The sequence below is a fragment of the Caulobacter sp. GW821-FHT05F04 genome (assembly GCF_059419665.1).
On record NZ_JBWKSF010000008.1, the window covers coordinates 113,374 to 169,636 of the forward strand.

The 56,263-nt window shown below is 66.9% G+C and carries 48 protein-coding genes and 2 pseudogenes (2 of these 50 running past the window's edge); 20 read left to right on the plus strand and 30 right to left on the minus strand.

The features are described from left to right. A pseudogene (locus tag AC07R7_RS19910) lies at positions 1 to 98 on the plus strand (IS110 family transposase); it begins 786 nt to the left of the window's first position. 738 nt (positions 99 to 836) lie between these two features. Here the strand turns inward: AC07R7_RS19910 and AC07R7_RS19915 are convergent. The 3 genes from AC07R7_RS19915 to AC07R7_RS19925 are packed head-to-tail and all read right to left on the minus strand — an operon-like array spanning position 837 to position 8,867. Then, on the minus strand, positions 837 to 1,343 hold the full coding sequence (locus tag AC07R7_RS19915; RefSeq protein WP_494636410.1) for a DUF4304 domain-containing protein: 507 nt from the start codon (positions 1,341 to 1,343) through the stop codon (positions 837 to 839). After that, positions 1,340 to 7,849 (minus strand): RHS repeat-associated core domain-containing protein, encoded by a 6,510-nt coding sequence (locus AC07R7_RS19920; protein WP_494636411.1) that lies wholly within the window; start codon positions 7,847 to 7,849, stop codon positions 1,340 to 1,342. Before AC07R7_RS19920 ends, AC07R7_RS19915 begins: the two co-directional genes overlap by 4 nt. 16 nt (positions 7,850 to 7,865) lie before the next feature. Next, on the minus strand, positions 7,866 to 8,867 hold the full coding sequence (locus AC07R7_RS19925) for an Ig-like domain-containing protein (protein WP_494636412.1): 1,002 nt from the start codon (positions 8,865 to 8,867) through the stop codon (positions 7,866 to 7,868). Positions 8,868 to 9,184: 317 nt separating this feature from the next. Here AC07R7_RS19925 and AC07R7_RS19930 point away from each other — a divergent pair, with 317 nt between their 5' ends. Beyond that, a complete protein-coding gene (locus AC07R7_RS19930) occupies positions 9,185 to 10,210 on the plus strand; it encodes an IS110 family RNA-guided transposase (RefSeq protein ID WP_494636413.1) in 1,026 nt (341 codons plus the stop codon). Between the two features lie 56 nt (positions 10,211 to 10,266). On the opposite strand, the gene AC07R7_RS19935 is transcribed toward AC07R7_RS19930, so the two are convergent. Further along, entirely contained in the window at positions 10,267 to 11,646 is a 1,380-nt protein-coding gene (locus AC07R7_RS19935; RefSeq protein WP_494636455.1) for a transposase, read from the minus strand. Between the two features lie 183 nt (positions 11,647 to 11,829). Here AC07R7_RS19935 and AC07R7_RS19940 point away from each other — a divergent pair, with 183 nt between their 5' ends. After that, on the plus strand, positions 11,830 to 13,047 hold the full coding sequence (locus tag AC07R7_RS19940) for a hypothetical protein (RefSeq protein ID WP_494636414.1): 1,218 nt from the start codon (positions 11,830 to 11,832) through the stop codon (positions 13,045 to 13,047). Positions 13,048 to 13,520: 473 nt separating this feature from the next. Here the strand turns inward: AC07R7_RS19940 and AC07R7_RS19945 are convergent, their stop codons facing one another. Continuing rightward, a complete protein-coding gene (locus AC07R7_RS19945) occupies positions 13,521 to 15,089 on the minus strand; it encodes a TonB-dependent receptor domain-containing protein (protein ID WP_494636456.1) in 1,569 nt (522 codons plus the stop codon). Positions 15,090 to 15,716: 627 nt separating this feature from the next. Further along, positions 15,717 to 16,208: pseudogene (locus tag AC07R7_RS19950) on the minus strand (TonB-dependent receptor plug domain-containing protein); the annotation flags it as partial. An 836-nt stretch (positions 16,209 to 17,044) separates the two neighbouring features. On the opposite strand from AC07R7_RS19950, the gene AC07R7_RS19955 reads away from it, so the two are divergent. The 4 genes from AC07R7_RS19955 to AC07R7_RS19970 all read left to right on the plus strand — a co-directional run bounded on the left by AC07R7_RS19955 (position 17,045) and on the right by AC07R7_RS19970 (position 23,251). Further along, positions 17,045 to 17,893: an IclR family transcriptional regulator gene (locus AC07R7_RS19955; RefSeq protein WP_494636415.1), complete on the plus strand. Its 849-nt coding sequence runs from the start codon at positions 17,045 to 17,047 to the stop codon at positions 17,891 to 17,893. A 441-nt stretch (positions 17,894 to 18,334) separates the two neighbouring features. Beyond that, on the plus strand, positions 18,335 to 21,739 hold the full coding sequence (locus AC07R7_RS19960; RefSeq protein WP_494636416.1) for a glycosyl hydrolase: 3,405 nt from the start codon (positions 18,335 to 18,337) through the stop codon (positions 21,737 to 21,739). A 139-nt stretch (positions 21,740 to 21,878) separates the two neighbouring features. Then, positions 21,879 to 22,301: a hypothetical protein gene (locus tag AC07R7_RS19965; protein WP_494636417.1), complete on the plus strand. Its 423-nt coding sequence runs from the start codon at positions 21,879 to 21,881 to the stop codon at positions 22,299 to 22,301. 551 nt (positions 22,302 to 22,852) lie between these two features. Next, positions 22,853 to 23,251, plus strand: a complete 399-nt coding sequence (locus AC07R7_RS19970; RefSeq protein WP_492840543.1) for a helix-turn-helix domain-containing protein — start codon at positions 22,853 to 22,855, stop codon at positions 23,249 to 23,251. Between the two features lie 18 nt (positions 23,252 to 23,269). On the opposite strand, the gene AC07R7_RS19975 is transcribed toward AC07R7_RS19970, so the two are convergent. After that, positions 23,270 to 24,049, minus strand: a complete 780-nt coding sequence (locus tag AC07R7_RS19975; protein ID WP_494636418.1) for a competence/damage-inducible protein A — start codon at positions 24,047 to 24,049, stop codon at positions 23,270 to 23,272. A 52-nt stretch (positions 24,050 to 24,101) separates the two neighbouring features. Here AC07R7_RS19975 and sfsA point away from each other — a divergent pair, with 52 nt between their 5' ends. The 6 genes from sfsA to AC07R7_RS20005 all read left to right on the plus strand — a co-directional run bounded on the left by sfsA (position 24,102) and on the right by AC07R7_RS20005 (position 28,584). Beyond that, positions 24,102 to 24,821 carry a DNA/RNA nuclease SfsA gene (gene sfsA, locus AC07R7_RS19980; RefSeq protein ID WP_494636419.1) on the plus strand — a complete coding sequence of 240 codons (720 nt, stop codon included), beginning with the start codon at positions 24,102 to 24,104 and terminating at the stop codon, positions 24,819 to 24,821. A gap of 57 nt (positions 24,822 to 24,878) precedes the next feature. Further along, the gene (locus tag AC07R7_RS19985; RefSeq protein ID WP_494636420.1) at positions 24,879 to 25,268 is read left to right on the plus strand and encodes a hypothetical protein; all 390 of its coding nucleotides are present in this window, start codon (positions 24,879 to 24,881) and stop codon (positions 25,266 to 25,268) included. A gap of 114 nt (positions 25,269 to 25,382) precedes the next feature. After that, positions 25,383 to 26,213: a type I methionyl aminopeptidase gene (gene map / locus AC07R7_RS19990; protein WP_492840551.1), complete on the plus strand. Its 831-nt coding sequence runs from the start codon at positions 25,383 to 25,385 to the stop codon at positions 26,211 to 26,213. Between the two features lie 60 nt (positions 26,214 to 26,273). Next, a complete protein-coding gene (locus AC07R7_RS19995; RefSeq protein ID WP_494636421.1) occupies positions 26,274 to 26,540 on the plus strand; it encodes a hypothetical protein in 267 nt (88 codons plus the stop codon). An 11-nt stretch (positions 26,541 to 26,551) separates the two neighbouring features. Then, on the plus strand, positions 26,552 to 27,196 hold the full coding sequence (locus tag AC07R7_RS20000) for a JAB domain-containing protein (protein ID WP_494636422.1): 645 nt from the start codon (positions 26,552 to 26,554) through the stop codon (positions 27,194 to 27,196). 146 nt (positions 27,197 to 27,342) lie between these two features. Further along, a complete protein-coding gene (locus AC07R7_RS20005; protein ID WP_062093984.1) occupies positions 27,343 to 28,584 on the plus strand; it encodes a tyrosine-type recombinase/integrase in 1,242 nt (413 codons plus the stop codon). Here the strand turns inward: AC07R7_RS20005 and AC07R7_RS20010 are convergent. The 13 genes from AC07R7_RS20010 to AC07R7_RS20070 are packed head-to-tail and all read right to left on the minus strand — an operon-like array spanning position 28,567 to position 40,919. After that, positions 28,567 to 28,947: a DUF736 domain-containing protein gene (locus AC07R7_RS20010; protein WP_062093985.1), complete on the minus strand. Its 381-nt coding sequence runs from the start codon at positions 28,945 to 28,947 to the stop codon at positions 28,567 to 28,569. The two genes, AC07R7_RS20005 and AC07R7_RS20010, sit on opposite strands and share 18 nt — an antisense overlap. Further along, positions 28,944 to 29,222, minus strand: a complete 279-nt coding sequence (locus AC07R7_RS20015) for a DUF2274 domain-containing protein (protein ID WP_062093986.1) — start codon at positions 29,220 to 29,222, stop codon at positions 28,944 to 28,946. Before AC07R7_RS20015 ends, AC07R7_RS20010 begins: the two co-directional genes overlap by 4 nt. An 11-nt stretch (positions 29,223 to 29,233) precedes the next feature. Continuing rightward, entirely contained in the window at positions 29,234 to 30,433 is a 1,200-nt protein-coding gene (locus AC07R7_RS20020; RefSeq protein WP_236634307.1) for a TraB/TrbI/VirB10 family type IV secretion system protein, read from the minus strand. Positions 30,434 to 30,486: 53 nt separating this feature from the next. Further along, complete coding sequence (trbG, locus tag AC07R7_RS20025) at positions 30,487 to 31,470, minus strand: P-type conjugative transfer protein TrbG (RefSeq protein ID WP_062093988.1); 984 nt, start codon at positions 31,468 to 31,470, stop codon at positions 30,487 to 30,489. Beyond that, the gene (gene trbF / locus AC07R7_RS20030) at positions 31,467 to 32,240 is read right to left on the minus strand and encodes a conjugal transfer protein TrbF (protein ID WP_062093989.1); all 774 of its coding nucleotides are present in this window, start codon (positions 32,238 to 32,240) and stop codon (positions 31,467 to 31,469) included. Before trbF ends, trbG begins: the two co-directional genes overlap by 4 nt. A 3-nt stretch (positions 32,241 to 32,243) precedes the next feature. Beyond that, positions 32,244 to 33,581: a P-type conjugative transfer protein TrbL gene (gene trbL / locus AC07R7_RS20035; RefSeq protein ID WP_255357738.1), complete on the minus strand. Its 1,338-nt coding sequence runs from the start codon at positions 33,579 to 33,581 to the stop codon at positions 32,244 to 32,246. Between the two features lie 58 nt (positions 33,582 to 33,639). Then, complete coding sequence (trbJ, locus tag AC07R7_RS20040) at positions 33,640 to 34,410, minus strand: P-type conjugative transfer protein TrbJ (RefSeq protein ID WP_062093990.1); 771 nt, start codon at positions 34,408 to 34,410, stop codon at positions 33,640 to 33,642. Continuing rightward, a complete protein-coding gene (gene trbE, locus AC07R7_RS20045; protein WP_137803607.1) occupies positions 34,407 to 36,848 on the minus strand; it encodes a conjugal transfer protein TrbE in 2,442 nt (813 codons plus the stop codon). The genes trbJ and trbE overlap by 4 nt, the downstream gene beginning before the upstream one ends. Then, positions 36,842 to 37,126, minus strand: coding sequence for a VirB3 family type IV secretion system protein (locus tag AC07R7_RS20050; RefSeq protein ID WP_062093390.1), 285 nt, complete (start codon positions 37,124 to 37,126; stop codon positions 36,842 to 36,844). Before AC07R7_RS20050 ends, trbE begins: the two co-directional genes overlap by 7 nt. Beyond that, a complete protein-coding gene (locus tag AC07R7_RS20055; protein ID WP_062093391.1) occupies positions 37,123 to 37,470 on the minus strand; it encodes a TrbC/VirB2 family type IV secretion system protein in 348 nt (115 codons plus the stop codon). The genes AC07R7_RS20050 and AC07R7_RS20055 overlap by 4 nt, the downstream gene beginning before the upstream one ends. Further along, positions 37,470 to 38,474 (minus strand): P-type conjugative transfer ATPase TrbB, encoded by a 1,005-nt coding sequence (gene trbB, locus AC07R7_RS20060; RefSeq protein WP_171012843.1) that lies wholly within the window; start codon positions 38,472 to 38,474, stop codon positions 37,470 to 37,472. The genes AC07R7_RS20055 and trbB overlap by 1 nt, the downstream gene beginning before the upstream one ends. Further along, a complete protein-coding gene (locus tag AC07R7_RS20065; protein WP_082749283.1) occupies positions 38,471 to 38,869 on the minus strand; it encodes a ribbon-helix-helix domain-containing protein in 399 nt (132 codons plus the stop codon). Before AC07R7_RS20065 ends, trbB begins: the two co-directional genes overlap by 4 nt. 10 nt (positions 38,870 to 38,879) lie before the next feature. Continuing rightward, positions 38,880 to 40,919, minus strand: coding sequence for a conjugal transfer protein TraG (locus tag AC07R7_RS20070; RefSeq protein ID WP_062093392.1), 2,040 nt, complete (start codon positions 40,917 to 40,919; stop codon positions 38,880 to 38,882). Positions 40,920 to 41,131: 212 nt separating this feature from the next. Here AC07R7_RS20070 and AC07R7_RS20075 point away from each other — a divergent pair, with 212 nt between their 5' ends. Then, positions 41,132 to 41,725: a DUF6088 family protein gene (locus AC07R7_RS20075; protein ID WP_062093393.1), complete on the plus strand. Its 594-nt coding sequence runs from the start codon at positions 41,132 to 41,134 to the stop codon at positions 41,723 to 41,725. After that, positions 41,718 to 42,749, plus strand: a complete 1,032-nt coding sequence (locus AC07R7_RS20080; RefSeq protein ID WP_062093394.1) for a nucleotidyl transferase AbiEii/AbiGii toxin family protein — start codon at positions 41,718 to 41,720, stop codon at positions 42,747 to 42,749. Before AC07R7_RS20075 ends, AC07R7_RS20080 begins: the two co-directional genes overlap by 8 nt. Before the next feature lie 44 nt (positions 42,750 to 42,793). Here the strand turns inward: AC07R7_RS20080 and AC07R7_RS20085 are convergent, their stop codons facing one another. The 7 genes from AC07R7_RS20085 to AC07R7_RS20115 all read right to left on the minus strand — a co-directional run bounded on the left by AC07R7_RS20085 (position 42,794) and on the right by AC07R7_RS20115 (position 49,577). After that, positions 42,794 to 43,924, minus strand: a complete 1,131-nt coding sequence (locus AC07R7_RS20085; protein WP_291843199.1) for a reverse transcriptase family protein — start codon at positions 43,922 to 43,924, stop codon at positions 42,794 to 42,796. 230 nt (positions 43,925 to 44,154) lie between these two features. After that, on the minus strand, positions 44,155 to 45,510 hold the full coding sequence (locus tag AC07R7_RS20090; RefSeq protein ID WP_494636423.1) for a phosphoribosyltransferase-like protein: 1,356 nt from the start codon (positions 45,508 to 45,510) through the stop codon (positions 44,155 to 44,157). Beyond that, positions 45,476 to 47,467 (minus strand): relaxase/mobilization nuclease RlxS, encoded by a 1,992-nt coding sequence (rlxS, locus tag AC07R7_RS20095; RefSeq protein WP_062093397.1) that lies wholly within the window; start codon positions 47,465 to 47,467, stop codon positions 45,476 to 45,478. The genes AC07R7_RS20090 and rlxS overlap by 35 nt, the downstream gene beginning before the upstream one ends. Before the next feature lie 249 nt (positions 47,468 to 47,716). Continuing rightward, positions 47,717 to 48,316: a lytic transglycosylase domain-containing protein gene (locus AC07R7_RS20100; RefSeq protein WP_099538429.1), complete on the minus strand. Its 600-nt coding sequence runs from the start codon at positions 48,314 to 48,316 to the stop codon at positions 47,717 to 47,719. Next, entirely contained in the window at positions 48,304 to 48,825 is a 522-nt protein-coding gene (locus AC07R7_RS20105; RefSeq protein WP_099538428.1) for a S26 family signal peptidase, read from the minus strand. Before AC07R7_RS20105 ends, AC07R7_RS20100 begins: the two co-directional genes overlap by 13 nt. Next, a complete protein-coding gene (locus AC07R7_RS20110; protein ID WP_201723080.1) occupies positions 48,818 to 49,069 on the minus strand; it encodes a helix-turn-helix domain-containing protein in 252 nt (83 codons plus the stop codon). Before AC07R7_RS20110 ends, AC07R7_RS20105 begins: the two co-directional genes overlap by 8 nt. A gap of 181 nt (positions 49,070 to 49,250) precedes the next feature. Then, on the minus strand, positions 49,251 to 49,577 hold the full coding sequence (locus AC07R7_RS20115) for a DUF736 domain-containing protein (protein WP_099538427.1): 327 nt from the start codon (positions 49,575 to 49,577) through the stop codon (positions 49,251 to 49,253). 298 nt (positions 49,578 to 49,875) lie between these two features. On the opposite strand from AC07R7_RS20115, the gene AC07R7_RS20120 reads away from it, so the two are divergent. Then, the gene (locus AC07R7_RS20120) at positions 49,876 to 50,115 is read left to right on the plus strand and encodes a hypothetical protein (RefSeq protein WP_099538426.1); all 240 of its coding nucleotides are present in this window, start codon (positions 49,876 to 49,878) and stop codon (positions 50,113 to 50,115) included. 217 nt (positions 50,116 to 50,332) lie between these two features. On the opposite strand, the gene AC07R7_RS20125 is transcribed toward AC07R7_RS20120, so the two are convergent. The 3 genes from AC07R7_RS20125 to AC07R7_RS20135 all read right to left on the minus strand — a co-directional run bounded on the left by AC07R7_RS20125 (position 50,333) and on the right by AC07R7_RS20135 (position 53,773). Continuing rightward, positions 50,333 to 52,159 (minus strand): ParB N-terminal domain-containing protein, encoded by a 1,827-nt coding sequence (locus AC07R7_RS20125; protein WP_099538425.1) that lies wholly within the window; start codon positions 52,157 to 52,159, stop codon positions 50,333 to 50,335. A gap of 137 nt (positions 52,160 to 52,296) precedes the next feature. Next, positions 52,297 to 53,283: an ArdC family protein gene (locus tag AC07R7_RS20130; RefSeq protein ID WP_099538424.1), complete on the minus strand. Its 987-nt coding sequence runs from the start codon at positions 53,281 to 53,283 to the stop codon at positions 52,297 to 52,299. 253 nt (positions 53,284 to 53,536) lie between these two features. Beyond that, a complete protein-coding gene (locus tag AC07R7_RS20135; protein WP_137803669.1) occupies positions 53,537 to 53,773 on the minus strand; it encodes a hypothetical protein in 237 nt (78 codons plus the stop codon). A 98-nt stretch (positions 53,774 to 53,871) separates the two neighbouring features. Here AC07R7_RS20135 and AC07R7_RS20140 point away from each other — a divergent pair, with 98 nt between their 5' ends. From AC07R7_RS20140 to AC07R7_RS20155, 4 genes are all read left to right on the plus strand, one after another. Further along, entirely contained in the window at positions 53,872 to 54,681 is an 810-nt protein-coding gene (locus AC07R7_RS20140; RefSeq protein WP_099538422.1) for a hypothetical protein, read from the plus strand. Positions 54,682 to 54,755: 74 nt separating this feature from the next. Then, entirely contained in the window at positions 54,756 to 55,130 is a 375-nt protein-coding gene (locus AC07R7_RS20145) for a hypothetical protein (protein WP_201723079.1), read from the plus strand. Positions 55,131 to 55,255: 125 nt separating this feature from the next. After that, on the plus strand, positions 55,256 to 55,633 hold the full coding sequence (locus tag AC07R7_RS20150; RefSeq protein ID WP_099538421.1) for a hypothetical protein: 378 nt from the start codon (positions 55,256 to 55,258) through the stop codon (positions 55,631 to 55,633). Positions 55,634 to 55,688: 55 nt separating this feature from the next. Continuing rightward, positions 55,689 to 56,263 carry the 5' portion of an HNH endonuclease gene (locus AC07R7_RS20155; RefSeq protein ID WP_099538420.1) on the plus strand. 280 nt of this gene lie beyond the right edge of the window, so only the first 575 of its 855 coding nucleotides appear in the window; the start codon lies at positions 55,689 to 55,691; the stop codon falls past the right edge of the window.

Here is a 56,263-nt window from a genome sequence, read left to right on the forward strand (position 1 = left end):
GCGCCATCGTCGCCGTGGCCCGCAAGATCGCTGTCGTCCTGCACCGCATGTGGATCGACGGTTCAGACTTCCGCCTGGGATCGGAGGCTGCGGCATGACCTGACCTTCATAGCCCAACCTCAGATCCTGGCCGGATCGTCCCATGCGGACGACGGGATGGATGAAGCCGAATACGGCAGTTGCACCTTCAAGTGCGTCCACTAGCGCGGCTCTCCAGACCCTGATCCCATGCATGCGTGCAGCGGCTCCGCTCGCAAGGAGCCATCGGACTGCGAAGAGAAGCGTGACCCGCGTGAACGACCCCGGCCCATCAGATCAATGAGCTTGACCCCAATGCCCGATTAGAGAAGCTGCCGTTGGCGCATCTCCAAGAACACGACATTCATGAGCCGAGCGCGCCAACAGCCCGGGAATCTCCTAGCGGGAAGCCGCCATGAAATCTTGATCGGCCAAGGTCGCTCCGGCCACCTCGATATCGTCGCCGGCCGTTGAGATGAAGCTGGACCCTGACACGTGATTGCGCCCCTCGATCCAAGAGCGCTAGGGGCCAAGTGTCGCGAGGTCGCACCGAGCGGCGATCTTTCGCAGGCCATTGTCGGTCATTGCAATAGATGCCTACGCCGATCGGTCACGCCCTTATCGTGATCGCGACCAGTTTGATCGCAAACACCGACTTCGCCAGATCCAAGCCTATCGTAACCACCTGTCCCATTGCCCTCCTCCTCTTGGACAGGAGCTATGCTCCTGCCAGTGGTGGAGCGCCGCCCACAGCATCAGTTGCGGACCCAACGACAACAATCTGTAGGTTAGCGAACTCGCCTGCGAATATTGACCCTCTAGAGAACTGCTTGCAATTCAGAGATATATCGCGCTCGCTGAACGTCGGTAAGTCCAGGAGATGAGCCGGACTTCCATAGAGCAAGGAGTTCACGGGTATCCTCAAAAGAAGCAAGGAGCGGGACGGCGCGTTCAATTAGTGTGCGCGAAATCTCGTGCGCCAACGCCTCGGCATTGCTATCAGCGGCGATATTCCACCAAAGGTCTTCGTTTCCAGGAAGCGCCTCTCCGATTCTCATCCGGAAATGCCCCTCCATGGCCTTTGCTTTACCCAGGCTCGCTCGGTCTGGATCAAGCAATTTGCCGCAGACGATCGCTAGATTGATTGTGAACTGAACGACTTCCCTAGAGGAATCTCTACTTTTCTGAAATTCGATAATAGCGGCATTACTGCCGGCAATTTTCCTAAGAATAGCGCCGGATTTTCTATATCCAAATGCCAACAATGCTTCGCCAACCAACATCATCACCGATTGAAATTTAGCATCCACACCAGCTTTTGTCATCTGGGAGTCCTAACAACGTTAACTCTGTAGCCCTCGACTATCCGCAGCCATGCATCTTTAGCGCGCTGCGCAGGCAGATAGCGAGAGCCGCCAACCTTTACCTCGATGCCGCCCAGAACTTTACCACCTAGGCTAACCTCGATGTCGATGAAGCGCTTTCCAAAGGGTGTCCACTTATAAACTTCGGTGGCCGCCGTGCGCCCCTCGGCTCTCAAGCCAAGGGCTAGAGCATCTCGGGCAGCATTTCCCGCGATCCGATTTGCGGTAACGAGCGGAGCGGTCGACTCCGCTGCACCTGCTACTTTGGCGCCAGTACTAAGGATCTTGCTGGCCCAAAGCCCTTCCGGACCAAGCCCTCCTTCCAGGAAGGCCCCACCAAGCTCCTCGGCAGCACTCACACCCCAATCGACCGCCCCCTTCCCGGGATAATTTGCCTCCGGCGCAGAGGGGCTTGGAGCGGTTGCGACATGGGTCCTTCCGCTAGCATCCGTGATCGTCGGCAAAGGAGCCGAAATATCGCCAGCGGTCTCATAGCTGCCCGAGCACGACGACCCGCCGACACGCGAACAGGTGTTCGCTGCGGCCAGCCCCGTAGGATCCCCCCGATTGACTGGGTCGTTGCCCACGTACGCAAACAAGTTCAAGCCATCGTCGTATCCGGTCGGATCTGTTTGCAGGAAGCGGCCATAGGCAGCGGCATAGTCGCGCGCCTTATAGTGTAGGTGACCCGTGAAGGGATCCTGGAACTGGCCTGTGTAGCGCCAGACATAGGCGCTGGCGCCGGTCCCCCAGGTCGTTGAGGCGGTCGTCCGGCCATAGGCGTCGTAGGCGAACTTGGCGATCGGTGAGCCGCCCTGCGACAGCGCGATCGTTGAGCCGTGGCGGTCGGTATGAGGATAGCGCGGCACGCCGCCCTCGACCGTGATCAGGCGCTCGTCGGGGTTGGGCCCAAGGGCGTGGTTTCGCCAGCCTTGCGCGACCATCTGTCCGGTCGAGGCGCTTTCGAGATCGATGCGCTCGGCCGCCACTTCCTGCCGGTGCGCCGGGGCCAGCAGCATTAGGCCAGGATCGAGCGCGCCGGGCGCGAAGTAGCGCGCATATACCCGCTGGCCCAGGGCGTCGACGTCGTAGATGGTGTAGACGCTGAAGTCCTGGCTCCAGGATCGGCGTAGCATCCCTAGTTCGTTGTACGAGAACCAGTTGATGCCGTCGCCGGCGGTCAAGCCGTCGCCGCGGAGGGTCACCGTGCGCCCGTCGATCGTCGGGTACTGGTTGAGGTTGTTCGCGCTGCCGTAGGCCTGGGTCAGGACCGGCGGCGTGTAGCGATAGGCCGGGTTCGAGATCGTCGAGGACACTTCCCGTCCGGCGCCGTCGTAGCTGTAGCCGTATGTGACGTCGTCGGCCGTGCCGGCGAAGTCGTGGGTGATCGACGACAGATCATCGTCGGGCTCATAGGCGTAGGTCTGCGTGGAGCCGTCCGCGAAGGTAACGTCGGTGCGCCGCGACAGAGCGTCGTAGTTGATCAGCGCCGTGCCGCCGGCCGTGCCCGCGCCGATCATGCGATTGAGCGCGTCGTAGCTGTAGCTGACCGCCGTGGTGTCGGGGAAATAGAGGCCGTAGAGGTTGTCGGCTCCGTCCCACAGATGGACGAAATAGCCGCCGCCATTGCTCTGATATTGATGCCAGACCCGGCCGGTGGCGTCGTAGTCCAGCGTTCGGGTCATGGACGGATTGGCGTGCTGGGTCAGGCGGCCGGCCAGATCGTACTGGTAGGTCGAGGTCGGCAGCCGGAACCATTCGATGTTCGGCGTGGGCGTGACGCCGTCGGCGGCGATGCCCCGCTCGCTGATCCGGCGATCGAGGTCGTCGTAGCCCCACTCGATGTAGAGGTTTTCGCGGGTGCGCTTGCGATCGACGTTGCGCGCTTGGTCGTAGCGTAGTTCCTCGTAACTGTTGTCCGGGAAGGTGCTGCGTAGCAGCTCGTCATAGCCGGTATAGGTGTAGTTGGTCTGGTTGTTACGGGCGTCGCGCACGAAGGCGCGCTGGCCGTTGAGCGTGTAGCCGAAGGTGGCGTCGGTGACCTCTTCGGGCGTGCCGACGCCGGTGCGGACGCTGACGAGTTGACCGGCGGCGTCGTAGTCGTTCTGGGTGGTCTTGGCGGCGCCGTCGATGGTGCGCACCAGCCGGTCCATGCCGTCATAGACATTGCGGGCGACATCGTTGCTGGGGTCGACCGTCTCGCGAACCTTGCCGGTCGGGGTGTAGCGCGTCTCCCAGAGCTGCCAGCCATTGGCCCAGTTGCTGGTGATGCCGGTGGCCCGATACTCGTGGGTCGGCGAGCCATGGGCGTCGTACCACCAGGTGCTCATCGCCCGTACCGTGCCGGTCGCCCCACCCTCGCGCCGGAACTGCAGCGTCTTGCGCCGCATGGCGTCATATTCGTAAGTGGTGGCGTTGTTGCGCGGGTCGATCTCGGCGATCAAATCACCGAAGCTGTTGTAGCTGTAGTTGGTGACGAGGTTGTCAGCCGGCGTTGATCCGACGGCGGCGGCGCCGCGGGTCATGGTCGTGCGATTGCCAGCCGTGTCGCTGCTGAACAGCGTGATCCGCCCGGTCGGATCGTAGGTTTTGCTCAGCAGGCCGCGGCCGTCGTACTCGTAGGCATAGACCGGCTGGGTGCCGCCGCTCGCCGCGGCGGGCCGCACCACGAACTGCAGCTGCCCGACGGCCGCGCCGAAGCTGGCGTCGTAGTAGAGAAATTTCGTCAGCCGGCCGGCCGTGTCCGTGATCGTGGCGATCTTGTTCCAGGTCGGATCCCAGGTCGCGCTCACCGCCAGACTGGTCGGGGCCGGAGATCCGGGCTTGGCCAGGCGCACGAGGCTCGTGGTGTTGTCGCTGTCGTCGTAGGCGAACTGCTCCTTGTCACCTTCGGGGAAGGTGCGCTCGGTCAGGCGATGGCGCCCGTCGAACGTCGCCAGGGTCTGGCGATCGAGTTCGTCGAGCACCCGCACCGGATCGCCGTCGGGATCGTAGTCGACCTTGTAGCGGCCGCCGGTCGGATCGACCCGCTCGCCGCGCGCACCGTCCAGGATCAGGAAACGGTGGGGATCGCGCGTGCCGACCCACTGCAGGGCCGTGGCGTCCCAGGCTTCGGAGACCTTGCCGACGCTGTCATAGACATAGCCGAGATCCGCGCCGGCCGTGACCAGGCCGGCGGCGTCCTTGACCGGGGCGTAGATCCGCGACAGGCGCGGATACGGGATCGGCCGCTGGGTCGCCAAGCGCGCCGTCGGGGCGACCTCTTCGTAGCGCGTCAGTTCACCGGCGGCGTTGAAGAACCGAGGATTGGCGTAGTCGAGGCCGGCGCTGCGTCCCAGCACGGTGAACTGGCTTTCCGGCAAGGCGACCGATCGGCCCAGGGTCGTCGTCAGGCTGGTCACATCGCCAAAGGCGTTGTGGCTGAAGTCAAGCCGCTGGCCCGATGGCCAAGCCCACTGGGTGATCCTGAAACCGTAGGTGACGTTGCAGGGGTTGGCGCCATAGGTCGCGGTCCACGGCACGACATCGATCGCGTCGCCCTGCGGGTTGCGCAGCTGGAAATTGACACCGGTCGTCTGCCATCGGCGGGTCGAGATCGACTGACCCTCGCACATGTCGCGGACCTTGACCGGCGTGGTGTCAGACGGCGTGGTCTGCACGAGACGCGCGGCGGCGCGGTCGGTGGAGAACCAGGACCCGTCGACCTGCAGCACATGCTGGCGGCCGCTGGCGCCTTGGGTCAGGGTCGCCACGTTGCGGACCATCTGCCGACGCCACCAGTCGCCGACCAGGGCCGCGTAGACGTCGCGCTGCAACTCGCTGCGGCTGGTGTCGGCATAGATGTCCTGCATGACCCAGAAGGCGGCCAGGGTTCCGGCCGCGCCGCGCGGCGTGGTCTGGCCCATGGCCTCCAGGCCCGCGCCCGACAGGCTGAAGTTCAGCGCCCAGTTGCTGACCCAGCCGCCCATGCGCGGCCCAAAGCACGGGCCGAAGTTATAGGTCGAGCCGCAGGCGACGCCGGCCTTGTAGGTGAGTTGGAAGTCGAGCTTGTAGGGCAGTTCGCCCGACCCGACCGAGTTGAGCACGGGGGTCGTGTAACCGGGCGCGCCGGTCTTCAGGTCGACGCCCAGGACGCTGGAGCGATCAACGAAGCGGTCCTTGAGGATGTCGGCGGCCTTGGCCGGATCGTAGTTGGCCTGCTGGGCGGGAGACTTGCCGCCGCCGCCCTTGGTCAGGCTCTCGCTGTCGGTGACGACGTGGGCGATCTCCAGAATGTCGCCGTTGGCGTCGGTCTTGGTGCCGATGATCGCCCCGCCGCGCTGGCGGGTGGGCTGGTAGGCGCCAGAACCACAGACGCCGCCGCCGCAAGTCGGCGCGCCCTCTGGTCCGACCCGCCAGCCGGGGCCGAGGAAGGACTCGGCCGAGGAGACGATCTGATTGAACGACTGGGTCTGGAAGCGGCCGATGGCCTGCTCGAGCCGTCCTTGCCAAAGCCCGACTTGGGTGGCCGAGACCGTCGGCAGGGCGTTGGTGCAGCCATTTTCGCTGCCCTCGGCCACGGTAAGCGGCACGAGGTTGGACACGCCGACATAGTTGTAGAAACGGCGCGGGCCGGCGTTGCACGGATCTTCGTCAGGGCGATTGGCCCAGGCGAAGCGCGACGCCGTGGAGGTCCCGTCAGGGAGATCCTGGGCCTGTTCGACGACCGACCCTTCCAGCACCGCAGCCGACAGCGCCACGGCCCGCGACACCGCCCGCACCTTGGCCGCATCGTTGGTCTTGCTGCTGAGGCTGACGGCGGTGTCGATGTCGAGCGCGGTATACTGGTCGCTGACGACGTAGTCGTAGACCGGAGGCTGGGCCAGCGGTTGGGGCGAGGTGGAGTCGAGATTGTAGCGGGCGGCGACGACGCCGATCGAGTGGTGGTGCTGGCCGACCGTGCCGCTGATCCGGGTCTGCAGCTCGAACATGCGCGAGAACTGGGCCAGCCAGTTGGCGGCCATCTTCTCGCGGGCGAAGTCCCCTGCCCGCTGCTCGAACTCCGGATTGCACTTGTAGCTCGGATCGCAGGCGTAGTTGCCGGCCACGCGCAGTGGCAGCGCCTTGTCCTCGGCCCGCTCGCCGCCCCACTTGGCGGCCATGGCCGGCGAGACCTCGCCGTAGCCGTGGAGCAGCGCCACCGGCAGGGCCAGGGACACCGACTTGGTGACCGTGTCGTCGCCATAGGTGTCGTTGGCCGCGTGGTAGGGGTGATCGACGGTCAGGCGGACATCGCCGGCGACGCCCGGCACGCAGGACGACGAGGGCCCCGTGCAGTTGTTGGTGTAGGTGACCAGCGGCACGCCGTCGAGTTGGAGCCGCAGGCTGCGATTATAGTAGGCCTGGGGGCTGGTGATGTGGTCGCGGTCGAAGTCGCTGTCGAGTTCCAGCCGCCGGCCATAGATCTCGTCGCTGTAGAGCGTGCGGTCGATCACCGCCGCAGTCTGCAGGAAGGCGTTGATCACCTCGACGCGGAGCGTGGTGCGATAGCTGTTGGGCAGGTCGCCGGTGATCGTCAGGGCCGTGCCCACGACCGTGTAGCCCTGGGGCGCAGTCAGTCGCCAGCCGCCGGCGGGCTTGTAGACCTGGGCGATCTTCGGCCGTCCCGTCACCTCCTCGGTGTCGGCGGCCGGGGCGTTCTGGACGACGTCGGTCAGGAGAGCGCCGCCGCGCGCCTTCAGGTAGCTGTCGAGCGCGGACGTGTTGAGATTGCGGATATAAGGCGCGGGGGAGGACCCTGGCGCGTCGGCGCCGCTTTCAAGCTGGGTGGCGGCCGCGCCGCTGACCAGGCCCGCGCCCGTCTGGACGTTGCGCGGCGCGACCGGCGAAAATCCCTTCAGGCTGGGGTCGAAGACATACCAGGTTCCCGAGATCTGGATTTCGGTCCAGGCGTGCAGTAGCCGCACGGTCGGGGTTCCCGAGACCGTGAGACACTCACCGGGGATGCCGGCGTCGGCCAGCATGCGGCAGGCGGCGGTTAGATCGCCAACCTCGCTCCAGGCCTGGAAGGCGGTCAGCGGCATCTCGATCTGGCCGATCCGGTAGCGGGCTTGCAGCCCGCCCTGCCGCGCCAGCTCGACCAGCAGCACGGCTTGGTCGAACGGCGTGCCGGATCGGTCGATCAGCGCCCCCAGGGCGCCCTTGCGCGTCCCGAACGCGAATTCGGTGCGCACGTGATCGCGGACGAACTGAAACATCAGGTCCGGATCGTTCTTCAAGGCCCGGGCGGCCTCGACGATCTCCGGCGGACGGCCCGCGAACGCTGCTTCAGGCAGGCCATTGGTGTGGCCGCCGGCGCCGTAGAAGGTCAGGGCCGAGGCGGGCGCGACCAGCGCCCCGCGCTTGAACTTCATTGATGGCAGGGTCTGGGCCGCGGCCGGGCCGGCCAGGGCGACGAAGGCCGCGAGCGCGACGGCGAGGCGGGGCACTAAGCGCGTCATCGATTCACCCGACATTGAAGGTGACATGGACCGTGGCCGTGGCGGTGTGGCCCTGGCCGTCGCTGATCGTGTAGGTGAAGGTGTCGTTTGGCCCGACCGTGGTGGCCGTGTAGCGCACCGCCTGGCCGCCATAGAGGATGACGACCGTCCCGTGCCCGCCCTGCGTCACCGCCGTGATCAGCAGCGGATCGCCGTCGGGATCAGTGTCGCCGGCGCGCGGATCCCATTCCTGCGGCGCGGTGAGCGGCGGGTCGATGGTGAAATAGTCGTCGTTGGCCGTCGGCGCGGTATTGGCCGGGGCGAAGACATTGACGTTGACCGTCCCGATCGCGCTTGCGCCCTCGACGTCCCGGATCGAGTAGGTGAAGCTGTCAGGGCCAGTATAGAGCGCCGTCGGGGTGTAGGAGACGCTGGCCGGCGTGCGCCAGGCCGTCCCATGCGCCGGCGCCGAGACGGCGGTAATCGTGAAGGTGTCACCGCCCGGATCGCTGTCGTTGGCGCGCGGATCGAAAACGTAAGGCGCGGCGTCGCCGAGATTGCGAGCCACGGAAATGGTGTCGGTGACGGCGACCGGCGCCAGGTTGACGAGATCGATGGTCACCACGGCGCTGGCGCGGGCTCCGGCGCTGTCCTGGATCGTATAGGTGAAGCTGTCCTGGGCGCTGAAGCGGCGCGTGCCGGCGCTGGGGGTATAGGTGAGCGTGGTGGTCGTGCGGCTCACCGTTCCGAACTGCGCCACGCCGTTTCCGACGATCGTGATCGGTTGGCCATCCGGGTCGCTGTCGTTCAGTCGGGGGTCGAAGGTCAGGGACGCCACACCCTCGTTGAGACCGGCCGCGTCATTGACGGCGACCGGCGGACGGTTCGCGGCCGTCGCCGTGGTTACGACACTGGTGCGATTGCCCGCCGCGTCATAGCTGTAGGTGGTCAGCTTGCCGTCAGCCGACAGCTGGGTGCGGACCCGGCCGAGGAGATCGTAAGTGAAGGTGTCGGCTGCGGCCGGCATCGCGGCCAGGCACAGGACGCCAAGAGAAACACATCCGGAACGCCAGCCCATCATCGCCCGCCCCACATGCCGCGCTCAGGTGCAGTGAGCGCCGCCTCAGCTTCCGGTAGTGCTTATGGCAGCGTTTGGTTGCAATCGAAGCGAGATTATTTTTGATCGGAACTTTAGGGGGAATGGCGGCGGGCTCGTCCTGCTCGGCCGATCCGAAGGTCTGTGGCTATGGCCGGGTGACGCCAGTTGCGATGGGGTGGACGCCCCCCTGACGGCATCGAAGTGCCAGAGTGGAGGTGTTGAAGCACCACTTGAAGGAGGCGTCCGTGGGCGAGGTTACGACGATTGGGCTGGATCTGGCGAAGAGCGTTTTTCAGGCGCATGGCGCCGACGCGGCTGGTGAGGTCGTGTTCCGCAAGAAGCTCAGGCGCGATCAGGTGCTGCGCTTCTTCGCCAGCCAGCCGAGGTGCTTGGTGGCGATGGAGGCGTGCTCAGGTGCGCACCATTGGGCGCGGGAGTTTATGGCGCTCGGCCATGAGGTCCGGCTCATTCAGCCGCGATACGTGAAGCCGTTCGTGAAGCGGCAGAAGAACGACGTGGCTGATGCCGAGGCCATCATCGAAGCGGCGCAGCGGCCGACGATGCGGTTCGTCGCGCCGAAGACAGCGGAAGCGCAGGGCGCGGCCATCATCTTCCGCACCCGGGACCTGCTGGTGCGCCAGCGCACGCAGCTGAGCAACGCCTTGCGCGGTCACTTGGCCGAGTTCGGCTTCGTCGTGTCCCAGGGCGTTGGCCAGGTCGGGCGGCTCATCGCGCTGGCCGTCGACCCAGAGACCGATCTGCCGGCTCAGGCCCGACCAATCCTTGCGATCATCGCCGAGTGCATCCAGGCGCTGCAGGCGAAGATCACGATGCTCGATCGGGAGATTAAAGCCCGAGCGAAGGCCGATCCGGTCGCCAGGCGGTTGATGACCGTCCCGGGCGTGGGGCCGATTGTCGCCACAGCGCTCGTGGCGCTTGCGCCACCGGCCAGCACCTTCCGGCGTGGTCGAAACTTCGCCGCTTGGGTCGGCCTCACACCCCGGCAGAACTCGAGCGGCGGCAAGGAGCGGCTCGGCCGGATCTCGAAGATGGGCGACCGCAACTTGCGGCGGCTTCTGATCCTGGGAGCGAGCTCAGCAGCAAAGGTCGCGGCGAAGGACCCGTCTCAGGCCAGCCCATGGCTGGCTGGCATGCTGTCGCGAAAGCCACGCATGCTGGTCACCGTCGCTCTAGCCAACAAGATCACGAGGATCGTCTGGGCGCTGATGGCGCACGGCGGGTCCTACAGAGCTCCGGCCGCAGCAGCCTAATCGCTGCGAGGGTCTGAGGCGTCAGAGGAGGCAGGAAGGTCAGACGAGCCGGTCGCTCAGGCCGGTGAGGCCTGAGGCTGCTGCTGGACGAGTTTGGCGAGTTTGCGGAGGTTTTGGGCGGTGGCGGCGAGGAGGAACTCGTCTCTGGCGCCGTTGGGACCTCTTAAGCGCAGGCGGTCGAGCCCGACGATGCGCTTGAGGTGGGCGAAGAGCATCTCGACCTTTTTCCGTTCGCGCCGGGAGGTGATGTAGGCGTCGGTCTTGGCGATATCGCGGGCCAGGTCCCTGGCGCCCTCGTGGATCGAGCGGGTCACTTTCCGATAGGGCAGTTTTGGGCAGCAGACGGCCTTGAGCGGGCATGGCTGGCAGTCGTGGGTGCTGGCGCGATATCGGATGGTGTCGTCGGCCGGAGCGTTGTTGCGAGGGACCTTGAAGGCCCTTCGGCTGGACCGGAGGAGCTTGCCGCCCGGACAGGTGTAGGCGTTTGCCTGGTGGTCGAAGCTGAAGTCGGCGCGGGAGAAGGTCCCATCGTCGCGCTGGGATTTGTCGAAGACGGGGATGTGAGGCTCGATGCCTTGGCCATGGACCAGCCAGTCGAGCATCTCGGCCGTGCCATAGGCGGTGTCGGCGGCCAGGCGCTCTGGGTAGAGGCCCAGCCGATCGTTGGCGCGCTCGATCATGGTGCGACAGGCGGCCAGCTCGCCCTGACGCACCGCCGTCGAGGGTTCGACATCGACGATCACCGCGTGGTCCAGGTCGATAAGGTAGTTGGTGCAGTAGGCGAAGCTGGCCGGCCCGGCCTGGGCGGCGGTCCATCGCGAAGCCGGGTCCGACAGTGAGATGTACTTGGGGATGACGGGCGTGGCCGCGCCGAAGGCCGCGTCGTCCAGGACCGCCAGATACTCCTCGACGGCCCGCCCGGCGGCCTCGGCCGGCAAGCCCGCGGCGCCGTCGACGGCGGTCCTGTGCCGGCTGGCGTCGGCGCGGATGATGCTGGCGTCGACAGCGAAGCCCTTGCCACCGACCAGCCCCTCGGCCATGCAGCGACGCACCACACTCTCGAACAGCTCGCGCAGCAGGTCGCTGTCGCGGAAGCGGCCGTGGCGGTTCTTGGAAAAAGTGGAGTGATCGGGAACGTCGCCATCCAGGCCAAGACGGCAGAACCAGCGATAGGCCAGGTTGAGGTGGACTTCCTCGCATAGCCGGCGCTCGGAGCGCACGCCCATGCAGTAGCCGATCAGCAGCATCCGGATCATCAGCTCCGGATCGATCGAGGGCCTGCCGATCGCGCTGTAAAACGGCGCCAAATGGCCCCGCACGCCATCCAGATCGACGAACCGATCGATGGCCCGCAGCAGGTGATCCTGGGGCACGTGTCCATCGAGCGAGAACTCGTAGAACAGAGCCGGTTGCTCGATCCGACGCTCGCCCATCATGCCCGCGATCTCCTGCTTCAACAGGAGTGAATCAGGCCACAGGCGCCGCCTCAACGGCCTTTTTCAACACAATCGACCCTGTTCAGACGTTCGGCTTCCCAGGCGAACGGGCAGAGCTGGCAAACAGCGATTGAATACGTCCGACCGTTGAGTTTAGCTCGTGAGGGCGGCGGGGAGCGCGGAATGAAGTACAGCTATCAAGGGATACCGCTCCCGGATAAAAGTGACGTCACCATTCCTTTGGGAAAGGATCCCTTCGAAGGCCAAGCGATAATCGCTTTCCTCGACCTGTTAGGTTTCTCTGCTTACGTCCGAGAAAAGTGGCAACGAACCTTCTCGCCCATTAAGTTAATCATGGATCTGAAGACGAGGGCAGTTCGAACCACGGGCATCAACTCGTCATTTCACCGCTATCCAGATGAGCCTGAGATCGGGCTCTATCACTTCGTATCCGCGCCCTACGTTGTTTCGATATCTGATAGCTTCGTCGTCGCTGCGACGTGGGATCGTACGATGCCTGATACGTTCTTCACCGCGCTCAGCTCCGTCGAGTCGGCCTGTCTCGAAATCATGTATCGAGCAGTGACCTACGGCTTCGCTGTACGTGGTGCGGTCGCTGTCGGCGACATCTATATCGATGGTGCGGAAGTCATCGGACCGGCCTTCCTCGACGCGTATGAGGCGGAGTCGAAGATCGCAAAGACCGCACGAGTCATCCTCTCGCGGTCGGCGCTGGAACAAATACTGACTCCATATAGGACGCGGGAGTTCGACGGTTCGAACCTCTTCGTGTCAGGGGACGGCCTGGTTGCACTTCGCTACGATGACCAGCTTCCAGAAGACGTAATGAAAATACAGCGTCGAGTTCGGCGTCGCCGCGATCTGGCGTCTAAGTATGATGAAATGATCGCCGTTCTTGCCAATCAGGAGGCCTTTCGCTCACCCGACCTCGAAGCCGTAAAGCAAGCCGTCGAACTGCTTCCGCCAGCGGCACCTTATCAAAGGAGGTACCGTCGATCTAAACCGGCACCGCTTCTAAAATGGCTCAACACACATTCCGGCAACCAGGTGTTCTGGGTTCGTCCCGGCATTCAGGCGGCCGTTATTGAGGAAGTCTTCACCCATCCCTGGACGGCAGGGACGTACGCCCACGTGGAGCGGTGCAAGTCAGTCCAGAGTTCCGACCGTGGGCATGGTTGGAGTTGGGCGGCATTCCATAACTCGGGCAGTGAAATATTTCCGGCGAGGACGGCCCGCGAAGCTCGACGGCTCGCGATGATGGCGCTCCTTGAATTCGACTTGAGCACCGAAGAGCGCCTCAGAATTGAAGAGCTTTTGGCGACAGCTACGCCACGCAGTCGGCCACGAACATCTAGAGACGCGTCAGAGGCTGATACCTAACCGGAAGGGCATTTATTGGTCAAAAACCGGCAGGGCCGCGCGTTGACCGAACATCCGGACGCTTAGGCTCCGAGGTCCGTTTCTGGCGCAGCAGCGATAGGGTCGATCCGTAGCGAACGTCCCCAACCCACCCCTTCACGGCCGATCCCAAGGTCTGCATCTCCGACTGGGCAGCGCCAGTTGCTGACGTTGGCGTACCTCCAGAAAGGCGACGTTGGCTCACGACAGGTGCTAGCGCCTTCCGCCCCGTCGCCGGCTGTTCAGCGCTTTGCGTCTAGCGCGACAAGCACGCCATCGCCCTGCGCCTTTATGGTCGCATTAAGCAAGACAGTGAGAGGTAGAGGGCGCGATGCCCCGCGCCGATGCTTGCCCTCCCCATCTCCGAAAAAAGCGGCCCCCGGCGTTTATTCGCCGGAGGCCTAGCAGCAGGAAGCTTTACGTCGGGAGGTGTGACGTTGGCTTTATGGAAAGTCCTACCAGCGCTTGCGCAGGCCGACCGTCCACATCCGCCCGATCGGGTTGGATCGGGTGAAGTCGATATTGCTGGCATTGGTGTCGGCGAAGGTCGGCGGATCTTGATCGGTCAGGTTCGACACGTCGAGCGAGAGCTCGATGCCCGACAACAGCCCCTCGCCTTCCGGCGCATAGCCCAGGTGCAGATCGACGGTCTTGAAGGCCTTGATCCGCTTGTTGGTCGAGGTATTGACGTAGCTGCCGGTGTAGTTGCCGAACAGCACGGCCGTCCACGCTCCGTGGCTCCAGCTGGCATTGCCGCGCCCCAGCCACTTGACCGCGTAGTTGGTGTCCAGACGCGAGCTGGTGCGGGTGTCGCCATTGATGGTCTGGCGGAACTTGGTCAGGCGCGTGCCGCCGACCCCGAAACCCAGATTGCCGACGTCGGTGGTCACGCGATAGCGCACGTCGTAGTCGAGGCCTTCGATATTCTGGGTCGCGAAGTTCTGGCGCCGCAGGTCGTAGACCGCCGTCGGCAGGGCCGTCACGTCCGGATAGACCAGGCCATCGTGACGCATCGAACCCACGGCCGTGGTCACCTGGGCCGCCGTCGGGTTGTAGATCCGATAGCGGTCATAGAGCGGATTGTTCGGCTCGGTGACGACGTTGAAGCCGGGGAAGGTGATGACGTTCTTGTAGTCGATCTTGAAGAAGCCGAGGCTGGTCGACAGGCCCGGCAAGGCGTCGGGCTTGAAGTCGAAGCCCAGCGAGTAGGTGTCCGCCGTTTCGGGCTTCAGCGTGTTGCCGCCGGCCAGGATGATCGAATAAGCGCCCGGGGTCGTGCTGCCGGTGAAGTCGGCAAAGCGGATCGCGCGGGTGTCGATCGCCGTCGAGGAGTCGGCCATGCTGGGCGCATGGAACGAGGTGCCGTAGCTGCCGCGCAGCTTAAAGCCGTGAAACAGCTCCCAGTTGACGCCGATCTTCGGGTTGGTGGTCGAGCCGACGTCGTCGAAGTCGTCATAGCGCAGCGATAGCGACACATCGATGCTGCGGGCCAGAGCGAAGTTCTGAGCCTCGCCGATCACCGGAACGAACACCTCGCCGTAGACCGAGGTCACGTTGCGCTCGCCACGGACCGAGACCGGCGCGGTGACCGACGCGCCGGCCTGGGGCCCTTCGCGATAAGTGGCCGCGAAAGTCTCCTGGCGGCGGGTGACGCCGAAGGCGCCCTTCACCCCGCCGGCTGGCAGGTCGAACAGCGTGCCCTGGACCTTTGCCAGTCCCTCGAGCAGCGTCTGGCGGACCGAGTAGCGGCTCTCATAGTCGCCGACCTGGCGCAGCAGGGCCTGGCTGGTCGCGGGGCCGACGCCATAGGGATTGAGCGAACCGTTGGCCGCCGAGCTCGTCACCAGGCTCTGATTGATGCCGTACTGGCGCACGATGTCGCGCTCGAAGCCGTGGTTAATCTCGGCCGAGGCCACCCAGTCGCCGCCAAGCTTGTACTCAGCGCCCAGCAGGCTAGAGACCGTCCGGGTCTGCGTGCGATTGGTGAAGGTGTCGCCAAAGTCGCCGACGGGATTGTAGGTCACGGTATGCGCACCGGCCGGAACGCCCAGGTTGCCGGTGACGTAGTTGTAGGCCGGGCCTTGGGTGACCGTGACCGCCAGGCCAGCTTTGGAGTTGTCGCGGCTGTTGACGCCGACGTCGGTATAGACCTCGCGACGCGAATACAGGGCCGAGCCATAGACCGAAAGCCTGTCGCTCAAATCCTGGGTTACCGAGATCAGGCCCTGGTGGCGATGCTGCTTGGGATAGAGATCGCTGGCCTGGTTGCTCTCACACTTGTTGGGAGGGCCGGCTATCGCGCCCGCGCCCGACAGGGCGTAGGTCGCACCGCCGACCGTGACGTTGGCGGGCGCGCAGGTCGTCGAGCGGTTATCCGTCCCGCCGATGGAGACCTGATTGTCGGTGATGTAGCTGCGTTCAAGACCACTCAAGTGACTGTTGGCCGAATAAGCATAGTCGACCAGCAGCGAGCCACCGTCCCAGGTCTTGCCGAACAGCTGGTTAAAGCTCTTGCTTGTGTAGCCGTCGGCGACCCCGTAGTTGGCCGAGGTCTCCGCGCCGTTGAAGTTCTTGCGGGTGATGAAGTTGATGACGCCGGCGACGGCGTCCGAGCCGTAGACCGACGAGGCGCCGTCGGCGACCACTTCCACGCGTTCGATAGCGCCAGGGGGGATGGAGCTGGGGTCGGGCGCGCTCTGATTGATACCCGCGCCCGGCAGACGGTGACCGTTGAACAGCACCAGGGTCAGGCCGCCGCCGCCATTGCCCGCACCAATACCGTGGATCGTGGGCTGATCGACGATGTTGGCCTGATTGGCGCCGCGGTTGCCGCCCGTGGCGTTGAAGTTGCTGACCGTAGGCGTCGAGCGCAACAGTTCGGTGGCGTTGGTGGCCGGCACCTGCTTGATGTCTTCTCGGGTCACTGCGCTCAACGGCGAGCCGACCGGCGCGACGCCGCGGATCGAGCTGCCGGTGACGACGACTTCCTCGACCGCGACCGACTCGTCCTGAGACGTCGTCTGAGTCTGCGCCTGAGCCTGAGCGCTTAACGCCAGCGCGCCAGCCAGGACCGCCGAGCCGGCGAGCAGGCGGTTACGCAGAGTTGCGCGAACGAATGACGACGACATGGACGTTGCTCCCATTGTTCGGGCGAAAAGCGCCCGATTTGTTTTTTTCGGAGATGCAGAGCGGCGCGCGCCCTCCCCGACCGGCTGAACCTCCGGTTACGACAACGTTATCGTAATCCCATTTTTTGGCAAGCAGGCCCAACAAGTGATATTTTTGTGCGTTGCAGATCTGCAACTTCTCTCCAGTTTGAGGCCGCATTGTCCGAAGCGATGAGCCCTCCTCATGCACAGCCGGAGAGCTAAAGATGAGGCGCCATCTCAATAAATGGGATTTTCGGGCGGACTGTGGAGGGCCTAACTGGAGCGACCAAGCTTGCGCACCCGGCCCTCGCCAATGAATTAGAAGAGCGCCACGCCGCGCCGACCAGGGCGCACAGCAAACAGTTGGCCGGTAGCGGCGGCTTCAACTCGGAGTCGCCAGCCTTGCCGAGCCACTGGCCGGTCCTCCCGCCGGCGACGATCAAGCCGGCGCACCACACGCCGTTGCGGATAAGTCCGCCGAACATCGCCAAGCACAGGGCGGGCGGACCGATCCACGGCGGGCCCGCGCTGGTCGAGAGGCCGTCCATCAGTGACCGCCGCCCTGGCGGCGCAGCCCGCCCCCAAACCACAAACGCGCGCGTTGATCTCCAGGAAAGCTACGGATCACTCGATAATTGGGATGGCGCGGCTTGGGACGACCGCACAGCCGATAGGATGAAACCGAGAAATTAACCGAGCGCTGCGTCGAACCCCACTATGCCTGCGCGTTTAAAGGTGTTTCCGCCCGTGTTTCCGCCCGCGCGGAAGCCTCCCGAACGTCGGCGCGGCCGCTTGAAAGCGTCCCATCGCCTAAATAGGATAGCTGCAAGATGGAATCTCCAGCGGTGATCGAGGCGGATGGCGACGAAGCCAAAGGCGGCGCGGCCAGCCGCACGCTCGTGCGCGGCCTGGAGGTGCTGCATGCGGTCAGTTGCGGGCACGCCGAATTGGGAGATCTGGCGACCACGCTTGGCCTGACCCGCAGCACGACGCATCGCCTGGCCTCCACCCTGGTCGAGCACCGCTATCTGAGCTTCACGCCGCGCGTGGGCTATTCGCTCGGCCCCAAGCTGCTCGAGCTGGGCTTTATCGCCGGCCGTCAGATGAACGTCACCAAGGCCGCACGCGAACACCTCGAGCTGCTGTCGAGCGGCTCTGGCGACACCGTCCATCTGGGCGTACTCGAGGGGGGCAAGGTCCTCTACCTGGACAAGATCCCCGGCAGCCGGCGCGTCGATATCAGCTCGCGGATCGGCGAGCGTCAGCCGCTGCGGTCGACGGGCCTGGGTAAGGCTCTGTTGCTCGACGAGCCGACCGCGCGCCTGCGCGACATCTACGAAGCCGAGCAGCGCGAAGGATTCCGCTACTCCGTGGAGCTGTCCGAATGGCTGGGGCGGATGAAGGATTATCGCGCCTCGGGCGTGGCTTTCGACCTGGAAGAGAACGAAGACAGGGTCCGGTGCGTCGCCGCCCCCATTCGCGACGTCAGCAGCAAGATCGTCGCGGCGATCAGTCTGTCGAGCGCCGGACAGTACATGGACGACACGCGCATGGAGCGCTTGACGGCTGACGTGAAGGCGGCGGCCGAGGCCATCAGCCGCGATCTTGGATGGCGTGCCGCCCAAGCCAATATCGCCGGCCCTTCAACAACCGCGAGCCGCAAACGCGGGCCGGCGTAAGAAACATTGAGGCTGCTGAATGCCGGTGACCGGCGCCTCGCAGCCGCTGACACCGCCGCCCAAGTCGAAACCGCCCAGTCCTTCATGCAGGCCGCCATCGACGCGTTCGGCGACTGGACCGCCGAATGCGCGACTGCCAGAATACCGGCGTGGCGTTCGACGTCGAGGAAAACGCCTACAAGGTGCGCCGCGTCGCCGCCCCGGATCGATCACCGTGACGGCGAATCCGACGGGCGCATCCAATTGATCAACCAATGGATTTACGCGCCATCTCTTTGAAGGCTCGCTGGAGACCGGCCGTAGACTTGACAAAGGGAGCCCCGCTGAACAGTATCAACTTATAAACAATAATCTCATGGGGTGGGACGAAAGGGATCGCTTTTCTCCAGATCCCGTGGGGCCTTCAGCGCCGACTCGTTGGCCCTCGACGAAAGCGTCCCGATGACCCAGCCCTCCCCGCGCCGCCGCGCCAGCTTCGCCTGCGCCCTGCTCCTGGCATCCAGCGCGCTAAGCGCGCCCGCCCTTGGCTTGGCTCAGGGCGTCGCCGATCCGCTGGCGGCCGGGTTCCAGTCGCCGCCGGAATCGGCCAAGCCCCGCGTCTGGTGGCATTGGCTTTCAGGCAACGTGTCCAAGGCCGGCATCACCGCCGATCTTGAATGGATGAAACGCGTCGGCCTGGGGGGCATGCAGATGTTCGACGGCGACCTCGGCGCGCCCAAGGTCGTCGACCACCGCATCGCCGCCCTGACGCCCGAATGGCGTGATCATCTGAAATTCGCCGCCGCCGAAGCCGATCGCCTGGACCTGGAATTCGGCATGGCGGCCGCGCCGGGATGGAGCGAGACCGGCGGTCCTTGGGTCAAGCCCGAGGCCGGCATGAAGAAGGTCGTCTGGGCCGAGACCCAGGTCACGGGCGGCAAGCGTCTGGCCGCACCCCTGACCTCGCCGCCGCGTCAGTCCGGGCCTTTCCAGGACGCGCCCCACGTCGACTTCACCGGTAAGCCGCTCGTCGGCCCCGAACATTTCGACACCATTTCGGTGCTAGCCTATCGCCGTCCGACCGGGGACATACCGCTGAGCGCCCTGGCGCCAAGGATTTCGACCCAGGGCGTTGAGGGCGCGGCAAGCCTGCTCGTCGACGGCAAGCTCGACCAGTCGGTGATCCTGACCGATCCCAAGCCGGGCGCGCCGGTCATCATCAGCTTCGATTTCGACAAGCCCCAGATCATCCGCGCCCTCACCTATGCCGGTCCGGTCGGCGATCGCTTCAACACCGGTCCTGGCGGTCGCCTGGAGGCGAGCGCCGACGGCAAGGCTTGGACGGTGGTCGCCGCCTTGACCGGAGCCGGGCACAATCCCGCGCCCCAGCGCACCTTCGCCTTTCCCGAAACGACCGCGCCGCATTTCCGCGTCATCTTCGACCAGCCGGCTACCACCGAGAACCCCTGGCCGCGTGGCCCGGTGAAGGTCGCCGAACTGGCCCTGACGCCCGGAGCCCGGGTCAATCACTTCGAGGACAAGGCCGGCTTCGGCGTCGCTCCCGAGGACGAGACCCTGCGCACGCCGGCGGTCACGCCGGGCGCGGCCATCGCCTCCAAGGACATCCTCGACCTGACCAGCAAGCTCAGGCCCGACGGTACGCTCGACTGGACGCCGCCGAAGGGCGAGTGGTCGATCCTCTGGCTCGGCTACTCGCTGACCGGCGAGGTCAACCACCCTGCCACGCCGGAAGCCACCGGCCTGGAGGTCGACAAGTTCAATCCCGCCCACGTGCGCGACCACCTGGACGCCTATCTGGGCCCAGTGGCCAAGTCGCTGAATGACCTGGTCGGGGCCAAGGGCCTTAGATACATCATCACCGACAGCTGGGAGGCGGGCGACGAGAACTGGACTGAGGCGATGGCCAAGGAGTTCAAGGCCCGTCGCGGTTATGACATGACGCCGTTCCTGCCGGTCCTGGCTGGCAGGGTCGTCGACAGCGCCGAGGTCAGTGACGCCTTCCTCTGGGACTTCCGTCGCACCCTCGCCGACCTGCTGGCCGAGAGCCACTACGGGACCATCACCCGCTACGCCAAGGAACACGGGCTGGGCTACTACGGCGAGGCGACCGGCGCGGCTTGGCCCACAGTGGCCGACGGCATGCTCGCCAAGAGCCTGACCGACATTCCGATGGGCGAGTTCTGGGACATGCCGTTCGGCGGCGAGGCGGCCGCGTTCCAGGGCGTGCGCAGCGACGAGTTCCCGGCCGATATCGTCGAGACCGCCTCGACCGCGCACGTGTACGGCAAGTCGCTGGTGGCAGCCGAGTCCTTCACCTCGTCCCAACCCCTGTGGACCCGGACCCCCTGGACCTTGAAGTGGATCGCCGACCGCTACATGGCCATGGGCGTGAATCGCCTGGTGATCCACACCTCGCCCCACCAGCCCGATACGGTCGAAAAACCCGGCCTGACGCTCGGTCCGTTCGGCCAGACCTTCACCCGCAACGAAGCCTGGGGACCGCTGGCCAAGCCCTGGGTCGATTATCTCTCCCGCAGTTCCTTCATGCTCCAGCAGGGCGCGCCCGTCGCCGACCTGCTCTATTTCTATGGTGAGGGCGCGCCGTCGGGGGTTCCCTATCGAGAAGCGGCCAAACCTGGACCGGTCGAGGGCCACGGCTACGACTACGTCAATGCCGACGCGCTCTTGCGGCTGGCCAAGGTCGAGGACGGCAAGATCGTCTTTCCAGGCGGGGCGGCCTATTCGGCCTTGGTGCTGCCCGACACCCTCGATCGCATGACCTTGCCGCTGCTCGAGAAGCTCACCGCCCTGGTCGAGGCCGGCGGCGTTCTGGTCGGACCGCGGCCGCAGGGCTCGCCGAGCCTGGCGTCGGACGATGCGGCCGTACAGGCCGCGGCCCGCAAGCTCTGGGGCCAAACCGACGGCCGCATGGCCACCCGCGCCGATTTCGGCAAGGGCCGGGTCTACTGGGGTAAGACCCCGGCCGAAGTCCTGGCCGACCTCAAGGTCGTGGCCGACTTCGACTATACCCGGCCGAGCGTGGAGACCAAGCTGATGTTCGCGCACCGACGCCTGGCCAACGGCGCCGAACTCTATTTCGTCACCAACCAGACCGACCGGACCGAGACGCTCGACGCGATCTTCCGCGCCAGCGGCAAGGCGCCGGAAATCTGGCGCGCCGACACCGGCGTGGCCCGCGACGCCGGCTACCAGTTCGACAACGGCCGCACCACCGTGCCCCTGAAGCTGGCGCCTTACGACGCGGTCTTCGTGGTCTTCCGCAAGCCGGCGACCGCGCCGGCGGCCACGGTGGCCGAGCCAGTCGAGCGAAAGGTCGCGACGGTGTCAGGGCCCTGGTCGCTCAGCTTCGAAGCCAACAAGGGCGCTCCGACAAAGGTCGAGACGACCGCCCTCGGTTCCTGGACTGACAACGCCAGCGCCGACATCAAGTACTATTCGGGCATTGGGACCTACAGCCACGCGATCAAGGTTGATCCGAACTGGCTCCAGGGCGGCCAGCGACTGACCCTTGACCTGGGCCGGGTTGGCGACGTCGCCGAAGTCTGGCTCAACGGCAAGCGCGTGGGCGGCCTCTGGAAGGCGCCCTACCAGATCGACGTCACCGAAGCGGCCAAGCCCGGCGACAATCAGCTGGTGGTCAAGGTGGGAAATGTCTGGCTCAACCGCTTCATCGGCGATCGCCAGCCCGGCGCGACCAAACAGGCCTTCACCAACGCCGCCGAGGGCGGCGGCTTTGCGATGCTCGGTAAGGGCATCAGCAAGGACAGCCCACTTTCGCCCTCGGGCCTTATCGGCCCCGTCACCCTGTGGAGCGTTGGGCGCTAGGTGGTGGCGACGATTGAGCTATTTGAGCCAAAGCATGATTGCGGCGTGACCTGCGCCGCGGGACGGCGCCGAACGCATGGCGCGTTGACGTGCTCCCGACAACGGCGCCACCGACCGGCGCCAGAGGAAAGAGATCGATTTGGCCGACTCCCTGGGTCCTCTGCCGGATGCGATCGACATCACGCTGCAGTTCCTCCACCAGTTCGGCGATGAGGATGCGTATGTCGCCATTGAGTGCAAGCGGGTCGGTGCAGGGAGTTCCGCACTCAACAATAGCTACGTGGACGAGGGCGTAGACCGTTTCGTGAGCGGCAAATATGCGGCGGGCCACGAGTGGGGCTTTATGCTGGGTTACGTTCTGACACATCCAGTCGAGGACGTAGTCAAGGCGATCGACAGCCGTATCCAGAAGGCGTATGGGGCCGGCGCAGGGCTTTCCGTCCAGTCGGCGCACGCCCTGGCCATGGCCGTTCTTGAAGGTACGCTACTTCTAGCCTCCGCACACACGATACGGCTCAAACACCTGTTGATCGATATGACGGCGATAGCCAAAGCCTCGTAAAGTTCAGAATGGTTGGCTCCAGTCTACCAGCTAGCAGACCTTCCTAACGTCAGCGATGAGTCAAAGCGGCTCATTTGGACGGTCCAACGAATCTTAGCGCCGCGGAGGACTCACCGTCGAGCGTGTCCTCGACGGGTCTGAGAACTCATCACTACCTTCTCTGGACAGTCCGCGCTGAACGCGCGACTATCATTGGCAAAAGCCGCAATTAGCACACTCTTCTAGAACAATCGGCTTTTCCTCAATAAAATCAACGCTAACATCGGACTTAAAATCCGTTGGAGCAATCCGTGTGGGTTCGAGTCCCACCGTCCCTACCATCGCCAACCATCCCGCCCTCTGGCCGGTTGCGGCCCCGGCGAGGAACCCGCGCCGCGCGATGTGACCGAAAGGCGTACGCCGGAAGGGCTTGCTCGCCCTGCGTGAATACGACGAACCGCATAGATTATACGTTTCTTGGGATCTCGACTCCGCTCAAGATCGCGGAGGCTTTCGCGTATCGCCACTCGATGAGTCATTTCCTCCCCACCGTCGCGTCCGAGTTTGTGAGCATGGCTGAAGACAAGACCCCTGATCCCGTCGACATCCACGTCGGCCGTCGCCTGCGTATGCGTCGCAAGGATCTCGGCTATTCCCAGCAGTCGCTGGCCGACGCCCTGGGCCTGACCTTCCAGCAGGTGCAGAAGTACGAGGGCGGGTCCAACCGGATCAGCGCCAGCAAGCTGCACGCCACGGCCATGTTCCTGAAGACGCCGATCGGCTTCTTCTTCGAAGGCCTGGACGATCCCGAAGAGGCCGACACCACCGCCGCCGACCTGGCCAACGAGATGGCCGCGTTCTGGTCGCAGCCTGGCGGTCCGGACCTGGCGCGCTCGTATTTGGCGATCCCGTCGACGGGCATGCGCAAGCATCTGGTGGACCTGGCCAAGGCCATCGCCGGCGAGGAATAGGCGCTCCCCCGACGCCTTCTAGGCCGGATCCGCCAGCAGCTCGATGTTATGCGCCCCGGCCTCGGTCAGGGCGGCGATCAGTTCGGCGACCGCCACGTCCAGCTCGGCGGCGTCGCGACCGCGCAGGACGAGGTTGGCGCCGTAGATGTCCGGCGGGCTGAAGAACGGATAGCTGCCCAGCGACATGTCCGGATGGGCCTTGGCCACCGCTTCCAGCGGCGCGGCGATCGAGCCCTCGCCCGTGCCGGTCACCCGCACCGTCTTGGCCAGCACGACGGCGCCCGCGCGCAGGCGCGGCCCGACGTCCTCCAGCATGCCGCGCATGATCGCCGGCACGCCCGCCAGCACGAAGACATTGTCCTTCTGGAAGCCCGGAGGGCCCTGCACCGGGTTCTTCACCAGGCTGCCGCCCTCGGGCACGTGCGCCATGCGGCGGCGGGCGGCGTTGGGCTCGCCCCAGCGCTCGCGCAGCATGGCCATGATCTCCGGATGCTCGGGGGCCGTCACCCCGAACGCCTTGGCGATCGAATCGGCGGTGATGTCGTCGTGGGTCGGACCAATGCCGCCGGTGGTGATGACGTAGTCGTAGCGGGTCCGCAGCGCGTTGACCGCGTCGATGATCTCGCCCTCGATGTCCGGCACCACGCGGGCCTCGCAGAGGTCGACGCCGTAGGTGGCCAGGTACTTGGCGATGGCCGACAGGTTCACGTCCTGGGTCCGGCCGGAGAGGATTTCGTCGCCGATGATCATCACGGCGGCCGTCACGCGTTCGCCCGTTCCCGTTTGGGTAGCCGTCATCCGCTCGATCCCCTATGTCGCTTCGTTCCTACCGTTTCGACTTAGGCTCCGCATGCTGCTCCCGCAACCGCTCGTTCACGGCCGGCTGGTCAGCCGCTACAAGCGCTTCTTCGCGGACCTGGTGCTGGACGACGGCCGCGAGATCACCGCCCACTGCCCCAATCCCGGCGCCATGCTGGGGGTGAAGGACGCGGGCCAAGGCGCCTGGGTGTCGTGGTCGGACGATCCCAAGCGAAAGCTGGCCTGGACCCTGCAATGCGTCGAGCAGGGCAATGCGCTGGTCGGGATCAACACCCTGCTTCCGAACCGGCTGGTCGCCGAGGCGTTGGCGGCGGACGCCATTCCGGAACTGACCGGCTACGCGACCATCCGCCCCGAGGTCAAATACGCCGAGGCCAGCCGCGTCGACTTCCTGCTCACCCACGAGGACCGCCCGCCCTGCTGGCTGGAGGTGAAGAACTGCCACTTCAGCCGCACGCCCGGCCTGGCCGAGTTCCCCGACTGCAAGGCCGAACGCTCGACGCGTCACCTGTCGGACCTCGCCGCCCAGGTCGCTCAAGGCGATCGCGCCGTGGCGCTGTTCGTCGTCCAGCGCGAGGACTGTGAGACCTTCCAGGCCTGCGCCGACCTCGACCCGAAGTTCGCGGCGGGCCTGGACGCCGCGGCCAGGGCCGGCGTGGAAGTGCTGGTCTACGCCTGCGCCATGAGCACGGAGGCCGTGCGGATCGACCGCCGGATCCTGTGGACCAACGCTCACCTAACAGCGATTTAAGCTGCAATCGGCTCGCATTTCGCTACCCATTCCGGGCGCGCGAACTGAGGGGATCGCATGAAGACGAATGTCCTGGCCGCGGCCGCCCTGACGCTCGCCCTGTGTGGGTGCGGACCCAGCGAGCCCGGCAAGTCCGAGAGCGGCATGATGACCGGTCTGCGGGCGATCTTCGCCTTCAAGGCCTGCACCGGAAAGCTGGAGGATCGCTTCGGCCTCAAGACGATCTCCGGCGTCACCTCCAACGACATGGATCCCGTCTCGACGGGCAAGCCCGGCGAATGGGATGTCAAGTTCACGGCGGACCTGACCGAGAAGGAAACCGGCCGGGTGACGCGTTACAAGGGCGTCTGCCACGTGCGCCGCGACAGGCCCACGACCCTGGACGCGACCTTCGTCAAGGAGATCCGCCCGGCGACGGACACGGTGCGGCGCATCAATCCTCAGTGAAGGCGGGCCATTGAAGGCGGGCTTGGGGTTGAAATCTGTGCTAGGATGAGCAGATACGCCCCTTCCACCGACCAGATCGCCGCCCGAAACGCGGCGGCGACGCCCGAGTAGAGCATGACCCTAGACGACACCCTCGAGATCGAAGCCGAAACCCGCACGGGCCAGATCAAGATCCACACGGCCGCGGACTTCGAGGGCATGCGCAAGGCCGGCAAGCTGGCCGCCGAGTGCCTGGACATGCTGATTCCGCACGTGCAGCCGGGCGTGTCGTCCGACGAGCTCGACCGACTGGCTCGCGAGTTCATCCTGGATCACGGCGCCCTGCCGGCCTGCCTGTACTATCGCGGCTATCCCAAGACGGTCTGCATCTCGCGCAACCACGTGGTCTGCCACGGCATTCCGGGCGAGTGGAACCTGAAGGAAGGCGACATCGTCAATATCGACGTCACCGTCATCGTCGACGGCTGGCACGGCGACACCTCGCGCATGTACGGCGTCGGCGAGGTGGGCCCGCGCGCCCGTCGCCTGGTCGAGATCACCTATGAGGGCATGAAGCGCGGTCTCGAGGCCGTGAAGCCCGGCGCGACGCTCGGCGACATCGGCAACGCCATTCAAAGCTATGTCGAGGCCCAGCGCTGCTCGGTCGTCCGCGACTTCTGCGGCCACGGCCTGGGTCGCGTGTTCCACGACGCCCCGAACATCCTGCACTTCGGCCGTCCGGGCCAGGGCGCGGTGCTGAAGCCGGGCATGTTCTTCACCGTCGAGCCGATGGTGAACCTGGGCAAGCCGGCCGTGAAGGTGCTGAACGACGGCTGGACCGCCGTCACCCGCGACAAGTCGCTGTCGGCCCAGTGCGAGCACTCGATCGGCGTGACCGAAGACGGCTACGAGATCTTCACCGCTTCGCCGGCCGGGCTGTTCCAGCCGCCGATCCTGGGCGCCTGATCGCGCTATGGGCGCATTATTGCGATAGACAATCTTTGCGAAGTTCGCAAAGCTCAGTCCATGACCGAGCTTGAGAAACGCAGACGATTTCAGCGCTTCATGTGCTGGGGCTACACGCCCTTCATGGTCGGTTCCTGGCTGGTCCTGCGGGCCTTCCGGCTGCATGACGGCGTCATCTCGGTGTCGGACTTCCTGTGGTACGCGGCGATCGCCGTGCCCGCCCTGGTCGTGGCGGTCTTCATCCCCTTCGCGGAGGATCGCCGGCTGCGTCGCCTCGCGGAAGAACGGCGGGCGCATCGTCAGCCCGCCCTGGTTCTCGACAGCTAAGCGGCGAGCGCATGGTCCAGGCGGTGTCGCTCAGCATCTCGGATCCTGAGCCGGTCGCGCCGGAGAAGCCGGCGCGCAAATCCGCCCACGCCCATCACGCCGGCCATCGCGAGCGGCTGCGCCAGCGCGCCAAGCTCGGCGGCTTCGTCGCCCTGCCCGACTACGAGCTCTTGGAGCTCTATCTCTTCCGCACCTATCCGCGCGGCGACGTCAAACCGCTGGCCAAGCGCCTGCTGGCCCGCTTCGGCTCGCTGGGCGGCGTTTTGGGCGCCACGATCGAGGAGCTGGCCACCGTGCCGGGCGTCGGCGAGACGGCGGCCATGGATCTCAAGCTGCTGCACGAGGCCACGTTGCGAGCCGGGCGCGACAAGATCGTCAAGCGGCCGGTGATCAGCTCGTGGAGCGCCCTGCTGGGCTATGTCCGCGTCGCCCTGGCCAACGAGTCGCGCGAGCAGTTCCGCGTGCTGTTCCTGGACAAGAAGAACCAGCTGATCGCCGACGAGGTGATGAATCGCGGCACGGTCGACCACGCGCCCGTCTATCCGCGCGAGGTCATGCGCCGGGCGCTGGAGCTGTCGTCCAGCAACATCATCATCCTGCACAACCATCCCACTCGCGATTTTTCGGTCACGCGCACCCCCATACAACCACGTTGATTTTGCTACATATTTTGCTTTTCAGAGCCGTCAGAATTCGGCATGCTGAGGCCGTTAAGAAGGGTTGATCCAGTCGCTTACGCCACCAATTACCGACCCCAGTAAGTGGCGACGACACCCGACTTACCAGCCATCGGGAGAGTCTCATGCCGAGCCTCACAGACGGCGCGCTCCGTCGCGCGCTCAAGGAAGTTGAACAGTCCCAGAAGGCGGTCGCGCTGGCTGATGGAGAGGGGCGTGGCACCGGCCGGTTGATCATCATGATTAGGCCGATGCCAACTCGCGTCACCGCCGATTGGATGGCGCAACAGTGGCGCGATGGCAGGCGTACTCGGCGAAAGATCGGCACTTATCCGTCGATGTCTCTGCGCGAAGCCAGGGAGGTCTACGAGCGTGACTTTGCCGACAGCATCCAAAAAGGACGCAGCATCAAAGTGGTGGGCGACACGCGCGCCGGCACCGTCGCTGACCTCTTCGAGGCCTATACGGGCCACCTTAAGTCATCGGGGAAGGCATCTTGGAAGGAGACGGAAAAGGGATTGAACAAGATTGCTGACACGCTGGGCCGCCATCGCCCCGCGCGCGACATCACGCCGGTCGAGATCGTCGATGTCATCCGTCCGATATATGATCGTGGGGCCCGTTCGATGGCCGACCACGTCAGAGGATATATCCGGTCGGCGTTCAGTTGGGGCCTCAAGTCAGAACACGACTACCGAAGCACAACGCCGCGGCGCTTCGGTCTAGTGCATAATCCTGCCGCCAGCATTCCAACTGAGCCTTATGTTCCCAGCAACCGATGGCTCGACGAAGAGGAGTTCCGTCGCCTCTATCGTTGGCTGGAATGCCCGGACACGCCGGTGCACCCGCCGTACACGCGTGCAGTTCGCCTGATCATGTTGACAGGTCAGCGCGTCGACGAGATCGCGCGCCTACACGTCGACCAATGGGACGCCAAGGAAAGGATCCTCGATTGGTCGAAGACCAAGAATGGCAAGCCACACGCTATTCCCGTACCCAATGTTGCGGCTGAACTCTTGGACGCGATTAAGCCGAACAGTTACGGCTGGCTCTTTCCCTCGGCGATGGACCCTAGCCGACCTGTCAGCCACCAGACGCTCTACAGCTTCATCTGGCGCCAGCGGGAGCGCGAGGTCATCCCCATAGTGACCAATCGGGACCTACGGCGGACCTGGAAGACGCTTGCCGGGAAAGCGGGTTTATCAAAGGAAATCCGCGATCGCATTCAGAACCACACGCTCCAGGATGTGAGTTCGAAAGCGTACGATCGGTGGAGCTACATGCCTGAGAAACGTGCCGCGATGAAGCAATGGGACAACTTCGTCCGCGGTATTATCAACCCTAAGCGTTCAAAACTGGTCGTGTGACGGGGGCTCGGTCGTGCGCGGGGCCTGGTCCTTGTCTTCGCCCTTCGGCGGCCTCGTCCATACCAACTGTGCGCTGACGCCGTCCTCATCCGGGAACAGCGCGGCCGACACGGGCGCGGGCAAGAACGGGTCGTCCAGACTCACCCTGAAGAAGCTGCGCGCGCGATCGGTGCCCCAGCGGGCTTCCCAGGCGTCGCCGACTCGGGAGCTTCCCACCATGACGCGAAACGCGGGGGCGTTGGGGCTGGCTCGATCGTCATTCGGAACGAACCGCACCTTGGCGTTGGCGACTAGCGTCCGGACTTCTCCTTCCCAGCCACCGCCGCGCGATGGTTTGAAGTTGCCGATGACCAGCTTGATCATGACTTCGCCTCCGGCGCCTTTGCACCGGCCGGTCTTGGGTCGAGCCCTTGGCGCTCGGCTAGCAAGGTCTTTCGGGCGGCGACGAACTCTCGATCGTTCAGCAGGAAGTGCTCGATCATCGAAGCGCCGAGATCCGCCGGGCTGGCCTCGACGCCGTTGCGGGTATTGTAGATGGTCGCGTAGTCCCCCAGAGCGTCTTCGACGTCCGGCATGATGCTGAGCGTGAGCTTGACCGGAGTGCGGTTGGGCAACTTGCCTAGCTTCAGATCGGCCATGATGAACTCCTCTACAAAGCCCGCCAGGGGCGCAGGATCAGGTCCTTGTGGACGATGACGCGTAACGGCCAGCCGGGCCGGATGCGCAGGGTGGGTTGAACGTCGAGCTGTTTGCCGACGATCTGTTGGCCGGCTTGAGAGGCGCTTTGCTGGGTCGACTGCCGGATGGCGCGAACCAGATCGCTCTCGCCGTCACCAAGGTTCAGTTCCGTGCCGACGCCGAGCAAGGTCGAGAGCGCGACGCCCTTGAGAAGCTGCCAGGTGTGGAAATCCACTTGGTCGGCGAGCCCGGCATAACCCGCGGCATCCGTGGCCGGCAGGTTGTCCAGCTGGATCGAGGCGCCGTCGGGCAGAATGATCCTTTGCCAGACGAGCAAGGCGCGCCTCTGGCCGAAAGCGACCACGCTGTCGTAGCTGCCGATCAACCGCGCGCCCTGGGGGATCAGCAAGAAACGGCCCGTGGCGCTGTCGAACACGTTCTCTGTGACCTGCGCGATCACCAAGCCTGGTAGGTCGGAATTGAGACCCGTGATCAGGCTGGCGGCTATGACGCCGCCGGCCATCAGCTGATAGGGCGAGCGCGACGTCTCCAGTTGGTGCGGATTGTAGACGTCGCCGGCGCGCGGAGTGGCCTCCATGAACGCCGCCTTCTGGTCTTGGCCGTTGGGATCTCGGATCGCGGCCGCCGACGGGACCGGCACCGTCGGCACGGCGGAGGGGCCGACGAGATCGCCGGGCGCGATCGCCGCGTCGGTGCGACTGGCGACCTGCACCATGACGCCCGCCTCGCGAGCTTGACGGGCTTGACCAGCCCGTCGCTGACGCTCGGCTTCGACGGCTTGCTGAGCGGCGGTTGGCCGAGCCGATGAAGCGTTCGCGCGATCGCTGCTAACTACAAAACTGTCACGGCGCTGCTGGTCGATCACGGCCCGCCCCAGATCGCCGGGCAATGGCGGCCCCAGGCGAGGCGCCGCGCCAGATTGGGCATAGTCGCTCGGAAGCTGGCGGACGACCTCTGCCGGCGTCCCCCGATCCGCGGCCTGCGGCTCGTCGGCCGCTTTGGTCATCTGAAAGGTGCGCGGGCTAAGAGCGAACCACGCCAGACCCGACAGACCGATCGCGCCGATGGCCGCAGCTCCGATCATCAGCCCGCGCCGAAAGCGAACCACGCGTGGCGGCCGCGCGCGCAAACTCAGGGTGTCGGTCGCCACCTTAGACGGCGACATCGCTTCCGGCGACCCGCCGGGCGAGTCAGGATCCTGGGTCATCGCGCGCCTCCCCGGGACTGGCCGTCTGTCCGGGTAACCCGGACGACTTGCTGAGGCGCCTCGCCCATCCGCAGTTCGGCGGCGGCGAAAAGCCGATCGACGATGTAGCGGTTACCTCGGACGCGATAGTTGACCAGTTGGCTGTCGCCGAGCGGGCCCACGACGAAAAGCGGCGGGGCCTCGCCCTGGTCGAGACGATCGGGGAACTCGATGTAGACCTTCGAGCCATCGTCCCAGGCGCGCAGGGGTCGCCATGCTGGGCTGTCGCCGCTGATCGCATACCGGAAGTGCAGCGAGTCGATCGCGACGTGGTCCGCGACAGGTTCCGCTGCTGAGGCTTCCGCGTTTAGGCGTCGCAAGGCTAGGAGTCGGTCCTGGGGGTAGATCCAGGAAATCGCCGCCATGGCCGTGGCGTCGGTGCTTTCCAGCGCCAGGTGATAGGCGCGACGGTCGGTCGTGACGACCATGTTCGTGGAAAGCCCCGAGGCGAAGGGCTTGATCAGCACGTGCACCCGCTTGGACTGCCCGTCCCCGCTGGTCGTGTCTCCGATCACCCAGCGCACCGTGTCGCCGGCCGACACGGCGGTCAGTTGCTCGCCAGGTTCCAAGACGACATCGCTGACGCGTTCTGGAGCGGTGTAGAGGCGATAGAGCGCGCCCTCGGTCCAGGGATAGACCTGAACGGCGTTGATATAGCCGGCTGCGCTGGGCTCGCGCGTCGCGGCGCGATTGGCGGCCTCGACCCGCGCGCGCGGCGGCTGGGCCTCCGGCCGCGTGCTGGGCGCCGGCAGCAGCTGACCCGGAAGGGGCAGCGGCTTGGGGATCTCAACGATCTCGACAGGCTTCGGCGGTTCGGCCGCGACCTGGGCCGGTTTGAAGTCGGCGGCGTCGAAGGCGATGGTCGGCGGCGGGGTCTTGCCATTGGCGCAGCCGGCGAGCGTGGCGGCGCAGGCCAGCAGGATGGGGGTCCGGACATTCATGGCTGAAGGTCTCCTTGAACGGGTCCAACGATGGGCGGGGAAGGCATCGAAGGCGCAGCGGTCGGCGCCGGCGCCGCGGCCGGACGGGTCTCGGCCTCCTGCGCCCAATCGACGGCGTCGACGAACAGGCCGAGGGGGTTGCGCTCGAGTTCGGCGCGGGTCTTGGGCTTTTGCCGAACCAGGGTCAGGATCGCTGTCCAGCGCTCCGACTTGGCCAAGCTCCCGCGCTCGAATGTCCTCTCTTCCCATTTCACCTGGAACGACGTGGGCGAGGCGCGGACCACGCTGATCACCTGAACCGACACGCTGCGCGATCCGATCTGGGTGAAGGGGTCATTGGCGCGCGCGTGGGCGTCCAAGAAGGCGTCGCCGCGCCCAGACGCCAGGTCGTAGGCCTCAAGCCAGCGCTGGCGCACAATGACCGGATCCGTCGATAAGGACCGGACATCGGTGATGAACCGGCGCAGCTGGCCGGCCAAGACGGTGTCGTCCGGCCGATAGTCTTGCTCAGCCGGACCGACGGCCCTTGCTTGGCCGAGGCGATCGACTTCGACCACATAGGGTTCGATACGGCTTTGAGCCGACTGCCAGATCGCGCCGCCGGCCAGGATCGACGCCAGAGCGAGACTGCCGAAGAACGCCAGGCGCCAGCTGTGCGCCTGGGCGCGGGCCGAGCCGATGCGCTCGTCCCAGAGCTGGCCGGCCTTCTGGTAGGGCGTCACGGGATCCGGCGTCTGGCCGTAGCGCTGAGGCGTGCGAGTAAAGCGCATGGCTTAATCCTCCTTACTGCTGAGATCGGGGTTGGCCGAGCCGCCGGGCCGATCGCCGTCCTTGATGGTCTGCAACACGGCGTGGCGGCGGACATGAGCGGACTGGGCCGATTGCAGCTGGCGCGCCCACGCCGGCGGCGCGGTGCCCTGCCCGCCGGTGGCCTCGGCGCCCGAGGCGGCCGGCGACGGCGCACCCGCCACGGGACTCGAGCCGCCCGTGGCCCGCCAGGCGCCGGCGCGGCCGCGCTGCGCGCTGTCGGAAAGCGAGCTGGCGGCGCGGCCAGCCATGTCTCGGAACGGCTGACTCGCGGCGCCGGCGGCCGCGCGCGCCACGCCGCTCAGGCCTGACGCGACGCCCGCCGCGCTGCTGGCGCCCGATGTGGCCTGACGCAGCTGGTAGGCGGCGCTGGCCGCCGAACCCATCGCGGTCCCGGCGCGAACCGCCGCGAGACCGCCGGCTCCCGCCGCGCCCAGAGCCCGAGCGCCCAACATCGCGCCGCCGCCCACGAGCATGGCCGCGCCGGCCGCCGTTCCCACCGCCGCGCCGGCGCCCAGTTGTGGAGCGCCGGACACCAGGCCTGAAGCGATGCCGGGACCGAAGATCGAAAGGCCGGCCAGCGTCAGGGCGCCGAGCACTAGGGTCATGGCGTCGCCGAGATCCGGATCCGGACCGAGCGTGGCGACGAAGGCGTCGAAGAAGCCCGCGCCGATGCCGACGATCACCGCCAACACCATCACCTTCACGCCGCTGGAAATGACATTGCCCAGCACGCGCTCGGCCAGGAAGCTGGTCTTGTTCCAGAAGGCGAACGGGACAAGCACGAAGCCCGCCAGGCTGGTCAGCTTGAACTCCAGCACCGTGACGAAAAGCTGAATGGCCATCACGAAGAACGCCAGGACCACCAGCACCCAGGACAGGGCGAGCAGCGCGATGGTCACCGCGTTGGCGACGACTTCGGGCCAGCCGGTCAGTTCGCTGGCCTTGGCGATCAAGGGGTGGGCGGCGGTGAAGCCGATGCTGGCCAGCTTGCCCGGCCGCAGTAAATCCTCGGCGCTGACCCCGCCTCCTCCGGCGGTCAGGCCAAGGCCCGCGAACGACCGGAAGATGATCTCGCTGAGCGTCTTGAAGTTGCCGAGGATGAACGCGAAGGCGCCGACATAGAGCACCTTCTTGATCAGCCGGCCCAGGACGTTGTCGTCGCCTTCCAGCGCCCACCATAGCCCCGCCAGCGTGACGTCGATGGCGATCAGGGTCGTGGTCAGGAACCCGACATCGGGACCCAGCAGGCCAAAGCCGCTGTCGATGTAGGCGCTGAAGGCCGCCATGAAGCGGTCGATGATGTTGAGGTCCGGTGCGGGGTCCACGGGCGTGGCCTTTCGCTGCCTGGTCGCTGGGCGATCAGGGCCGAGGGGTATAGGCGGAGGCCTCGCCGATGAACCGGCGGGCGGCGAGCTTACCGGCCTCCAGGACCTGGGCCTGACGCGCGCTTTCCAGCGCCTGCGCCCGATACTGAGCGGCCATCAGGCTCTGGATTTGCTGGTCCTGCTTGATGGCCAGGGCCTGGAGCTGGTTGGCGGCTTGCTGGGCCTCCAGGGCGCCGGCCGCGCCCTGGCTGCGCTGGACGAGCTGGTCGATCAGGCTGGCGTCGGCCTGGACGTTCTCGACGACCTTGGCCTGCACCTTCAGGGTCTGGCGGTAGCCGTCCATCGCCGCCCTGGCTTGAGCGCGGGCGCGGTCGAGCAGTTGGCTGGTCGTGGCGTTGGGATCCAGGGTCGTCGGATAGGAGTCGGCAAGCACCGCCTCGGTCGAGGCCAGGGTGAAGGCCATGCCCTTGGCCTGCGCCATTAGGGCGTCGAGCTGTTGCAGCGCGTCCCTGATCGGCGCCAGGGCCGTGTAGTCGAGCGACTTCAGGTTCCGGGCCATGTTCTGCAACATGGTCAGCTCGTTCTGCAGCGAGCTGATTTGGTTGTTGACCTGCTGCAGCGACCGGGCGGCCGTCAGCAGGTTCTGAGCGTAGTTCGTCGGGTCGAACACGGTGAACTGCGCGGCGGCGGGCGTGACGAGGCCCGGCAACGGCGCCAGCACTAGCGAGGCGGCGGCGAGGCTGGCGATAACCAGACGCGCGTGGTGGGAGGTGCGTAGGCGCAGGGATTTGAGACGCGGGGTCATGGCGTGGCGTCCTTCTCGATGGGGGTGGATGCGAAATTCGCGGCCAGGGGAGCGGCCCAATCGAGACCGCGGGCGGTGAGGAAGGCGGCCGCGAAACCGGCCTCGCCGTGTTCCGCCAAGACCTTGTCGATCAGGGCCTGGGTCACCGGATCGGAGGCCCCGCACAGCGCCATGGCGACGGGCCCCAGACCAAGCTCGAACAGTCGGTTGCCCAGCCGAGATTGCAGGTAATAGTGGCGCTTGGGCGTGGCCCGGGCGATCAGCTCGATCTGGCGGTCGTTAAGGCCGAACCCTTGGTAGACCTTGCGCGATAGCGGCTCGGCGGCGCGGTCGTTGGCCAGGAAGATGCGCTGGGCGCAGCCGTCGATGATTGCCGGGGCGATCGTGCTGTCGGCGATGTCCGATAGCGACTGGGTGGCGAACACCACGCTGACGTTGCGCTTGCGCAGTTCCTTCAGCCATTCGCGGATGCGCGCCGCGAAGAGCGGGTTGTCGAGAAACTTCCAGGCCTCGTCGAGCACGAGTAGGGTCGGCCGCCCGTCGAACCGCGCTTCCAGCCGGTGGAAGAGATAGGTCAGGACCGGCGCGACGACGGACGGCGTCGAGGCCAGCGCTTCGGTCTCGAAACACAGCACATCGCCGACCGACAACCCGTCCTCGGCCGCGTCCAGCAGACGGCCGAACGGCCCATCCAGCGTGTAGGGCGCCAACGCCGCCTTCAGCGGGTTGGACTGGAGCAGCATCGAAAGCCCGGTCAGCGTCCGTTCGGCTGGCGGCGCGCCCGAAAGGCTGACCAGCGCCGACCACAGCGCGTCCTTGATTTCTGGGGTGACCGGGACGCGCTCGTTGGCCAACAGGTCCGCCAGCCATTCGCTGGCCCAGGCCCGCGCGCCGGGACGGTCGATGTCACGCAAGGGCTGGAACGCCAGGCCGCTGTCGCTGGCCAGACCGTAGTGCCTGCCGCCCATCGCCAGGGTGACAGCTCGCGCCGAGAACCGCTTGTCGAAAACATAGACCTGGGCGCCGGGATAGCGGCGAAACTGCAGGGCCAGGAAGGCCAAGGCCACCGACTTGCCCGCGCCGGTGGGGCCGACCAGGAGCATATGGCCGACATCGTCGACATGGGTCGAGAAGCGGAAAGGCGTCGCGCCACTGGTCAGGGCGTGGAAGGTCGGCGGTCCGGCGAGATGCCGGTTGGCTTCCTGGCCCGCCCAGACCGAGGATAGCGGCATCAGGTGCGCCAAGTTGAGGCTATGGACCAGCGGCTGGCGAACGTTGGCGTAGACCTGACCCGGCAATGAGCCAAGCCAGGCCTCGACGGCGTTGACCTGCTCACGGATGCAGGTGAACCCCAGGCCGTTGACGATGCGCTCGACCAGCCGGACCTTCTCGTCGGCCGCCAAGGCATCGCTGTCCGAGACGGTGATGGTGGTGGTCAGATAGCCGAAGCTGACGTGATCGCCGCCCAAGGTCTGGAGCGCCAGATCGGCGTCCGCGAGCTTGTTGTCGGCGTCGCTGTCGGTCAGGGGGACCGGCTCGTTGCTGATCACCTCGCGCAGGATCTGCACGACCGACTTGCGCTTGTTGAACCACTGCCTGCGGATGCGGGCCAGCGCCTTGGTGGCGTCGGCCTTGTCCAGGCAGATGAACCGGGTCGTCCAGCGATAGCTGAACGCCTGGTGATTGAGGGCGTCGAGGATCCCAGGGCGCGTCGCATTGGGAAAACCCAGCACAGTGAGGGTGCGCAGATGCTGGTCGCCCAGGCGCGGCTCGATGCCGCCGGTGAGCGGCGTGTCGACCAGCAGGCCATCGAGATACATCGGGATCTCGGGGACGGCGACGGGGTGGCGGCGCGCCGAGATCGTCGCGTGCAGGTAGGTCAGGGTCTGGCCGTCATCGAGCGCGCGGACCTGCGGCATGAAGCCGGCCAGCAGGTCGAGGATGCGGTCTGTGGTGGCGACGAAGGCCGCCAGTTCCTGGCGCCAGTCGCGGCCGTGGGCGGGCCCATCACGAGCGATCAAGGCCCGCTCGGCGCGGCTCACTTGATCGACCGGCGGCAGGAAGTAGAGCGTCAGGTGGCAGAGGCTCTCGAAGTGCTCGCCCTTCTGACCATCGAAGTCGGCCCTCCGTTCTTCGTCGACCAGCCAGGAGGCCGCGTCGGGGAAGGCCCCGTCCGGATAGCCCAGGGCCGGGACGCGCTCGGCGTCGAAGAACAGCGCCCAGCCCGATCCGAGCCGGCGCAGGACGTTGTTGGCGCGGGCGCAGACCGAGACCAGGCCCGCGTCCGTGGTGCTTTCCAGATCCGGACCGCGGAAGCTCAAAGTCCGCTGGAAGCCGCCGTCCTTGTTCAGGACCACGCCCGGCGCGACCAAAGCCGCCCAGGGCAGATGGTCGGCCAGCCGGTCGGCGCGGCTCCTGTACTCGCGCAGGTTCAGCATGCCAGCCACCCCTTCTGACGCAGATGGCGTGTGACGACGGCGGCGAAGGCGGGGTCGCGCTTGGCGGCGAACACCGCAAGGCTGTGGCCGACGAGCCAGATCACCAGACCCGCGATCCACTGCTGCAAGCCCAAGCCCAGCGCCGCGGCGAGCGTGCCGTTGAGGATGGCGATGGACCGGGGCGCGCCGCCCAGGAGGATCGGCGCGGTCAGCGAGCGGTGGAGCGGGACTTCGAAACCCTCGACATCACCGCTGGAAGGGATGGCTGGCCCGCTCATGCGATCAACGCGCCTCCGCCGAACGAAAAGAAGGTCAGGAAGAAGCTGGAGGCGGCGAAGGCGATCGACAGGCCGAAGACGATCTGGATCAGCTTGCGAAAGCCACCGCTGGTCTCGCCGAAGGCCAAGGCCAGGCCGGTGGTGATGATCACAAGGACCGCGACGATCTTGGCGACGGGCCCTTCGACCGACTCCAGCACCTGCTGCAGCGGCTCTTCCCAGGGCATGCCCGAACCGGCGGCCTGGGCCTGGGCGGACCAGAGCAGGATCAGGATCGAAGTCAGGGCTGTGAGGTGGAGCGGGCGCGGGTCGGCGACCGCGCGCGCCTTGGCGACGTACGACATCAGGGTTCTCCCTGTCTGAGGGCTTTCAGCTGTGGAGGGTCGAGATCGACGACGACGTAGTCGCCGGAAGAATCGAGACCGGTGACCCGGGCGAGGGTTTCGACGCGGCGGCCGGTTCCCCGGCCCCGGATGAAGACGACCAGATCGACCGCCTCGGCGATCAGTCGTCGCGGCACGGTGACCACGCTCTCCTGGACCAGCTGCTCGAGCCGGTAGAGGGCCGAACGGGCGGAGTTGGCGTGGACGGTGGAAAGGCCGCCGGGATGGCCGGTGTTCCAGGCCTTCAGCAGGTCCAGGGCCTCGCCGCCGCGCACCTCACCAACGACGATGCGGTCGGGCCGCAAGCGCAGCGTCGAGCGCACCAGGTCGGTTAGACTGACGACGCCGGGTCGGGTGCGCAGGGCCACGCAATCGGGCGCGGCGCATTGCAGCTCCGGGGTGTCCTGCAGCAGGATGACCCGCTCGTCTGACCTGGCCACCTCGGCCAGGAGCGCGTTAGCCAGGGTGGTCTTGCCCGCCGACGTCGCGCCGGCGATCAGGATGTTGAGATGCTCGTCGATCGCCTGGCGCAGGATCTCTGCTTGCACCGGCGCCATGACCCCGGCCTCGACGTAGTCGTCCAGTGTGTGGATGCGGCTGGCCGGCTTGCGGATCGAAAAGCAGGGGCTCGCCGAGATCGGCGGCAGCACGCCTTCGAACCGCTCGCCCGACAGCGCCTCGCCGCGTGGCGGCAGGTCGGCGCTGACGATCGGCGCGCCGGCGTGGACCTCGGTGCGGACATGGCTGGCAACCAGCCTGATGATCCGCTCGACTTCGGCCGCCGCCAGGCTGACGCCCGTATCGACACGCCCTTCGCCGAGGCGGTCGAGGCGCAGAACCCCGTCGGGATTGACCATCACCTCGACCACCGCCGGATCGGCAAGTGCGACGGCGATGTCGGGTCCCATCGCCGTGCGCAACATCGCCGCGCGCCGGTCCAAGGTTTCCATGCCAGCCACGCTCATGACGCCGCTTCCCCGGTCTGATCCAGGGTCGCGCGGCCACTGGCGACCTGACGGCCAACCTGGTCGACGAAGCGGGCGAAACGCTCGCGGCCGACGGCCTGGGCGGCCTTGTCGGATTCCGGCAGCGGTGCGGTGACGGTCAGCTGGTAGCGGACAAACAGCGCCAGGCTTTCGAGCAGGATCTTCTGGTCGCGCTCGATCCGGCCGAGCTGGCGGCTCATCCGGTCGAGCCGGACCTTGAAGAGGTCGTCGATCTCGCCGGCCGCACGGCGGCCCAGATAAGCCCGCAGGGCGTCGGCGACGATGGCCGACTTGGAGGTCCCCGGCTTGTTTCCCAGCCGATCGAGTTCGGCGGTCAGCGCGTCGTCGAGATAGAGGTGATGGCGGGGCTTCACGATCGCCCCCTCAGAAAGACGGGAGCAGGTCGTCGTCGCCACGACCGGCCCCTTCGTTCATGGCGTGGGCGCGGGCGAGCGGCGCGGTGGCTTGGGCGCGGGCCATGGCCGCGCGGTCGGCGGCGACGTCGCCGTCGTCCTCGCCCAAACCCAGACCAAGCTCGACATCCTCGCCGCTCGGCCGGACCGTGGCGTCCTCTGAGAGGCCAGGATGGCGTTGCTGCTGGAGACCGCCCTCCTCATCCAGCAGGGCCTCGGCGTCGACCACGCCGGCCAGTTCGGCGTGAGGGCCACGCACCTGTCCGCCCCAATCGTCGCCACGCGGCGGCGGACGATCGACATAGCCGCCATCACCCAGCGTCGGAGGCCCGGCGACACGGCGCGCGAAATTGTCGTCCTCGTAGTAGCGGAGCTTCTTGGCGCGGATCGGCGCCAGACCCGAGACCAGGACCAGCGCGTCGTCCGGCGGCAGCTGCATGACCTCGCCGGGCGTCAGCAACGGCCGAGCGGTCTCCTGACGGCTGACCATGACATGGCTGAGCCAGGGCGAGAGCCGGTGGCCGGCATAGTTGCGCTGGGCGCGCAGCTCTGTCGCCGTACCCAGAGCGTCCGAGATGCGCTTGGCGGTGCGCTCGTCGTTCGAGGAGAACGCAATCCGGACGTGGCAGTTGTCCAGAATGGCGTTGTTCTCGCCATAGGCCTTGGAGATCTGGTTCAGGCTCTGGGCGATCAGGTAGGCGCGGATGCCGTAGCCGGCCATGAACGCCAAGGCGGTCTCGAAGAAGTCCAGGCGCCCCAGAGCGGGGAACTCGTCGAGCATCATCAGGAGCTGGTGCTTGCGGCTCTTGGCCGGGTCGCCTTCGAGGCGCTCGGTCAGGCGACGGCCGATCTGGTTGAGCACCAGCCGCACCAGCGGTTTGGTCCGGGAGATGTCAGATGGCGGGATGACCAGGTAGAGGGTCACCGGGACTGGGGCGTCGACGAGGTCGGCGATCCGCCAGTCGCAGGCGCTGGTGGTCAGGGCGACGGTCGGATCGCGATAGAGGCCCAGGAACGACATCGCCGTGGAGAGGACCCCGCTGCGCTCGTTCTCGGACTTATTGAGGACCTCGCGCGCCGCGCTGGCGACGACGGGGTGAACCTTGGGCGCGTCCGGCGTGCCCAGATGGTTGGTGGCCATCATCCGCCGCAGGGTGTGGGCGAACGAGCGCTGAGGATCGGAGAGGAAGGTGGCGACCCGAGCGAGGGTCTTTTCCTCTTCGGCGTAGAGGACGTGAAGGATGGCCCCGACCAGCAGGCTGTGGCTGGTTTTTTCCCAATGCGACCGGCGCTCCAAAGCGCCTTCCGGGTCGACGAGCACGTCGGCGATATTCTGAACGTCGCGGACTTCGTCGGGTCCTTTGCGGACCTCCAGCAGCGGATTGTAGCGAGCCGACCGCGCGTCGGTCGGGTTGAACAGCAGGCAGTGCGAGAACGTCGAGCGCCAGCCGGCGGTCAGGGTCCAGTTCTCACCCTTGATGTCGTGGACGACGGCGCTGCCGGTCCACGACAGCAGGGTCGGGACGACCAGGCCCACGCCCTTGCCCGATCGGGTCGGGGCGAAGGCCATCACATGCTCGGGGCCGGCATGGCGCAGGTAGCGGCCAGCCAACTGGCCGAGGAACACACCTTTCGACCGGAACAATCCGGCGGCCGTCACTTCACGGCGGCTGGCCCAGCGCGAAGATCCGTAGGTGGTGACCTGGCCGGTCTGACGCGCCCGCCACAGCGAGCCGGCGATCGCGCAGGCGCAGCCGAGAAATCCGCTGGCGCCGGCCAGCAGGCCGGCCTTGTTGAAGACCGACGGCGCATAGGCCTCGTAGTGGAACCACCAGTCGAAGAGCTGCCAGGGGCGATAGAGCGGCTGGCCGAACGGCGTCGCCCAGGGCGCGCCCAATTGGACCTGGTAGTCGAGCATCGCCGCTGCCCACTGGGTCGCGGTCCAGACGCCCAGCATCATGATCGCGAAGACCGCGAGAATCTGGCCGATGAGGAGCTTGGTGGGCGTCATGCGCCGGGTCCCGAGCCCTGCGCCGCGGCATGCGGATCAGGGCCAGGAGAGGCTCAGGCGGCGCCCCGGAATCGCTTATGGCGGTTAGGCCCGCGCTAGGACGCGCTAGGCGCCGTCTTGTCCGGCGGGTTCAGTCTGGGCGGATCTTCGCGGGGCGCGCCAGTCTTGCGCTTGTCAGAAAATATGTGATACTTTCTGACAAGGAGACTGTCATGTCCGCGCTCGCAGATCATATCCTCGCCCACGCCGAAGCCGCGCCCGAAGGGACGACGCTTCGCGCCAAGGAGTTGCTGCATCTGGGATCGCGCGCCGCCGTCGATCAGGCGCTCGTGCGTCTGTCGCGTTCGGGCGCGCTGAGCCGCATCGGTCGGGGCCTCTACCTTCGTCCTCGGCAGGGTAAATACGGCCCCCGCACGCCCTCCGCCGCCACGGTGGTGCAGGCGATTTCCAGCACCACCGGCGAGGTCATCGCAAGCCATGGCGCGGCGGCCGCCAACGCCCTGGGCCTGACCACCCAGACACCGATGAAGGCGATCTATCTCACTTCGGGCAAAAGCCGGGGACTGAAGATCGGGGGCCAACAGCTCGAACTTCGCCACGCCCGGGACTGGGAGTTGCTGTTGCCCGGCCAGCCGGCCGGCGACGCCGTCCGTGCACTCGCCTGGGCTGGCCCTGAACGCGCCGCCGAAACGCTCAAGGCTCTCAAGCGCCGACTACCGGCCGAGACCGTGCAGACCCTCCTGAACCTGCGAGGTCGTCTGCCCACATGGCTGGCTCAGGAAGTTTCGAGCCTGGCGCGTGGCTGACCGGTTCCTGAACCTCTCCCGGGATGATCGTCGCGAGGTGCTCGAGGCCGCGCCCGGGCGTGGCCTCGAACGTGCGTCCTATCTGCTCGAAAAGGATGTCTGGGTCGTCTGGACACTCGAGGCGCTCTTCGCCGCGCCGTTCGCCGACGGCCTGGTGTTCAAGGGCGGCACGTCGCTATCCAAGGCCTACGATATCATCGACCGGTTTTCCGAAGACGTCGACCTGACCTACGACATCGGCAAGCTGACGGGCGACCCACGCTTTGGCGACCCGGCCCAATTGACGCCTGAAGAGGCCAAGAGCGTTTCGCGACGCGTGCGCGAACGTCTCTTGCCACGCTTCATCCGCGATACGGTCGCACCATACCTTGCCGAACGCCTGGCGGCTGACGGCCTTCCCGCTCACGTCGAACAGGACGGTCAGGACCTGCTCGTGGTTTACGAGACCGCGGCCGACTACCCCGGCTATGTGCGCCCCCGAGTGAAGCTGGAATTTGGCGCCCGCGCCACCGGGCAGCCCGCCTCACCGCGTCCGGTCGACTGCTATCTGGCTAAGGCCTTCGAAGAGCTGGAGTTTCCTGCGGCCACGCCCTGCGTGATGACCGCCGAACGAACCTTCTGGGAGAAGGCCACGGCGGTTCACGTCTTCTGCGTTCAAGGCCGCTTCAAGGGCGGGGCGGGCTTTGCCCGACACTGCTACGACCTAGCGCGGCTGGATCTGGCCGGCGTCGCCGATGTCGCCATCGCGGATCCGGAGTTGGCCAAGGCCGTGGCTGACCACAAGTCCAAGTTCTTCATCGAAGCCGATCCTGCCGGGGAAGTCATCGACTACGGGGCGGCCGTTGCAGGCGGCCTGCGGTTGGTCCCGGAGGGCGAGGCTCGCGCCGTGCTCGAAGCCGACTACCAAGCCATGATCGAGGCCGGCTATCTGGACGGCGTCGCCGAGCCCTTCGACGCGCTGATGGCGCGATGCCAGAGCCTGCAGGACAAGGCCAACGCGGCCAGATCCAGCGCCACGCCGTAGGCTGCCAATCGACAGAAAGCTCTCGTGGATCACGACCGCCTGGCCTAAGCCAACTCGTCCCAGTCGATGGCGTTGATCGGCGATCGAATGTCGATCGGCGGCCAAGCCACGGCCTCGAACTGCGCCAGACACTTGGCCCCAAACTTCGGCTCCACCCGCATCGCCCAGCCGATCAGGCCGCGGACCCTATGATAGAGGGTCGACACGGAGAGCTTTTGCCGTTCCGCATGTCGCGATGGACCAAAATCCTCGCTGGCCAGGTAGTGCAGATGCTGGCGCAGATCATCCTTGAATTCGCGCGACAGCCGGGGCTCGGGTCCGTCGACCAGCATGCCAAGGACGATCCGGCGCGCGCCTGGTCCGCGGATGGCCGTCTTGCGCAGGTTCGGCCTATAGCCGGCCTCCGACAGTTCGCGCAGAACCTTGCGCTTGAAGGCCGCCACCGTGGCGCGCGTGTGCGGCTTTCGGGCCGAGAACGCCAGGTCGTCGGCATAGCGCGTGTATTTCATGTTCGCCGCAGCGGCCATCGCCGCGAACCGATCGTCCAGATGGCGCATGACCAGATTGGAGAGCATCGGACTGGTCGGTGCGCCTTGAGGTAGGAAACCTTCCGCAGCGTGCTGATAGGCCTTGATAGTTGGCCAGCGCACGGCCGGGTCAACGCTGGGGCTCTTGCCGCCGGACGCCACGACAGTTGTCAGTCTGGCCAACTCGAAGGCGATCAGGTCCGGATAGCCAAGACCTTCAAAGACCTCGCAGATCTTACCTTCTGTCACCCGGGTGAAGAAGTCTTCGATATCGACCTTAAGGAGGAAATCACAGCCGCAATGCATCCTCGCGGCGAACTCAGGTCGCGAACCGGGGTGGTAGGCGTAGCTCGCAGGATGGGCGCGGGTGTGTTGGAGGATGTTGCGGACGATCCAGTCCTGCGTCGTCTTAAGCTCCCGATTGGGCGTGCAGATCAGGCGAACGCGTGTGCGTCCGGGGATCGCCTTCTTCAAGGTGAAGACCTTGTAGGGGTGCGTCCGACGCGCGACGACGCTGCGCAACAGGCCGTAGCGCGTGCCCGTCATTTCGCTGAGGTGGCGCAGGGTGAAGACGGGCGTCATCCGCGGATCGACGCGCCGGATCCGCTCCATGATCGCGAGCGCGGAGTCGATCACCGCGCCGGGCACGCCCTGGCGCTCGCCATCGAAACGATAGTGCTGAGGGTTCCAGGACGACACTTACTTCGACCCACTCCGGTGGGTAATACTGCAAGGCGCACCCAAGACACCGCCAGGAAAGGCTTGCAGTATTGCGCAGCATGAAAAGAGAGCTACGCGAGACGAGCGCCGAGAATCCGACGCCCTAGGCTTCCGCGAAGAAGCCCATCGCCGCTTTCGCGGCGCATTCCTAATTGCCCTCAAGGAACCCTCAGCTGACTGGGATAGTAGAAGGGACTGTCCTTGCTGGGAAGCACCGGTCGCCGCCGACCTCGCCGACGCAGGCGCGCAAGCTCCTTTCGCCCCAGCGGCGTCATGGTGAGCTTGTCGGTCAGCCATCGCGCGACCTGCGCGAAGCGCAGTATCGACTCCGTCTCGGCAACGCCCAGACTCGAGCGCCCCGAAACCGCCTTGGCATCTCTGGCGCCGTCCTCGCAGGCGGCTAGCACCATCATCGTCGAGACCCACAATTTCGTGGTCGGCGCCGAGAGGGCTTCCTGGGCGCTGCGCACCCCGAGCAGACGTTGGGCCCGCTCGTCCAACGCCTGGGTCTCGCTAACAGGAAAGGCTTCCACCGTCGCGGCCGTGCTGCGGCCATGAAACAGTGGTCTCCAGCCGTCGGCCCGGCTCCAGAGCATGGCGGGCGCGTTGTTCGGACAGCCGTGGGCGAAGGCGATCAGGGCCCCGCCGCCTCGGAAGCCGAACGGGTTGTTTCGCCTGGGCGGATAGCGGCGGCACAGATCGACCATCTTGACCGAAGCCGATCGGCCGAACCCGCCAAACAAGGTCGGACATCCGACGGCCAGGCGGACCTGAGGCTTCAACTTCTGGTTCTCGAGGATGTAGAGGCCTTCGGTCAAAGCCGAATAGGCCACGACCGTGAACTTCAGGCGCCCGCCCGACCGCCAGCTGCGCAAGGTCGCCACGTACCGGAACGCCTCCAACATGTCGTGGACGCGTTTGCCCGATCCGATGAAGTCGGTGACAATCACGATATGGCCGACGCGATCGGCCCTCAGTTTATCCGGGCCGGGATGGGACAGCGCCACCTCGGGGTTCTGTCGGCAGTAGTCGGTAATCAGCTGGGCGACCACGCCCTCGCTGCCGATCTCCTGATCGCGAGGATCGGCTCGAACGGGCTGCACGCCGGGGCCCGTCGCCTTGCCGTGACGCGAGTCAGGAAAGAACGCGGGAATCTTGCCGAACACCTTTTTGACCGGTCGCTCGGCATAGAGGGCGATCTTTCCATCCGCCGATGGCCTAGACGCGACGACCTCGTCCAGCAGCCGCCGCATTCCGCGCTGAAACGCCTCTCCACTGACCAGCAGGATCTCGTCGATGAGAGAGGCTGCGGCTTCCCGGTCGGACTCGTCGAATTGCAGGAGCCATTCGGCCGATCGGGATATGCCTGACAGGAAGGTCATGGCGCTAAACTTTGGATGGAGCACACGCATCGCCTCGACGCGCGAGATCGAGCTTTGCTGAAAGTGCCCGGTTGAGTTGCGGGACGCAACCCACCGCCTAGTCGATTGCGGGGCCGCCCCGCCCGCGTCCAATGGTCCAGCTGACGCCGGCCTCGCGCAGCACGCCGGACACGGCGCGGCCCTCCTGGCCGTCCAGCGCTGGACGCCACGGCACGAGCGTGAAGTCGCGGCTGCGCTCGATCATCGCAAAGCGTCCGCTGGCCAGGTCGACCGCGCGCCGATAGACGCCCTCGACCCGCTGCCCCGGCCGCGCCTCGGAGAAGGCCAGCCCGGTCTCGCGGGCCAGGCCTTCGGCCGCCGCGATCAGGTCGCGCCGTTGCAGACGCGTCAGGAGGCCGGCGCGATAGATCACCCGGTCCTGCTCCTGCTGGGCCAGGCCCTGCTCGATCAACCATTGGCGACGCTGGGCCAACGCCTGGCGCACGTCGCGCCCGAACCCGGCGTCGCGCAGCGGTTCGGGCGCCTCGGCGATCAGTTCGCGATCAAGCCAGGTGGCGCCGACCGCGCCGACCTGCTGGTCGAGCCGCTGGGCCGACAGGGTGCGGACCACGACGGGCGCGTCCTGGGCCTGCTTCTTCTCGTAGGCGCCGGCCCGCTCGACGTGGTCGGCGGCGATGATCCAGGTCCCGTCGTCCTGGCGCTCGACCCCGGCGCGTCCCCGACGTAGGGCCTCGAGCCTTCGGACATGGGTCTGCGCGAAGGCGGCCGAGGCGGTCGGATCGGTGGCCAGGTGCAGGTCGAGGCTGTAGCGCCCGTCGTTGACGGCGGCGATCCTGGCCACGGTATGATCGACGGCCCGGGGCTCGACCGGACGCGGCGCGATCGCCACCACCGCGCCCTCCGGGATCGGCTCGACCGCCAGGCCCCGGCCGATCTCGACATAGTGGGCGCGACCATCGACGCCGTCGACGACCAGATAATGGCGATCCTTCAACTCGTCCGACAGGCCGCGCGCGACCAGGCGGCCGACCAATGGTCGGGCACCCGGCCCCCCTGGCTGGTAGATGACCTGATCGGCCGGGGCGCGCGCGACGCCGCCCGCCTCCAGCGAACGGTACAGCGTCTTCTGGATGTCGCCGCGCTCACCCATGCGGCGCAGGGTGTCTTCCAGACCGTCGGCCAGGCGCCAGCGGGTCGGCGCGCGCTCCTGCGCCAAGCCCAGGCGCGCGAGGGTCTGCAGCCGCCCGGCCCGGACGGAATAGAGCAGCGGATCGACATGGCGCGGCGAGAACAGGCCCGCTTCGTCGACGTCGCGCAGCAGGCCGCGGTCCAGGCTCGTCAGTCGCTCCTGATCGACCTCGCGCCGCAACCGCCCTTCGATCTCGTGGTCGGCGCGCGGTCCCAGGTCCAGCGACACCAGCTCGGCGGCGCGCTCGCGCAAGCCCTGGGTCAGGTAGTCCTTGGCGATGACCAGCTCGCGGCCCTGGTCATCGCGACCGCGCACGATGATGTGGGTGTGGGGGTGGCCGGTGTTGTGGTGATCGACGGCCACCCAATCGAGCTTGGTGTCGAGGTCGGCTTCCATCCGCGCCATCAGGCGGCGGGTCAGGGGCTTGAGGTCCTCGTACTCGGCACCGTCCTCGGGCGAGACGATGAACCGAAATTGCCGGGCGTCGCCGCCGGCCTCGGCCCGGTCGATGAAGGCGCGGCCGTCGGCCTTGTCGGAGGCGGCGTCATAGAGCTGGCCGGGCGCGCCCTCGCGGGTGACGCCGTCGCGCTGGACATAGCGCATGTGGGCGCGGGCCGCGTCCAGGCCCTTGCCGGCAAGCTTCGGAATCGAGAACTTCACGATCACCCGGCGGGCGCGGTAGGCGGCGAACCGGTCGCGTGAGGACAGCACCCGGGCGACGCCCGCGCCCTTGCCGATCCGCGCGCCGGTGAACTTGAGCTTGCGCGGCGCCTTGCCGAAGACCCCGCCGCTGGCCAGCATGGCCGAGCGCAGCACCCGCGACAGGTAGCTCTTGCCCTGCCTGGAGCCCAGCGCCCGAGGCTTGCCCAGGCGTGGCTCGAAATCGTCGTTCTGGACCATGGCAACTCTCCCGCCAGTCCTATGACCGATCGCGCCGATCACCGAAATTGGCGCTATGAATTGTCGTTTCACGTCAGGCGCTTAGGTCTTGCATGGCGCCAACTCCGTCTGCATGGCGCCATGCCGCAATCTAAGAAAACGATGTGCAGACAAGGCCTTGAGGCGACAGGACCGCAGGGATGGCACCGGTGCTTTATCTTGCCTTACCCGCGCTTCCTTCCCCCTCCCGTCCCTGCAACCCGACCGCCATCACGGCGTCTCCCGGCCCCGCGCCGACCGGGGGACAAACAGCCCGGCCGACGGCGCGGGCGTGGCGTCCGGTCCAGCCGCTTGCAGCAGGAAGAACAATCGCGTCCCCGACAGCACGGCGGGCGGCAAGGCCGTCTCGCCGGGGATCTGGGCGAGGGTTTCGATGTAGCGGCGGGTCTCGGCCGGAAGCGGCGCGCCGGTCTCCAGGTGGGCGGCGTAGCGGGCCGGTCCGGCGTTGTAGGCGGCCAGCAGACCGGGGTAGCCGAACCGCGCGCGCATGGCCGAAAGATAGGCCGCGCCCGCCAGGATGTTGTCGCGCGGATCGTAAGGATCAGGCCCCAGACCGTGGACCCTGGCCAGCTCCCGATAGGTCCCGGGCATCAGCTGCATGAGCCCCATCGCCCCGGCCCGCGAGGTGATCGGCACGCCGTCGAGGTGGGTTCGCCCGCCGCTTTCGGCGCGTATCACCGCCACGATCCAGGCCTGTGGAATGTCGAAACGCTGGGCCGCTTCGGCGATCCAGGGACGCCATTGTTCGATACGTTCGGGCGTCGCCGGGCTTGCCGCGACGACCGCCGCCAGGACGATCAGGGCAGCCATAGCGGGGTCGCCCGGCCGATGACCGCGCCCTTGCCCACCGGCCCGAAATAGCGCCCGTCGAACGAGTCCGGCGCGGGATTGAGCAGCAAGACCGCACCGCCCGACAGCCGCTGGCACCCCGACCACCACGGCAGCTTACGCCCCCGGCGGTCGGCCGCGCGGCGCATGGCGAAGGGCCGGCCGTTGACCGTGATCGAGGTCCCGACCGCGCAGACCTCGTCGCCCGAGACGGCGGCCACGGCCTTGATCATCGGCACATTGGCGGGGAGATAGCGGCGCTGGGCGGCCAGGCGCCGCGCGGCGGGCGGCGGCTCGGCCAGCACGTGATCGCCGACGCGGACCGGCGCGCCCGGCCTGATCCGCCAGAGACCGACGGGCGCGCTGGCGCTGGCGTTCCAGACCAGGCGCGGGGCGGGATCGAAGACCAGCGGCGCGGCCAGGGCGACCAGCGCGCCGGCGGAAAGACCGGCCAGGACCTGGCCGCGCGGGGTGAGCCAGCGGCTAAACATGGCGGTCCTCGCGCTCGGCGTCGCGGCGCGAACCGTTGCGCCGCGACCAGGCGTCCAGGTCGTCGATGTGGTAGCGGATGAACCGCCCGTGGCGCCGGAAGGCCGGGCCTTGGCCCTGGCCGCGCATGGTCTCCAGCGTGCGTTCGGCCAGCCCGATATAGTGCGCGGCCTGGGCGGTGTTGAGGAACGGGCTGCCCTTGCGCGCGCGGGCGGCCCGGTTGATCGCGTCGTCTTCGTCCATCATCGCCGCGCTCCCTTTTCCTGTTGGGGCGCGGCGGTGGCGGGATGGGGTTGGGCCGCGCTGGGGCGAGCAGACCGCGCCCAGCGCGCGGGCGGGACGTACGCAAACGCGCCTTTGAAATTCGTTCCCCCTCTCCTGGGGCGGGCGGTGGCCCCCGCGCCTGGCGGCGCGAGGGCGGGGCCGGTCAGTCCTCGGGGTTCCAGATCAGGGCGAAGACGTCGTCGTCGTCCTGGCCGGCCGCGCGACCGAGTTTGACCTTGTAGGTGCGCGGGCCGATGTCGGGATGGGCCAGGGTCAGGCCGACATATTCCTGGCCCTTGACCTGACCGACGTTGTTCCAGCCGGCGCCGATCTCGATCCCGGACGCCACGACCCGGTAGTCGGGATAGGCGGGCGAGGGCTTGTCGCGGACGGGCACGATCTCGATGTCGGCGCGGATGTTGAGCGTGCGGAGCTGGCCCTTGAAAGCGCCGGTTTCCGAGCGGGTGACGTGGCCGAGGGTGGCGGTCATGGCGGGGGTCCTTTCAGCGATCCGCCGGGGCCGATCCCCGGCGACAGGCGCCCGTCATGGGCGGCCCGGCCCGCCTTGACCCGCAGGACCCTTGAGGTCCGGAGGGCCGCAGCGCAGCGCAGGACCCGAGCGACGGGCTTTTTTGCAGCGAAGCGGGCGCGAGGAGCCGCGCCCTCTTGTCTTGGGCGCGGCGGGGAAAAAAGTTCGGCGCGACGGTTCGAGGCGGGACGGGACGCCCATAGGGTCCAAGCCATCGTCGTGGGTTCGTGTCCGGCGGTTTGCTGCAAGGCCCCCCGCCATGATCGCCCGCTCGGCCACGCCGCCCGCGCGGGAAGCCGGCGCCTTCAAGGGCCGGCGCTGTCACCCTCACGGCCTGGCCGCCATCGAGATCGCCCGGCCGCGACAAGTCCTCGCCCGTCTATCGCCGCGCACGGGACGGGCTTGCGGGATCGAGATCGGCGCCGGCTGGCGCGGCGGCGGCCGGGTCAAGGGCCAGGGTTATGTCGGTCTGACCCTGGCCCATCCCGACATCGGCTAGCCCGCCTCCAAGGTCGGGCTTCGGCCACGCCGCCGGCCAGGACGGCGACGACGTCTTCGCCCTGATCTGGAACCTTCGAGGCCTGACCGGCCCCGCCTTCGCGCCGCCAAGCGCGGGGGCCATCGCCCGCCCAACGTCATAGGAAAAACCCCGCGTCGCCGGACGCGGGGCTCAAGGTCTGGAGGGATCGGGGCGAGCCGCCGCCCGCCCCGCCGGCTCATTCGGCCGCGAGGATGGCCGGGTTGGGATCGCTGACCAGGACCACGGCCGGGGCCGGGACCTCGCCCGCGCCGGGGACCTTGACCCGACGCAGCAGGGGCGCGACCGCCTTGCTCCGCTCGGCGGTGGCGAAGCGCCGCTTGGTGTAGGCGCCAGCCGGGAAGGTCAGCCAGCGCGGCGTCCAGCGCGCGACCTTGGGACGGTCGTTCGTCCCGTCGAGGAAGTCGCGCAGGATGGCCTTCTGGGTCTTGACCTTCTCGGCCAGATTGCCGTCGGCGACCTTCTTGCCGCCGACCTCCTTGAGCATGGCGTTGACCGCCTCGCGGTCGCGGATCAGCTCGAAGAAGGCCGCGTCCGGGCTCCAGAACGCGGCCATGTCGACCTTCATGTGCAGGCCCGCCGCCTCGACCTCGGCGCTCCCGGCGGCCAGCGCTTCGCCCATGACCACGGCGGCGACCGCCAGGACGTCGGCGTCGGGCAAGGACAGGAGCTTGGCGAAGACGCCCGCCGCGCCGCCGTCGCCTTTCCGTCCGACCAGATCGCCATCGGCTTCGACGCCGAGTAGGGCGGCGGCGCCCGCCTGCTTGGCTCGAAACCGCGCCTCGGCCGGGCTGGCCTCAACGCTGGCCGACACCGCCTCATGGCCCGCCCGCCGAGGATCGGCCTCGACGCGCCACAGCGCCGACCCGGCCACGGCGTGGGCCACCAGCAGCCGCAAGGCCACGCCCGCATGGTCGGCCAGGACCGCGCGCACGGCGGCATGGCGGTGCAGGTCGATATAGGTCTGCTGGGCGCTGGTGACTTCGGCGCGGTCGGTCTTCGGACCGTCGCCATCGCCCTCGCCGCGCGCGGCCTTCGCGGCGGCGGCTTCGGCGCGCCGGGCCTCCTTGGCGCTCAGCCAGCCTTCATGCGTCGTCACCTCGCCGCGCGAACTGATGGCCAGGAAGACCTTGCCGCCCTTGGCCTTGGAGACCCGTTCGTGCTTCCAGGACTCGAACGAACGACCGGTCTCCAGCACCTCCACCGCGTTCCAGCCGTCGGCCAACAGGGCCTCGCGCTTGGCCGCCAGGGCCTGGTTCTGGCAGGTCCAGAAGAGGTTGGGATCGGTGAAATAGCTGTCGTCGCCGAACAGGTCGGCGATGATCTGGCCGGGGTAGTCGTCGAGGCGGAACAGGGCGTTCTTGGCCGGGATCGAGGCGCCGCCGAACAGCCAGGTCTTGAGCTGGGCGCCGGTCGGGGCGCGGCGCTCGGGATCGTCCAGCATGGCCAGCCACTCCTTCTGCTGGCTCTTGGTGGCCAGGGTCAGGGAGCGGACGGTGGCCACGTCGATGGCCTCGCGGCGATAGAGGCCCCGGATGCGCGGCAAGAGGTTGCCCAGCGCCAGGGTGCGCCGGACCACCGCGTCGGTCATGTGGAAGGTGGCGGCGATCTGTTCGGGCGCGCGGCCCTTGCGGATCAGCTTGGCGAAGGTCTCCCAGCAGGTGACCTCGTCGGCCGGGAGGCGCGCGAGGTTTTCGATCAGCGAGGCCTCGATGGCGGCGGCGTCGTCGCCGGGCGCCAGGATGCCGATGGGCACCGGATCGATCTCGACGCCCTGGGCGATGGCGGCCATGGCCGCGAACCACCGCCGCCGCCCGGCGACGATCTCGAAGTGACCGGGGACGACGGCCCCGTCCTGGGTCTTTTCCTGCACCAGCATGGTCAGGAGAACCCCGCGCTGACGGATCGACGGGGCGATGTCGGCGATGTCCGGATCAGGCCGCCCGTAGTTCATGTTGAGCGGCGAGACGGTCATGTTGCGGGGGTCGGCGAAAGCGAGTTTCATGACGGTTGCTCCTGTTTCTCAGGGGTGGAACCGGCCCCGTCCGTGTTGCTGTCCAGGCTGCGGGCGGGGCCGGGGATGCGCCGGGATTGGCGCGGTCGACCGGCGCCGGGCTTGATCCCGGCGCGCGGAAGGCGGGATCAGGCGGCCATGGCGCATTGCGCCGCCGCGCTAGGCTCGGGCGACGGCGCGGTCTGGAAGGCCAGCAGGAAGTCGGCGGCCTTGGAGGCCTGGGAGGCGGCGCGGAAGATGGCGCGGTTGTCCTCGCGCAGGACTTCAAGCCACGCGCCGATGTAGTCGGCATGGCGGACGGTGGGGACGATGCCGAGGGTGGCGCAGACGAAGGCCGCGCCCATTTCGGCGACCAGCTCCTCGCGCGCATAGGCCTTGCCGCCCCGGTGTCCCGACTGGTCGCGGTCCAGCCGCGAGCCGTGGCCGGTCCAGTGCGACAGCTCGTGGAAGGCGGTGCGGTAGTAGTTGATCTGGTCGGTGAAGGCCGGTTGCGGCGGGACCTGCACGTAGTCGAACAGAGGATCATAGAAGGCGCGCGGCCCGCCGACGCGGAAGTCCGCGCCGGTGGCGGCGATCAGCGCCTCGGCGTGGGGGACGGCTTGGCGCTCGGGCAGCGGCGCGGGTTCGGGATCGACGCCCGACAAGCCTTCGCATTGGGCGAGATTGAAGACGGTGAACCGCTTGAGGAAAGCGACCTTGCCGGGCTCGTCGCCGTCACGCGCGGCGCGTTCCTGCTCGGCCTTGGGCGTGAAGCGGTCGGCATAGACCACGCTCGTGCCGCGTTCACCGCGCCGCACACAGCCCCCGGCGGCCAGGGCCTGCTTGAAGGTCAGCCAGCCCTGGGACGGATAGCCGTGCTCGATGACCGCGCCCCACAGCAGGAGGATGTTGACGCCCGAATAGCGCCGCCCGGTGATCCCGTTGCGCGGCAGGGACAGGGCCGCGCGCCCGGCCGTTCCCCACGGCTGGACCCAGGGCAGGCGCCCGGCCTCCAGCTGGTCGATGATCCGGTGGGTGACCTCGTCATAGAGGCTGGCTTCAGCTTGTCGGGACGGCTCCCGCCGGGAGGGCGAGGCCTTGGCGGCGGACTTGCGGCCTTGACCGGTCGGGCGCATGAGCGGGCTCCTTCCCCGCCCAAAACCCCGCATCCTTTCGCCGGAAAGGGGGGTGGGCGGCGAAGAGCGGCCGAAGAGGCCCGTCGCCGGACGGCGGCACCCGAAGGGCCGAAACGCAGTGGAGGAGCCGGCCCTGGCCGGCTTGCCGCCGACCAAGGCGGGCCTAGAAGGGCGCGCCGCCCACCCCCGTTTCAGGGGAAAGGAAAACCAGGAAAGTCATCGCGCGCAGCGCGATGGCCGTATCGGACACTGTTCAGGCTTCTGGCGCGTGCTCGTCCGACGAGATCGTGCTCGAGAGCATGCGAGCCCCGTCGCGTTCGATCACCGCCAGCACCGCGTCGTCCCGCCAGACTTCCACCGATACGGCGCTGGCATGCTCGCGAAGCAAACCCCACGCGTGAGCGACATAGGCATCGGGTGAGAGCGCCTGAACGTCGACCGCCGTGGCGACCTGGTTATCGGCCAAGCAAACGAAGGTGTAGGTGTCCATCGCATGACCCAGAATATTCGCTGCCTGTATGGTCATCAACTGCCGAACAATAGGCCCTCGCCCTCTTGATCACCTGCCGCCGAGGAGAAGAAGCCCTCATGACTGAGCCCTCCGACGATCCGCTCGCCCAACATCTGGCCGAGATCGTGCAAACGCGGCAGGCCGCGATGGACGCCCACGCGGCGCTGCGCCAGTCGCAGCCGTTCCTGAACGCCTGCCGCAGGACCGAAACCCTGGTCGGCGACTATGGGCTGGCGCTCAACGCCATCAGCCTGATGTCGACCCGATCACCGACCTTCGAAGCGGCCAGGCTCAGCATCCGAATCGCCGATCTGCTGATTGAATCGGCCGTGGCCACCATGGCCCACATTCGCGAAGGCCTGCTGAACCCGGCCCACCGCGAAATGCGCTTCCTGCTGGAAGCCAGCATCAAGGCCTGGTGGTGCGACAGCGTCGAGCCCGAAGGCGAGGTCGAACGAAAGCTCGACTTCCTCGACGACCTCGGCGCCGCGCGCTTCCGTGACATCGTGGACGGCCTGCGGCCTCGGCTGATCGCCGCCGAAGAGGCGGCCGGCCTGGTCCACAAGGTCACCAATCTCTACAAGAAACTGTCGACGCGGGTCCACGCCTCGACCGGCGGCGTCGGGGTCGACCTTCGACGGTTCGAGCGCGGCCAGTATGTCGGCTTCGAGGGCGTGGGCGATCTCAACAAGGCCAACGCGCAGTTCGCCGAGGTGCTCGACATCAGCCTGGCCTGCGCGTTCGAGGCGTTCGACGGCGGCCTGCTGGGCGACATCTTCGTCCAGGTGCTCGACGATCATCCCAAATGGGCGTTCCACAAGACCCCGCTGGTGCGCAGCATCTCCAGCCACTTCGATTACAAAGCCGAGCGCCAACCGCCACGATAGCCTGAAGGCGCCCCACGGCCGCGCATCTCGACTTGCGCGCTAGTCGTGGTTAACCTCCCGGAAAAGGGCGCTCCATGACTAAGAAGACCGGCAAGAAAGCCGCCAGCGACGCGGCCAAGGTGCTTTCGGATCCGAAGTCGACGTCCGCGGAAAAAAGCGCGGCCGGCGCGGCCCTGACCCAGCGCGCCGGCCCCAAATCGTCGGCCGCCAACGAAACCACGAGCCCCGCCGCCGCCAAGAAGGCCAGCAAGGTCCTGTCGAATCCGAAGTCGACGGCCGCCGAGAAGACGGCGGCGGCCTCGGCGCTGGCCCAGGCCGCCCCAAAAGCCAAGCCCGCCAAACCGCCGGCCCCGGCCAAGCCCGCGCCGAAGCCGGCGGCAAAGCCGGCCGCGGCCAAGCCGGCGCCGAAACCGCCAGCAGCCAAGCCGAGCGCGCCGAAACGCAAATAAGCAGGCGTCCGGCCTTGGCCATGAAAGCCATCACCCGGGCGTCAGGGTTTCGTCGGCGAGATGGCTCCGGCCGGCTGCCCCGCGTGGCGTTGATGATCGTGACGACGCGATAGGAGTCCTGGACGATGGCCATCGTGGTGATGATCCTGGCCGTCATAGCCTGGCTCTTCGTGCAGGCTGCGCTGGCCGACGCCGGCCAGGGCCCACGTTCGCGCGGCTCCCTGCGCTACCAGCGTCGCAAGGCCGCCAAGCTGGGACTGGACCCCGCCGACGTCGAGGTCCGTCCGCGCGGCGCAGGTCCTGACTCGATCGAACCGGTCGGCCGCTCGGTCGTGGGCGACTTAGCGTTCGGCCTGGGCTTTGGCCTCCTGGCCATCGTGCTGATGTTCGGCGGCGCCTTCGTGCTGATGGCGATGAAATTCCCGCCCGACGCCGTATGGGTCTGGTTCGGCGTCGTGATCCTAGCCACCTTCGTCCTGAACAAGATCCGCCGGAGCGGCTGAGCCGCCGCCTCGGTGGGACACCCGCCGCTAAGATGGGATCGGAGATCAAGTGTCCATGCGCTGCCTGTTCTGCAAGGCCGACTCCTCGCGATCGCGCAGCGTCGAGCACGCCATTCCCGAGGCCTTGGGCAATCGCAGCTTCGTGCTGCCGGCCGGCGTCGTCTGCGACGGCTGCAACAACTACTTCGCCGTGAAGGTCGAAGGCCCCTTGCTCAAGACCGGCTCGCTGCGGCAGCTGCGCGCCAGGCAGGGCGTGCCCACCAAGCGGGGGCGCCTCATGCCGGTGCTTGGCCGCTTCGAGGACATCGACGCGGACCTGGCCGCCTTTCGCATCAACGCCGGCGAGGTGGTGCTGGCCGTCACCGAGATGAGCGCTGCGCCCATGGTCTCGGCCGCCCTGAGCAATGGCCTCGGTGGGCTCTTTATCCATGAAGAGCCCCCACGCCTGGATCAGCGGTTGTTTTCCAGGTTGATCGCCAAGATCGCCCTGGAGCTGATCGCCCTGCGGGTCTGCCATGTTCCAGGCTGGGAGGAATTCGGCATCGACCACCCGCAGTTCGACCCGATCCGCGCCTATGCGCGTTTCGGCCAGGGCCCGACCTGGCCCGTCCTGAGTCGACGCATCTATGA

Excerpts from the sequence above, each read along its gene's own strand:
- AC07R7_RS20005 (WP_062093984.1), top strand. The coding sequence starts at position 27,343 with ATGCCGAGCCTCACAGACGGCGCGCTCCGTCGCGCGCTCAAGGAAGTT.
- AC07R7_RS19955 (WP_494636415.1), top strand. The coding sequence starts at position 17,045 with ATGGAATCTCCAGCGGTGATCGAGGCGGATGGCGACGAAGCCAAAGGC.
- AC07R7_RS19975 (WP_494636418.1), bottom strand. The coding sequence starts at position 24,049 with ATGACGGCTACCCAAACGGGAACGGGCGAACGCGTGACGGCCGCCGTG.
- AC07R7_RS20105 (WP_099538428.1), bottom strand. The coding sequence starts at position 48,825 with ATGTTTAGCCGCTGGCTCACCCCGCGCGGCCAGGTCCTGGCCGGTCTT.
- AC07R7_RS20130 (WP_099538424.1), bottom strand. The coding sequence starts at position 53,283 with ATGCGCCCGACCGGTCAAGGCCGCAAGTCCGCCGCCAAGGCCTCGCCC.
- trbB (WP_171012843.1), bottom strand. The coding sequence starts at position 38,474 with ATGAGCGTGGCTGGCATGGAAACCTTGGACCGGCGCGCGGCGATGTTG.
- AC07R7_RS20075 (WP_062093393.1), top strand. The coding sequence starts at position 41,132 with ATGTCCGCGCTCGCAGATCATATCCTCGCCCACGCCGAAGCCGCGCCC.
- AC07R7_RS19925 (WP_494636412.1), bottom strand. The coding sequence starts at position 8,867 with ATGCCGGCCGCAGCCGACACCTTCACTTACGATCTCCTCGGCCGGGTC.
- AC07R7_RS20110 (WP_201723080.1), bottom strand. The coding sequence starts at position 49,069 with ATGATGGACGAAGACGACGCGATCAACCGGGCCGCCCGCGCGCGCAAG.
- AC07R7_RS20125 (WP_099538425.1), bottom strand. The coding sequence starts at position 52,159 with ATGAAACTCGCTTTCGCCGACCCCCGCAACATGACCGTCTCGCCGCTC.
- AC07R7_RS19940 (WP_494636414.1), top strand. The coding sequence starts at position 11,830 with ATGAAGTACAGCTATCAAGGGATACCGCTCCCGGATAAAAGTGACGTC.
- AC07R7_RS20140 (WP_099538422.1), top strand. The coding sequence starts at position 53,872 with ATGACTGAGCCCTCCGACGATCCGCTCGCCCAACATCTGGCCGAGATC.
- AC07R7_RS19960 (WP_494636416.1), top strand. The coding sequence starts at position 18,335 with ATGACCCAGCCCTCCCCGCGCCGCCGCGCCAGCTTCGCCTGCGCCCTG.
- AC07R7_RS20145 (WP_201723079.1), top strand. The coding sequence starts at position 54,756 with ATGACTAAGAAGACCGGCAAGAAAGCCGCCAGCGACGCGGCCAAGGTG.
- AC07R7_RS20000 (WP_494636422.1), top strand. The coding sequence starts at position 26,552 with ATGGTCCAGGCGGTGTCGCTCAGCATCTCGGATCCTGAGCCGGTCGCG.
- AC07R7_RS19970 (WP_492840543.1), top strand. The coding sequence starts at position 22,853 with ATGGCTGAAGACAAGACCCCTGATCCCGTCGACATCCACGTCGGCCGT.
- sfsA (WP_494636419.1), top strand. The coding sequence starts at position 24,102 with ATGCTGCTCCCGCAACCGCTCGTTCACGGCCGGCTGGTCAGCCGCTAC.
- AC07R7_RS19915 (WP_494636410.1), bottom strand. The coding sequence starts at position 1,343 with ATGACAAAAGCTGGTGTGGATGCTAAATTTCAATCGGTGATGATGTTG.
- AC07R7_RS20100 (WP_099538429.1), bottom strand. The coding sequence starts at position 48,316 with ATGGCTGCCCTGATCGTCCTGGCGGCGGTCGTCGCGGCAAGCCCGGCG.
- AC07R7_RS19985 (WP_494636420.1), top strand. The coding sequence starts at position 24,879 with ATGAAGACGAATGTCCTGGCCGCGGCCGCCCTGACGCTCGCCCTGTGT.
- AC07R7_RS20015 (WP_062093986.1), bottom strand. The coding sequence starts at position 29,222 with ATGGCCGATCTGAAGCTAGGCAAGTTGCCCAACCGCACTCCGGTCAAG.
- AC07R7_RS20050 (WP_062093390.1), bottom strand. The coding sequence starts at position 37,126 with ATGAGCGGGCCAGCCATCCCTTCCAGCGGTGATGTCGAGGGTTTCGAA.
- AC07R7_RS20010 (WP_062093985.1), bottom strand. The coding sequence starts at position 28,947 with ATGATCAAGCTGGTCATCGGCAACTTCAAACCATCGCGCGGCGGTGGC.
- AC07R7_RS20070 (WP_062093392.1), bottom strand. The coding sequence starts at position 40,919 with ATGACGCCCACCAAGCTCCTCATCGGCCAGATTCTCGCGGTCTTCGCG.
- AC07R7_RS20115 (WP_099538427.1), bottom strand. The coding sequence starts at position 49,577 with ATGACCGCCACCCTCGGCCACGTCACCCGCTCGGAAACCGGCGCTTTC.
- AC07R7_RS20150 (WP_099538421.1), top strand. The coding sequence starts at position 55,256 with ATGGCCATCGTGGTGATGATCCTGGCCGTCATAGCCTGGCTCTTCGTG.
- AC07R7_RS19935 (WP_494636455.1), bottom strand. The coding sequence starts at position 11,646 with ATGATGGGCGAGCGTCGGATCGAGCAACCGGCTCTGTTCTACGAGTTC.
- rlxS (WP_062093397.1), bottom strand. The coding sequence starts at position 47,467 with ATGGTCCAGAACGACGATTTCGAGCCACGCCTGGGCAAGCCTCGGGCG.
- trbF (WP_062093989.1), bottom strand. The coding sequence starts at position 32,240 with ATGCGCTTTACTCGCACGCCTCAGCGCTACGGCCAGACGCCGGATCCC.
- trbG (WP_062093988.1), bottom strand. The coding sequence starts at position 31,470 with ATGAATGTCCGGACCCCCATCCTGCTGGCCTGCGCCGCCACGCTCGCC.
- AC07R7_RS20055 (WP_062093391.1), bottom strand. The coding sequence starts at position 37,470 with ATGTCGTACGTCGCCAAGGCGCGCGCGGTCGCCGACCCGCGCCCGCTC.
- trbE (WP_137803607.1), bottom strand. The coding sequence starts at position 36,848 with ATGCTGAACCTGCGCGAGTACAGGAGCCGCGCCGACCGGCTGGCCGAC.
- AC07R7_RS20120 (WP_099538426.1), top strand. The coding sequence starts at position 49,876 with ATGATCGCCCGCTCGGCCACGCCGCCCGCGCGGGAAGCCGGCGCCTTC.
- AC07R7_RS20135 (WP_137803669.1), bottom strand. The coding sequence starts at position 53,773 with ATGGACACCTACACCTTCGTTTGCTTGGCCGATAACCAGGTCGCCACG.
- AC07R7_RS19995 (WP_494636421.1), top strand. The coding sequence starts at position 26,274 with ATGACCGAGCTTGAGAAACGCAGACGATTTCAGCGCTTCATGTGCTGG.
- map (WP_492840551.1), top strand. The coding sequence starts at position 25,383 with ATGACCCTAGACGACACCCTCGAGATCGAAGCCGAAACCCGCACGGGC.
- trbJ (WP_062093990.1), bottom strand. The coding sequence starts at position 34,410 with ATGACCCCGCGTCTCAAATCCCTGCGCCTACGCACCTCCCACCACGCG.